Origin of the sequence: Streptomyces sp. AF1A (genome assembly GCF_047340315.1) — a bacterium.
In the GTDB taxonomy this organism is placed as follows: domain Bacteria; phylum Actinomycetota; class Actinomycetes; order Streptomycetales; family Streptomycetaceae; genus Streptomyces.
The window spans coordinates 1-57671 of the sequence record NZ_JBLEBI010000025.1; the positions used below are offsets into that span (position 1 = coordinate 1).

General features: G+C 71.0%; 47 protein-coding genes, 2 tRNA genes and 2 pseudogenes. 16 read left to right on the forward strand and 35 right to left on the reverse strand.

The annotated features are described in order from the left end of the window. Window positions 1-1541, forward strand: a 1541-nt coding sequence (locus ACLU3S_RS10995; RefSeq protein ID WP_413951585.1) for a LuxR C-terminal-related transcriptional regulator, incomplete at its 5' end; no start/stop codon positions are given. 38 nt (window positions 1542-1579) lie between these two features. Here the strand turns inward: ACLU3S_RS10995 and ACLU3S_RS11000 are convergent. Further along, window positions 1580-1792, reverse strand: coding sequence for a hypothetical protein (locus tag ACLU3S_RS11000; protein WP_413951586.1), 213 nt, complete (start codon window positions 1790-1792; stop codon window positions 1580-1582). A gap of 339 nt (window positions 1793-2131) precedes the next feature. Between ACLU3S_RS11000 and ACLU3S_RS11005 the strand changes: the two genes are divergently transcribed. Then, window positions 2132-2428 (forward strand): GYD domain-containing protein, encoded by a 297-nt coding sequence (locus ACLU3S_RS11005; RefSeq protein ID WP_413951587.1) that lies wholly within the window; start codon window positions 2132-2134, stop codon window positions 2426-2428. A gap of 15 nt (window positions 2429-2443) precedes the next feature. Here the strand turns inward: ACLU3S_RS11005 and ACLU3S_RS11010 are convergent, their stop codons facing one another. From ACLU3S_RS11010 to ACLU3S_RS11025, 4 genes and pseudogenes are all read right to left on the reverse strand, one after another. After that, window positions 2444-2911 carry a DUF1348 family protein gene (locus tag ACLU3S_RS11010; protein ID WP_413951588.1) on the reverse strand — a complete coding sequence of 156 codons (468 nt, stop codon included), beginning with the start codon at window positions 2909-2911 and terminating at the stop codon, window positions 2444-2446. A 134-nt stretch (window positions 2912-3045) separates the two neighbouring features. Next, a complete protein-coding gene (locus ACLU3S_RS11015; protein WP_413951589.1) occupies window positions 3046-3225 on the reverse strand; it encodes a hypothetical protein in 180 nt (59 codons plus the stop codon). Window positions 3226-3522: 297 nt separating this feature from the next. Then, window positions 3523-5157: a hypothetical protein gene (locus ACLU3S_RS11020; protein ID WP_413951590.1), complete on the reverse strand. Its 1635-nt coding sequence runs from the start codon at window positions 5155-5157 to the stop codon at window positions 3523-3525. A 354-nt stretch (window positions 5158-5511) separates the two neighbouring features. Continuing rightward, window positions 5512-6372 (reverse strand): annotated as a pseudogene (locus tag ACLU3S_RS11025) (restriction endonuclease); the annotation flags it as partial. A gap of 356 nt (window positions 6373-6728) precedes the next feature. On the opposite strand from ACLU3S_RS11025, the gene ACLU3S_RS11030 reads away from it, so the two are divergent. Beyond that, window positions 6729-8147, forward strand: a complete 1419-nt coding sequence (locus tag ACLU3S_RS11030; RefSeq protein WP_413951591.1) for a nucleobase:cation symporter-2 family protein — start codon at window positions 6729-6731, stop codon at window positions 8145-8147. A gap of 188 nt (window positions 8148-8335) precedes the next feature. Here the strand turns inward: ACLU3S_RS11030 and ACLU3S_RS11035 are convergent, their stop codons facing one another. From ACLU3S_RS11035 to ACLU3S_RS11085, 11 genes are all read right to left on the reverse strand, one after another. Next, the gene (locus ACLU3S_RS11035) at window positions 8336-10297 is read right to left on the reverse strand and encodes a TIGR03960 family B12-binding radical SAM protein (protein ID WP_413951592.1); all 1962 of its coding nucleotides are present in this window, start codon (window positions 10295-10297) and stop codon (window positions 8336-8338) included. A gap of 76 nt (window positions 10298-10373) precedes the next feature. Further along, the gene (locus ACLU3S_RS11040; RefSeq protein ID WP_413951593.1) at window positions 10374-11867 is read right to left on the reverse strand and encodes a CHAD domain-containing protein; all 1494 of its coding nucleotides are present in this window, start codon (window positions 11865-11867) and stop codon (window positions 10374-10376) included. Window positions 11868-11948: 81 nt separating this feature from the next. After that, a complete protein-coding gene (gene rodA / locus ACLU3S_RS11045) occupies window positions 11949-13145 on the reverse strand; it encodes a rod shape-determining protein RodA (protein ID WP_413951594.1) in 1197 nt (398 codons plus the stop codon). Beyond that, window positions 13142-15397: a penicillin-binding protein 2 gene (gene mrdA / locus ACLU3S_RS11050; RefSeq protein WP_413951595.1), complete on the reverse strand. Its 2256-nt coding sequence runs from the start codon at window positions 15395-15397 to the stop codon at window positions 13142-13144. Before mrdA ends, rodA begins: the two co-directional genes overlap by 4 nt. A gap of 167 nt (window positions 15398-15564) precedes the next feature. Further along, the gene (gene mreD, locus ACLU3S_RS11055) at window positions 15565-16242 is read right to left on the reverse strand and encodes a rod shape-determining protein MreD (protein ID WP_413951596.1); all 678 of its coding nucleotides are present in this window, start codon (window positions 16240-16242) and stop codon (window positions 15565-15567) included. Between the two features lie 13 nt (window positions 16243-16255). Further along, window positions 16256-17206 (reverse strand): rod shape-determining protein MreC, encoded by a 951-nt coding sequence (gene mreC / locus ACLU3S_RS11060; RefSeq protein ID WP_413951597.1) that lies wholly within the window; start codon window positions 17204-17206, stop codon window positions 16256-16258. A gap of 163 nt (window positions 17207-17369) precedes the next feature. Beyond that, window positions 17370-18389, reverse strand: a complete 1020-nt coding sequence (locus tag ACLU3S_RS11065) for a rod shape-determining protein (protein WP_413951598.1) — start codon at window positions 18387-18389, stop codon at window positions 17370-17372. 274 nt (window positions 18390-18663) lie between these two features. Continuing rightward, a complete protein-coding gene (gene ndk, locus ACLU3S_RS11070; RefSeq protein ID WP_413951599.1) occupies window positions 18664-19077 on the reverse strand; it encodes a nucleoside-diphosphate kinase in 414 nt (137 codons plus the stop codon). Window positions 19078-19140: 63 nt separating this feature from the next. Next, on the reverse strand, window positions 19141-19500 hold the full coding sequence (locus ACLU3S_RS11075) for a DUF4233 domain-containing protein (protein WP_413951600.1): 360 nt from the start codon (window positions 19498-19500) through the stop codon (window positions 19141-19143). Between the two features lie 9 nt (window positions 19501-19509). After that, window positions 19510-21021, reverse strand: a complete 1512-nt coding sequence (gene folC / locus ACLU3S_RS11080; RefSeq protein ID WP_413951601.1) for a bifunctional tetrahydrofolate synthase/dihydrofolate synthase — start codon at window positions 21019-21021, stop codon at window positions 19510-19512. A 232-nt stretch (window positions 21022-21253) separates the two neighbouring features. Next, entirely contained in the window at window positions 21254-23878 is a 2625-nt protein-coding gene (locus ACLU3S_RS11085; protein WP_413951602.1) for a valine--tRNA ligase, read from the reverse strand. Between the two features lie 138 nt (window positions 23879-24016). Here ACLU3S_RS11085 and ACLU3S_RS11090 point away from each other — a divergent pair, with 138 nt between their 5' ends. Then, the gene (locus tag ACLU3S_RS11090) at window positions 24017-24997 is read left to right on the forward strand and encodes a hypothetical protein (RefSeq protein WP_413951603.1); all 981 of its coding nucleotides are present in this window, start codon (window positions 24017-24019) and stop codon (window positions 24995-24997) included. Window positions 24998-25071: 74 nt separating this feature from the next. On the opposite strand, the gene clpX is transcribed toward ACLU3S_RS11090, so the two are convergent. The 5 genes from clpX to ACLU3S_RS11115 all read right to left on the reverse strand — a co-directional run bounded on the left by clpX (window position 25072) and on the right by ACLU3S_RS11115 (window position 29834). After that, window positions 25072-26358, reverse strand: a complete 1287-nt coding sequence (clpX, locus tag ACLU3S_RS11095) for an ATP-dependent Clp protease ATP-binding subunit ClpX (protein WP_413951604.1) — start codon at window positions 26356-26358, stop codon at window positions 25072-25074. Window positions 26359-26527: 169 nt separating this feature from the next. After that, window positions 26528-27193 (reverse strand): ATP-dependent Clp protease proteolytic subunit, encoded by a 666-nt coding sequence (locus ACLU3S_RS11100; protein ID WP_059249543.1) that lies wholly within the window; start codon window positions 27191-27193, stop codon window positions 26528-26530. A 67-nt stretch (window positions 27194-27260) separates the two neighbouring features. Beyond that, window positions 27261-27866 (reverse strand): ATP-dependent Clp protease proteolytic subunit, encoded by a 606-nt coding sequence (locus ACLU3S_RS11105; RefSeq protein WP_413951633.1) that lies wholly within the window; start codon window positions 27864-27866, stop codon window positions 27261-27263. Window positions 27867-28206: 340 nt separating this feature from the next. Then, a complete protein-coding gene (tig, locus tag ACLU3S_RS11110) occupies window positions 28207-29580 on the reverse strand; it encodes a trigger factor (RefSeq protein ID WP_413951605.1) in 1374 nt (457 codons plus the stop codon). 177 nt (window positions 29581-29757) lie between these two features. Further along, window positions 29758-29834 (reverse strand) — tRNA-Pro (locus tag ACLU3S_RS11115). A gap of 168 nt (window positions 29835-30002) precedes the next feature. On the opposite strand from ACLU3S_RS11115, the gene ACLU3S_RS11120 reads away from it, so the two are divergent. Next, window positions 30003-30073, forward strand: a tRNA-Gly gene (locus tag ACLU3S_RS11120). Window positions 30074-30354: 281 nt separating this feature from the next. Here ACLU3S_RS11120 and ACLU3S_RS11125 read toward each other — a convergent pair. Further along, the gene (locus tag ACLU3S_RS11125) at window positions 30355-30549 is read right to left on the reverse strand and encodes a hypothetical protein (protein WP_366014320.1); all 195 of its coding nucleotides are present in this window, start codon (window positions 30547-30549) and stop codon (window positions 30355-30357) included. 438 nt (window positions 30550-30987) lie between these two features. Here ACLU3S_RS11125 and ACLU3S_RS11130 point away from each other — a divergent pair, with 438 nt between their 5' ends. Beyond that, on the forward strand, window positions 30988-32169 hold the full coding sequence (locus ACLU3S_RS11130) for an acyltransferase family protein (protein ID WP_413951606.1): 1182 nt from the start codon (window positions 30988-30990) through the stop codon (window positions 32167-32169). A 44-nt stretch (window positions 32170-32213) separates the two neighbouring features. On the opposite strand, the gene ACLU3S_RS11135 is transcribed toward ACLU3S_RS11130, so the two are convergent. Both ACLU3S_RS11135 and ACLU3S_RS11140 read right to left on the reverse strand, forming a co-directional pair. Next, on the reverse strand, window positions 32214-32693 hold the full coding sequence (locus ACLU3S_RS11135) for an HD domain-containing protein (RefSeq protein ID WP_413951607.1): 480 nt from the start codon (window positions 32691-32693) through the stop codon (window positions 32214-32216). A gap of 22 nt (window positions 32694-32715) precedes the next feature. Beyond that, a complete protein-coding gene (locus ACLU3S_RS11140; RefSeq protein ID WP_413951608.1) occupies window positions 32716-33888 on the reverse strand; it encodes a PP2C family protein-serine/threonine phosphatase in 1173 nt (390 codons plus the stop codon). Window positions 33889-34064: 176 nt separating this feature from the next. Between ACLU3S_RS11140 and ACLU3S_RS11145 the strand changes: the two genes are divergently transcribed. Continuing rightward, the gene (locus tag ACLU3S_RS11145) at window positions 34065-35315 is read left to right on the forward strand and encodes a GNAT family N-acetyltransferase (RefSeq protein ID WP_413951609.1); all 1251 of its coding nucleotides are present in this window, start codon (window positions 34065-34067) and stop codon (window positions 35313-35315) included. A gap of 13 nt (window positions 35316-35328) precedes the next feature. Here the strand turns inward: ACLU3S_RS11145 and ACLU3S_RS11150 are convergent, their stop codons facing one another. After that, complete coding sequence (locus ACLU3S_RS11150; RefSeq protein WP_413951610.1) at window positions 35329-36138, reverse strand: Fpg/Nei family DNA glycosylase; 810 nt, start codon at window positions 36136-36138, stop codon at window positions 35329-35331. A 116-nt stretch (window positions 36139-36254) separates the two neighbouring features. Next, the gene (locus ACLU3S_RS11155; protein ID WP_413951611.1) at window positions 36255-36740 is read right to left on the reverse strand and encodes a ribose-5-phosphate isomerase; all 486 of its coding nucleotides are present in this window, start codon (window positions 36738-36740) and stop codon (window positions 36255-36257) included. 272 nt (window positions 36741-37012) lie between these two features. On the opposite strand from ACLU3S_RS11155, the gene ACLU3S_RS11160 reads away from it, so the two are divergent. Then, window positions 37013-38431: an amino acid permease gene (locus ACLU3S_RS11160; protein ID WP_413951612.1), complete on the forward strand. Its 1419-nt coding sequence runs from the start codon at window positions 37013-37015 to the stop codon at window positions 38429-38431. A gap of 195 nt (window positions 38432-38626) precedes the next feature. On the opposite strand, the gene ACLU3S_RS11165 is transcribed toward ACLU3S_RS11160, so the two are convergent. Next, window positions 38627-39208, reverse strand: coding sequence for a biotin transporter BioY (locus ACLU3S_RS11165; RefSeq protein WP_413951613.1), 582 nt, complete (start codon window positions 39206-39208; stop codon window positions 38627-38629). A gap of 447 nt (window positions 39209-39655) precedes the next feature. Here ACLU3S_RS11165 and ACLU3S_RS11170 point away from each other — a divergent pair, with 447 nt between their 5' ends. Together ACLU3S_RS11170 and ACLU3S_RS11175 are read left to right on the forward strand one after the other, a co-directional pair. Then, entirely contained in the window at window positions 39656-41056 is a 1401-nt protein-coding gene (locus ACLU3S_RS11170) for an amino acid permease (RefSeq protein ID WP_413951614.1), read from the forward strand. 263 nt (window positions 41057-41319) lie between these two features. Further along, window positions 41320-41547: a hypothetical protein gene (locus tag ACLU3S_RS11175; protein WP_413951615.1), complete on the forward strand. Its 228-nt coding sequence runs from the start codon at window positions 41320-41322 to the stop codon at window positions 41545-41547. 15 nt (window positions 41548-41562) lie between these two features. On the opposite strand, the gene ACLU3S_RS11180 is transcribed toward ACLU3S_RS11175, so the two are convergent. Next, complete coding sequence (locus ACLU3S_RS11180) at window positions 41563-42207, reverse strand: DsbA family protein (RefSeq protein ID WP_413951616.1); 645 nt, start codon at window positions 42205-42207, stop codon at window positions 41563-41565. A gap of 135 nt (window positions 42208-42342) precedes the next feature. Between ACLU3S_RS11180 and pepN (ACLU3S_RS11185) the strand changes: the two genes are divergently transcribed. Continuing rightward, the gene (gene pepN, locus ACLU3S_RS11185) at window positions 42343-44925 is read left to right on the forward strand and encodes an aminopeptidase N (protein WP_413951617.1); all 2583 of its coding nucleotides are present in this window, start codon (window positions 42343-42345) and stop codon (window positions 44923-44925) included. A gap of 206 nt (window positions 44926-45131) precedes the next feature. Beyond that, window positions 45132-46169: a hypothetical protein gene (locus ACLU3S_RS11190; protein WP_413951618.1), complete on the forward strand. Its 1038-nt coding sequence runs from the start codon at window positions 45132-45134 to the stop codon at window positions 46167-46169. 311 nt (window positions 46170-46480) lie between these two features. Here the strand turns inward: ACLU3S_RS11190 and ACLU3S_RS11195 are convergent, their stop codons facing one another. Genes ACLU3S_RS11195 through ACLU3S_RS11205 form a run of 3 tightly spaced genes read right to left on the reverse strand, consistent with a single transcriptional unit; the run spans window position 46481 to window position 48293 of the window. Continuing rightward, window positions 46481-46963: an NUDIX hydrolase gene (locus ACLU3S_RS11195; protein WP_413951619.1), complete on the reverse strand. Its 483-nt coding sequence runs from the start codon at window positions 46961-46963 to the stop codon at window positions 46481-46483. A 9-nt stretch (window positions 46964-46972) separates the two neighbouring features. Continuing rightward, window positions 46973-47845: a pyridoxamine 5'-phosphate oxidase family protein gene (locus ACLU3S_RS11200; RefSeq protein ID WP_413951620.1), complete on the reverse strand. Its 873-nt coding sequence runs from the start codon at window positions 47843-47845 to the stop codon at window positions 46973-46975. A 1-nt stretch (window position 47846) separates the two neighbouring features. Continuing rightward, window positions 47847-48293, reverse strand: coding sequence for a VOC family protein (locus tag ACLU3S_RS11205; protein WP_413951621.1), 447 nt, complete (start codon window positions 48291-48293; stop codon window positions 47847-47849). 128 nt (window positions 48294-48421) lie between these two features. Between ACLU3S_RS11205 and ACLU3S_RS11210 the strand changes: the two genes are divergently transcribed. Further along, window positions 48422-48964: a CGNR zinc finger domain-containing protein gene (locus tag ACLU3S_RS11210; protein ID WP_413951622.1), complete on the forward strand. Its 543-nt coding sequence runs from the start codon at window positions 48422-48424 to the stop codon at window positions 48962-48964. Between the two features lie 100 nt (window positions 48965-49064). On the opposite strand, the gene ACLU3S_RS11215 is transcribed toward ACLU3S_RS11210, so the two are convergent. Both ACLU3S_RS11215 and ACLU3S_RS11220 read right to left on the reverse strand, forming a co-directional pair. Then, window positions 49065-49925 (reverse strand): hypothetical protein, encoded by an 861-nt coding sequence (locus tag ACLU3S_RS11215; RefSeq protein ID WP_413951623.1) that lies wholly within the window; start codon window positions 49923-49925, stop codon window positions 49065-49067. A 1-nt stretch (window position 49926) separates the two neighbouring features. Beyond that, on the reverse strand, window positions 49927-50484 hold the full coding sequence (locus ACLU3S_RS11220; RefSeq protein ID WP_413951624.1) for an RNA polymerase sigma factor: 558 nt from the start codon (window positions 50482-50484) through the stop codon (window positions 49927-49929). A gap of 338 nt (window positions 50485-50822) precedes the next feature. Between ACLU3S_RS11220 and ACLU3S_RS11225 the strand changes: the two genes are divergently transcribed. Further along, window positions 50823-51842, forward strand: coding sequence for an aspartate-semialdehyde dehydrogenase (locus tag ACLU3S_RS11225; RefSeq protein ID WP_413951625.1), 1020 nt, complete (start codon window positions 50823-50825; stop codon window positions 51840-51842). 65 nt (window positions 51843-51907) lie between these two features. On the opposite strand, the gene pepN (ACLU3S_RS11230) is transcribed toward ACLU3S_RS11225, so the two are convergent. Further along, complete coding sequence (gene pepN / locus ACLU3S_RS11230) at window positions 51908-54478, reverse strand: aminopeptidase N (protein WP_413951626.1); 2571 nt, start codon at window positions 54476-54478, stop codon at window positions 51908-51910. A gap of 112 nt (window positions 54479-54590) precedes the next feature. On the opposite strand from pepN (ACLU3S_RS11230), the gene ACLU3S_RS11235 reads away from it, so the two are divergent. Continuing rightward, window positions 54591-55130 (forward strand): DUF1203 domain-containing protein, encoded by a 540-nt coding sequence (locus ACLU3S_RS11235; protein WP_413951627.1) that lies wholly within the window; start codon window positions 54591-54593, stop codon window positions 55128-55130. 143 nt (window positions 55131-55273) lie between these two features. Here the strand turns inward: ACLU3S_RS11235 and ACLU3S_RS11240 are convergent. Beyond that, window positions 55274-56778, reverse strand: a pseudogene (locus ACLU3S_RS11240) (FAD-dependent monooxygenase). 142 nt (window positions 56779-56920) lie between these two features. Here ACLU3S_RS11240 and ACLU3S_RS11245 point away from each other — a divergent pair. Next, window positions 56921-57523 carry a TetR family transcriptional regulator gene (locus ACLU3S_RS11245; RefSeq protein ID WP_413951628.1) on the forward strand — a complete coding sequence of 201 codons (603 nt, stop codon included), beginning with the start codon at window positions 56921-56923 and terminating at the stop codon, window positions 57521-57523. Window positions 57524-57671 lie beyond the last annotated feature (148 nt).

Here is a 57671-nt window from a genome sequence, read left to right on the forward strand (position 1 = left end):
GCACCCTGGCCGCCGCCCAGGCCGCGATCGACGCCGGCGGCATCGACCAGGCCCGCACCCTGCTGGCGGCCGCGGAGGCCGGCCCGCTCGACGACCTGCAGCGGGCCCAGCTGGAGCGGCTGCGGGCCCGGCTGGTCTTCGCCCGGCTGCGGGACAGGGACGCGCCCCGGCTCCTGCTGGAGGCCGCGCGACGCCTGGCACCCCTCGACGCCGCCCTCGCCCGTGACACCCTGCTCGAAGCCGTCGGCGCGGCGCTGTTCGCGGGCCGTCTCAGCACGGGAGGCGGGCAGCGGGAGGTCGCCGACGCGGTCCGCGCCGGTCCTCCCCCGCCCTCACCGCCACGGATGATCGACGTCCTTCTGGACGGCATGGTCAGCCGGCTCCTCGACGGCTATGCCGCCGGTGTCGCCCCGCTCAGGCACGCCCTGGACGTCACCCGGCGGGAGCAGGCATCCGGCACGACCCCCGCGGACCGGCACTGGCTCTGGCTGGCGTTCCGGGTGATCCCCGAACCCATCGCGCCGGAGCTGTGGGACGACGAGGAGTGGTACGAGATGGCGGCCGGCGCCGTCCGCATCGCCCGGGAGGCGGGGGCCCTCGCCGTCCTCCCGATGGCCCTGACCTACGAGGCGTGCGCCCATGTCCTCGCCGGCGAGTTCGGCACCGCGGCGGCGCAGATCGACGAGGCCACACAGATCTCGGAGGCGGTGGGCGGCACGCCCATGATGTACACCTCGCTCATGCTCGCCGCCTGGCGGGGACGGGAGCCCCAGGCGCTGGAGCTCATCGAGTCCACCGCCGCGGAGGTGCGCGCCCGCGGCGAGGGGCGCTCCCTCGGTATCGCCGAGTACTCGAAGGCGCTGCTGTACAACGGCGCCGGCCGCTACGACGACGCGCTGTCGGCCGCGAACCGCGCATGCGCGTACGAGGATCTGGGCTTCTACGGCTGGGCACTGGCCGAACTGGTCGAGGCCGCCGTGCGCAGCGGGCAGCCGAGGACCGCCGCCGCGGCACTGGACCAGCTCAGCGAACGGACCCGTGCCAGCGGAACCGCCTGGGCCCTGGGCACGGAGGCCTGCTCGCGCGCGCTGCTGAGCGACGGGCGGGCCGCCGACAGCCTCTACCAGGAGGCGATCGAGCACCTCGGGCACTGCCGGATCGCCGTCCAACTCGCCCGCGCCCGGCTGCTGTACGGCGAGTGGCTGCGCCGCCAGAGCCGCCGCCGGGACAGCCGCGACCAGCTGCGGTGCGCGTTCGAGGCGTTCAGCCGTTTCGGCGCCGACGGCTTCGCCGAGCGCGCCCGCAAGGAGCTGCTGGCGACCGGGGAGACCGCGCGTAGGCGCACGGTCGGCACCGGGACCGAACTCACCGGCCAGGAAGCCCAGATCGCCTCACTGGCCCGCGACGGTCACACCAACCAGGAGATCGCCGCCCAGCTGTTCATCAGCCCGCGCACGGTGGAATGGCACCTCGGCAACGTCTTCGCCAAGCTCGGAGTCAGCTCCCGAAGGCAGCTGCGCTCGGTGCGATGGAACGGCTGACGGCCGTGCGCCGAGGGGGCGTCACGGGCACGGCGGCGTCAGGGCGGGTTGGCCGCCATCCGGCAGGCGCCGTTCGCGGCGCCGCCCGGCACGCCCGCCCCGGTCAGGGCGCTCGCACAGCCCGCCAGGTCGGCGTGGACTCCTCGGGTGCACGCCGCTGTGACGGCGTCCGAGACGTCGACGCCCGTCTGCTGGACCGTCCTCGTGCAGGCCGGGATGTCGGCCTGGGCGGGCGGGGCCGCGAAGGCCACGCCGCCGGCCGCGACGGCCGGACCGGTGAGGACACGAGAGCGATACGGGCCGACACGCGCATGGGAGACACCTGCTCTCCGTGGTTGGCCGGGATGTCGCGGAACCACCGCGCCGAGCAGCGGACGGGGCCGGCGTACCACCCCGGAGCCGGGCTCCCGCACCCGCCCGCTCGGCCCGACAGTCCCTCTCCGTTCGACGCTGGAGCAGCTCGCCACCGCGCGCACTCCGGCCCCGGCACAGCCGGGGCACCCCTCGTCCGGGCGCACATCTCGTGCGGGCTCCGGCCCCGGTGCCCAGGCTTGATCACACGATGTGTCTCCCGGTGGAGGTGGAAGGGCATGCCGACGTATGTCGCGTTGCTGAACTGGACCGATCAGGGCGTCCGGAACTACAAGGACACCGCGCGGCGGGCCGAGGCCTTCGGCTCGGCGGTGCAGAAGCTGGGCGCCAAGCTCCTGACCATCTACTGGACCGTCGGCCCCTACGACCTCGTGGCCGTGGTCGAGGCGCCCGACGAGGAAACGGCCACGGCGGCGCTCCTGCAGCTCGGCGGGGTCGGCAATGTCCGTTCCACGACGCTGCGCGCCTTCGGCCGGGAGGAGATGGAGCGCATCGTCGCCAAGGCGGCCGGCTGACGGCCCCGGTCGCGCTCAGAGGCCCAGCTCGCTCAGTCCCGGATGATCGTCGGGGCGGCGCCCGAGAGGCCAGTGGTACTTCCGCTCCTCCTCCGTGATGCGCAGATCGTTGATGCTCGCCAGACGGACCCGCATCAGGCCCTCGTCGTCGAACTCCCAGTTCTCGTTCCCGTAGGAGCGGTACCAGTTGCCCGAGTCGTCGTGGCACTCGTAGGCGAACCGCACGGCAATGCGGTTTCCTTCGCATGCCCACAGCTCCTTGATCAGCCGGTACTCGAGCTCCCTGTTCCACTTCCGGGTGAGGAAAGCGACGATCTCCTCGCGGCCGTTGATGAACTCCGCGCGATTGCGCCAGCGGCTGTCCACCGTGTAGGCGAGGGCCACGCGCTCAGGGTCCCGGCTGTTCCACGCGTCCTCGGCGAGGCGGACCTTCTCGATCGCGCTGGCTCGGGTGAAAGGGGGCACCGGGGGCTTCGAAGCCATGTCGTCTCCTTGTACGCCGCTGTGAGGTCCGGCCTTGCCCCATACCTACCAGGTCGATCGGCGCGGACTGCCCCACCCCGGTGAGCGAGTTGGGGAAGTCCGCCCCGATCTGCCCGCGTGCGGCGGCATCGGTGTCAGCCGTCGGTCTCCCGCGGGGTGAGAGGCTCGGCCGCCTTTCCCCGAAGGCGGCCCGCGACCGACTGCACGAGAACCAGGATGGTGATCGCCACCACCAGCCAGGCGGCCTGGTGCAGCACGCCGGTCAGCGTGTCGCCATTGACCACGCAGGCCAGTACGCCCGTCAGTGTGATCACGGTTGTGCGGTGGCCGTCGGCCCCGCATGCGACTGTTCGGAACGGGTGGACATCGAGCACGGACAGTCCACCGAAACCCTGGACGGACATAGGTCCTCCTTGGTCACTTGAGCAAGTACCCACCGGCGTTCTTCCTGGAGCTGCGCACGTCGATGGTGGCGGTGTCGGACTCCGACAAACACAGGCCAAGGGAAGGCCACTTGAACGTTTGCCCTGCGGTGATGCTCGGCTATATCACACGATATACGACGAATGACCAGGATGATCCAATTGACACGCCTGGGAGGACTGTCGAACTCACGGCGTCCGGGACGCCGGCGCCGAGGAGGCCGGGGCGCCGGTGGGCGAGCCGGTGCCGGTGGGTGATGCGGCGCCGGTGGGCGAGGCGGTGCCGGTGGGCGAGGCGGTCGGGCTGTAGCCGGTGCCGGCCGGTGGGCTGCTCGGCGACGGGGGTGTGGACGTGGGCGTGCCGGTCGTGGGGCCGGTCGAGCGGGACGCCTGGCCGAGGGGGGTCAGCACGGCGTCGGTCACGCGTCCCTCGGCGTCCGTCGTGAGGCCGACGGGGTCGGCGGCGCCGAGGAGTTGATCGCAGCCCAGGTTGGTGAACGTCTGGTTGGCCCGCGCGGCGAGGAAGCCGAAGAGGTTCGGCGCCGTGCCCGGGTCCGGCGAGGGCGCCTTCTCGAAGAGCGCCTTGTCTTTGAAGATGCGCTGGACGCCGGCCGGGTCGCGGAAGAGGGTGGTGCAGAAGGCCGCTCCGTCGCCGTCGGCCCGGGCACGGATCGCCGGCATGTCGACTCCCGCGCGGTACGCGTTGGTCTTGGCGACGCTTTCGTGCCCGTCGACGAGTGTCATCGGGTCGTTGCGCGGGACCAGCGCGACCGGTGCCTTCTGCCGGGCGGCGGCGGACAGTTCGTCCAGGGCGAGCGCGGACGTGGCCCGGCCGTCGCCGGACTGGTCCGGCGCGGTGAAGGGCTTGCAGCCGAGAGCCGGGTCCATGAACTGGGTGAGCAGCAGGTTGTCGCTGCCGTTGGCGAGATCCGTGGGGGCAGCGGTCCCGGGCCGCGTACTGCCGTGGTGACGGTGGCGGCGATAGCCCCGGTTGGCCAGTCGCGCGGCCCTCTTCAGGGCCGCCCTGCTCGCGGCGTTGTTCTGGGCGATGCGGCCGTGCGCGTCGGCGAGGTAGTGGGTCACCACGTTGTCGCTGCCGTCCTGGTCCACGACGGAGAAGTCCCTCGTGGTCGGGCAGGGCAACCCGTCCTTGGCGCGCCCGAGCGCCGGAATCCTGAGGTGTCCCTTGGCGATCTGGGCGTCGGCGGCCCGGAAGAAGGCCGGCGCGTTGCAGTAGGCGAACTGACCGAAGACGGACGCGTGCAGGCCGTTGACGCATCGGCCCTGGGCGAGCGCATCGGAGCGGCCACTCCTGCGCAGGGTCAACTCGGCGTTGTTGAAGCCGAACCAGATGCCGACGGTCGATCCTCTCGGCACCGAGGGCCGGACGGTGCGCGCGGCCGGTCTCGTTCCTTTGTCGATCACCAGCGGGTTGTAGATGGTCAGTTTGCCGCCGCGGGTGAGGATCGCCGCTTCCACGAACGCCGACTGGTCGGGGTTGGCCTCGTGGCACGGCCCCTGTGCCGGGTCGGTCGCGACGAGTTGGTACGGCGTGGCCAGACCGCGCGCGCTGAGGGGGTGATCGGGCACCAGCAGCGTGCAGTTCGGGTCGGGCTTGGCGTCCGACGCCGGCTGCGCGGAGGCCGGCCGGTCTGCCCGCGGGCGCTGCCGGTCATGGCTTTCCGCCGCGAAGACCGAACCCGCGACGACTGCCAGCAGAACCGGCCCGCCGATGAATGCCAGCCCCAGCTTCGACCGTTTCCAGCGTCGGGCGCGTTCGCGCCGCGACACACGCGACAACCGTGTCGAGTCCTTGCGGGGCACAGGCTGCTCCTCACTGCGCTTCCCCCCGGCGAGGGGAAGTCACGGTCGCGCCACACGACGGTCGCGCCGCGCGGCTCCCGTCCCGACGGGCTGGAGGGACAACCCGACGAGCCGGAATGACGGATCCACCCGCCGTACGTGGCGCGCCCGGGGAACGTTCAACGTCCGCCGCAGTCATTGCCAGGCCTTGACGAACGCACGGCCCCGTGAGCTTCCGGCGACGTTGTGCAGTGCGCTCCCTTGGAGAGGTGCTTGCCGGCCTCGCCACCTGCCGCGGAGAGGGCGCCGCGGTCCCGATGTGGATGTGGGTGCCCATCTCGGGCACACCCAGCAATACTCTCGACACCAGCGGGGCTACTCCACCTCGATGCCGTAGTCCTGGACGAGCTCCTCCAGACCTCCTGTGTAGCCCTTTCCTCCTGGCACGAAGTCCCAGTCGCCACTTGATCTCCGACGGAAGGAACCAAGCACCAGCGCCGTTTCGCCGGCACGACCGTCGGAGACCTCAAGCCGGTCGAGGTCGTTCATCGACGGGTCGAGCAAGCGGATACAGACATCCGTGAAACCGGAAAGATCCGCGTCCGGATTGATCTCCGGATCCACGGCCGCGACCAGGACGAACCGATCAGCGCCTTGCGGCAGCGCGTCGAAGGAGACCCTGATCGCCGCTTTGTCCGGCGCCACGGCCGTCACCGCTCGTACCGAACCGTCCGGGGTCCGCGGGTTGTTGAAGAAAACGAAGTGGTCCTCGCTCAAAACCTGGTTGCCCCGGCAGACGAGTGCGCAGACGTCCAACGCAACGGTGCCGGACCACATCATGCCGAGCACGTTGTAGTCGTCAGCCGAGGCCGCCGGAGCGGACGGTTCGGGCCGCGCGGGAGTCGGTCGCCCGCCCCCTCCCAGGCGTCCGCGGAGCCCGTGCCGGTGCAGGAGGTCGACGAGTTCACTGCCAGAGATCAGTTCCAGCGGCTTTCCGCGGGCGAATGTGTGCGAGCCCGGGCCGAAGCCCGATGTCGTCACCAGAACGCCCTTGTTGGCGCCGACATCCTGGACCGTGCCGTACAAGTCGCGCACCGCGGTGGGCGGCACGGTGTTGCGGTAGCGCTTCACCTGGACGACGATCTTGCCGCCGCGGATCGGCGTCGGGTCCAGTGCGTCGACGTCCACACCACCGTCGTTCGAACGCTGCGTCGTCACTGCCTGCATACCCATGGCGGAGCTCGGCGGCGGGGAGCGAATGGCCACCGCGCCTGCGCAAGCCGGTCCGCGGGCAACCGAGTTGCTGGGTTCCGCTGCTCCGATTCCCTGTGCACACCGGATGCACCCGCTCACCACCACTGTCGGAACCCACAAACAGGCATCACGTCAGCATCCACATTTTGTGTAAACCGCCAATGTTCACGGGGTAGCACATGGCGTTTGATCTCGGTCACACGACGAGACACCTGCTGCCGTCACCAGCGAGGCTTCGACGACGTGACGCACTGAAAACCCTGGGCCGCCATCAGAGCGTGACCGGGGATAACCAGATCTCCTCTCACCTACCTACCTCATTGAAGGGCAAGGCAGAGATGGCACGTGTCGCCGCCGGACTTCCTGCTCCCGCAGAGCAGACTACGCACCCGGTCAACGAGGTGCTTCCCATTCCCAAGCTGGCGCTCTACGGCTTCCAGCACGTACTGGCCTTCTACGCCGGCGCGGTGATCGTCCCGATCATCGTGGGAGGGGCTCTGAAGCTCAGCACGGGACAACTGGTCTACCTGATCAACGCAGACCTCTTCACCTGCGGTATCGCATCCATCATCCAGGCCTTCGGCTTCGGCCGGATCGGTTCGCGGCTGCCGCTGATCCAGGGCGTCACCTTCACCGCCGTATCGCCGATGATCGCTATCGGTCTCGGGGCCGGGGGCGGTACGGCAGCGCTGCTGGCGATCTACGGAGCCGTCATCACCGCGGGTCTGGCGACCTTCGCGTTTGCATGGCTGCCTGCCGAGGCGTTCCGTACGGTCATGCGACTCTTCCCGCCGGTCGTGACCGGCACGGTGATCACCGTCCTCGGCATCGTGCTGATCCCCGTGGGCCTCAACGACGCGGCCGGCGGACTCGGCAGCCCGGACTTCGGTGATCCCAGGAACTTCGCCTACGCCGGCGGCACGGTGCTCTTCATCCTCCTGCTGATGAAGTTCGGCCGACAGTTCCTCTCCAGCATCGCCATCCTGCTCGGCCTGTTCGGTGGCACCGTCGTCGCGCTCCTCCTCGGGGACGCGCACTTCGCGGAGGTGAGCAAGGCCGACTGGATCGGCATCACGACGCCGTTCCACTTCGGGGCACCGAAGTTCCAGTGGTTCCCGATCCTCCTGATGCTCGTCGTCATGCTGATCACCATGGTCGAAACGACCGGTGACACGTATGCGATCGGCGACATCGTCGGCACGGACGTCGACAGCGAGACGGTGGCCAGGGCCCTGCGCGCCGACGGCATCGCCACGGCTCTCGGTGGCATCCTCAACTCCTTCCCGTACACGGCGTTCGCCGAGAACGTCGGCCTGGTGCGGATGACGAAGGTCAAGAGCCGGTTCGTCGTGGTCACAGCCGGCGTGTTCATGATCATCCTGGGTCTTCTGCCGAAGGCCGCCGCAGTCGTCGCTTCGGTCCCGCACGCCGTGCTCGGTGGCGCGGCGACCGTGATGTTCGCGATGGTGGCCTTGGCCGGCATCCAGACCCTCGCCAAGGTCGACCTCAAGGAGGAGAAGAACGCGCTGGTCGTGGGCGTGTCCCTGGCCTTCGCGCTGGTGCCCGCCACCGTCCCGGTGCTCTTCACGAAGCACATGAACGCCGACCTGTCCTCGCTCCTGAACAGCGGTGTCACGCTCGGCGCCTCGGCCGCGATCGTGCTCAACCTGATTCTCAACGGCATGGCAAAGAACCAGGCGCCCAAGACCGTGGAGCCCGCAGCAGTCACCCATCGTGAGTCGAAGGACCAGAACTAGACGAACACGGACGAAGTAGCCCCGGAGCCGACCGCCTGAACCGTCCGAACCGTCCGACCGTCATGAACCTCCCAGGGGATGACCCCAGCCGGGCCGATACCCGGCCGGGGTCACAGCCCTTTACCGATGCCCCAACCATCGGCGACGGCTGTTACTGATCCGCTTGGTCCGGAGGAAGCGAAAAGACGTCAGTGCGCGTGACCACTCGAAGCCGGCGTCGGACCCGCGTTCTTGACCGTCAAGGGCAGCAGCTTCTTGCCGGTCGGGCCGATTTGGATGGCCGTGTCCATCTGCGGACAGACGCCGCAGTCGAAGCACGGGGTCCAGCGGCAGTCCTCGACCTCCGTCTCGTCGAGGGCGTCCTGCCAGTCCTCCCAGAGCCAGTCCTTGTCGAGGCCGGAGTCGAGGTGGTCCCAGGGGAGGACCTCCTCGTAGGTGCGCTCGCGGGTGGTGTACCAGTCGACGTCCACGCCGAACGGCGCCAGCGCCTTGTCCGCGCAGGCCATCCAGCGGTCGTAGGAGAAGTGCTCGCGCCAGCCGTCGAAGCGGCCGCCGTCGTCGTAGACCGCGCGGATGACGGCGCCGATGCGGCGGTCGCCACGGGAGAGCAGGCCCTCGACGATGCCGGGCTTGCCGTCGTGGTAGCGGAAGCCGATGGAGCGGCCGTACTTCTTGTCGCCGCGGATCTTGTCGCGGAGCTTCTCCAGGCGCGCGTCCGTTTCCTCCGCCGACAGCTGCGGGGCCCACTGGAAGGGGGTGTGGGGCTTGGGCACGAAGCCGCCGATCGAGACCGTGCAGCGGATGTCGTTGGAGCCGGAGACCTCGCGGCCCTTCTGGATGACGTGGGTCGCCATGTCGGCGATCTGCAGGACGTCGTCGTCGGTCTCCGTGGGCAGGCCGCACATGAAGTACAGCTTCACCTGGCGCCAGCCGTTGCCGTAGGCCGTGGCGACCGTACGGATCAGGTCGTCCTCCGAGACCATCTTGTTGATGACCTTGCGGATGCGCTCGGAGCCGCCCTCGGGGGCGAAGGTCAGGCCGGAGCGGCGGCCGTTGCGGGTCAGCTCGTTCGCCAGGTCGATGTTGAAGGCGTCGACGCGGGTCGAGGGGAGGGAGAGGCCGATCTTGTCGTCCTCGTAGCGGTCCGCGAGGCCCTTGGCGATGTCGCCGATCTCCGAGTGGTCGGCCGAGGAGAGGGAGAGCAGGCCCACCTCTTCGAAGCCCGTGGCCTTCAGGCCCTTGTCCACCATCTCGCCGATCCCGGTGATCGAGCGCTCGCGCACCGGGCGGGTGATCATGCCGGCCTGGCAGAAGCGGCAGCCGCGGGTGCAGCCGCGGAAGATCTCCACCGACATGCGCTCGTGGACCGTCTCGGCGAGGGGGACGAGGGGCTGCTTGGGGTAGGGCCACTCGTCCAGGTCCATGACCGTGTGCTTGGAGACGCGCCACGGGACGCCCGACTTGTTGGGGACCACGCGGGCGATGCGGCCGTCGGGGAGGTATTCGACGTCGTAGAACGCCGGGACGTAGACCCCGCCCGTCTTCGCCAGGCGGAAGAGGATCTCCTCGCGGCCGCCGGGGCGGCCCTCGGCCTTCCACTCGCGGACGATCCGGGTCATGTCGAGCACGGCCTGCTCGCCGTCGCCGATGACGGCCGCGTCGATGAAGTCGGCGATCGGCTCGGGGTTGAAGGCCGCGTGGCCGCCGGCCAGGACGATCGGGTCGTCGAGCGTGCGGTCCCTGGACTCCAGCGGGATGCCGGCCAGGTCCAGGGCGGTGAGCATGTTGGTGTAGCCCAGCTCCGTGGAGAAGCTGATGCCGAACACGTCGAAGGCCTTGACGGGGCGGTGGCTGTCGACCGTGAACTGGGGGACGCCGTGCTCGCGCATGAGCGCCTCCAGGTCCGGCCAGACGCTGTAGGTGCGCTCGGCGAGGACGCCCTCCCGCTCGTTGAGGACTTCGTAGAGGATCTGGACGCCCTGGTTGGGCAGGCCCACCTCGTATGCGTCCGGGTACATGAGCGCCCAGCGGACGTCGCACTCGTCCCAGTCCTTGACGGTGGAGTTGAGCTCTCCACCGACATACTGGATCGGCTTCTGCACGTGCGGGAGCAGAGCTTCGAGCTGCGGGAAAACCGACTCGACAGGCATCTCGCGAACCTTCATGAGCTGACAGGGGTGACCATCAAGCGTAACCCGCCTGGAGGCCTCCTCCGAACGCCCGGCCTCAGCGCCCGGCGGCGATCCTGCGCCACAGGCCGGGCAGCTCCGCCTCCGCGGCCGCGGCGCGCGCCTCCTCTTTGCCGTACAGCACTCCGTAGGTGAACGCGCTCTCGCCCGCGGCGTGGGCGGTGGCGGCCAGTTCGCGCAGGGTCCGGCGGGCCATGACGCTGTCCTGGTGGTCGCCGAGGAGGGTGGTGAGGGACTTCATGGAGGCGGTGAGGGCGCGGGCGCGGGCGCCGAGGGCGGGGGTGGCGGCCTCGGCCGCGTAGCGGGTGCGCTTGGCCTTCTTGCGGGCCTCGTGGACGGCGAGGTCGCGTTGCTCGCCGGGGGGTGCGTTCAGGGCGTGCTCCACCAGGGCGGTGAGCTTCGCCAAGTCCTTGTGCACGGCCCTGGACAGGACCTTGTCCGGTTTCCGGGCGGCCGCCTTCCGCAGGGGCGGGTCGGCGAGGAGGGTGTCGAGGGTGTCCAGGAGGGTGAGGTAGCGGCGGGAGTCGAGGACGCCGGTGAGGTGGGCGTGGGCCCGGCGGTGCCGGGTGCCCGCCCAGGAGGCGAGGCGTTCGCGGACGGGGCCGCTGACCAGGTCGGGTGGGAGGGCGTCGAGGGCGGTGGTCAGCCGTTCGGCGAGGACCTCCTGGTCGCGGTCGACGCCGAGTTCGCCGGCGAGCCACTTCAGCTCGGCGCCGACGGGGTCGGTGGCGGCGCGGTCGAGGACGGTGCGGAAGGTGCGCAGGGTGCTGCGGGCGCGGCGGGTGGCGACGCGCATGCGGTGCACGGCGTCGGGTGTGTCGCGACGGACGGCGGGGTCGAGGTCGACGACGGCGTCGCGCTGGGCGCGCAGGTAGGCGAGGACGTGGTCGCCGGCGGTGACCGGCTGGGCGGGACCGGGCGGCTTGCGGCGGGTGCCGGCGGTCTGCTCGAGGGCGTGGGCGAGCTTCGACGGCGACGTGGACGGTCGTACGCCGGCCTTGCGCAGCCGCTTCTCCACCTGGTCGAGGAAGGCCGGGTCGCCGTCGTCGGCCAGTTCCACCTCGATCTCGGTCCACTGGGCGGCTCCGCGCCCGCCGGTGAGCCGTTCGGCGGTGACGGTGTCGACGCTGGCCTCGGCCAGCAGGGTGCCGTCGGCGTCGACGAGGTGGCGGACGTCGCGGGCGGAGCGGAGGTGGACCAGGGGGATCAGCTCGGCGTCCCGGACGCGGGAGCGGACCAGTGCGGCGATCTCGTCGGGGACGGTGTCAGAGAGCGGGGCGCGGATCTCCTCGCGGACTCCGGGGGCGAGCGGGAGTTTCAGGTGCCAGCCGGCGTCGGAGCCTCCGGTGCGGCGGCGCAGGGTGAGGTTGGCGGCGGCCAGGCGCTCGTCGGCGGTGTCGTAGTAGACGGCGTCGAGCTCGACCAGGCCCTTGTCGAGGACGGCCGCCACGGGGCCGACGCCGGTCAGGTCGGGCAGCCCGCCGTCGTCGGATTCGTACTTGCGCTCGATCTCGCGTTTCGCATCCGCCATGAACCGAATCTAGTGGGCGGCGGGCCGGTGCGGCAGAGGCCGTTCCGGGTGAACGGCCTCGGAACCCGGGCTCCGCCTGCCTCACGCCGACAGGGGCCGCTGCACCTTGATCGACTGCAGCAGTCCGACCGCCACCCAGACCGCGAACATCGAGGAGCCGCCGTACGACACGAAGGGCAGCGGCAGGCCGGTGACCGGCATGATGCCGAGGGTCATGCCGATGTTCTCGAAGGCCTGGAAGGCGAACCAGGCGACGATCCCCGCGGCGACGATCGTGCCGTACAGCTCGGTCGAGTCGCGGGCGATGCGGCACGCGCGCCAGAGGATGACACCGATCAGGAAGATGATGAGGCCGGCGCCGAGGAAGCCCAGCTCCTCCCCGGCGACCGTGAACACGAAGTCGGTCTGCTGCTCGGGCACGAACTGGCCGGTGGTCTGCGAGCCGTGGAAGAGCCCGGCGCCGGTCAGTCCGCCGGAGCCGATGGCGATGCGGGCCTGGTTGGTGTTGTAGCCGACGCCGGCCGGGTCCAGGTCGGGGTTGGCGAAGGCCGCGAAGCGGTTGATCTGGTACTGGTCCAGGATGTGCAGCTGCCAGATGGTGATGCAGCCGACGACTCCGGCGATGAGCAGGCCGAAGACCCAGCGGTTGGAGGCGCCCGAGGCGAGCAGCACGCCCAGGATGATGGCCACCATGGCCAGCACGGAGCCCAGGTCCGGCATGAGCAGCAGGATCACGCACGGCACGGCGGCCAGGCCCAGGGACTGCGCCACGGTCCGGTGGTCGGGGTACGGCTTGTCGCCCGCGTCCACCCGGGCGGCCAGCAGCATGGCCATGCCCAGGATGATCGTGACCTTGAGGAACTCGGCGGGCTGGAGGGAGAAGCCGCCGATGACGATCCAGTTGCGCTGGCCGTTGATCGTCGCGCCGAGCGGGGTGAGGACCACCAGGGCCAGCGCGACCGACAGGCCGTACAGGAGCGGCACCGCGTTGCGCAGGGCGCGGTGGCCGAGCCAGAGCGTGCCGATCATCAGGGCGAACCCGATGCCGAGGTTCATCAGGTGGCGTTCCAGGAAGAAGTACGGGTCGCCCTGGTTGATCTCGGTGCGGTTGCGGGTCGCCGAGAAGACCAGCAGCGAGCCCAGCAGCGACAGCGCCATGGCGGCCAGCAGCATCGGCCAGTCGAGGCGGCGGGCCAGTGAGTCGCGGGCGAAGATCCTGGTCCAGCCGGCCCGCTCGGGGCCGTACCCGGAGACGGAGAAGCTGTTCGCGCCGGTCATGAGGGCATCCTCCGGCTTCCCCTTCTGCGGTTCCTGCGTGGGCCCCTGCGGGTGTTCCGGTTGCCCGTGGTGGGCGAGGTGGTGGCGGCGGGCTGGTCGCCGCCGTTGCTCGGGTTGTTCTTCTGGGAGGCCTCGGCGTCCTTCGCCGGGTCGCCGACGACGCGCGGCGCGGCGATGGTGCCGTCCGTGCGGACCTTCGGCAGGCCCTTCTGCGGCTCCGGCAGCAGCGCCTTCTTCTTGTCGATGGAGCCGTCGCCCTGGACGCCGTAGAGCGCGCTGTAGATGTTGCGCACGGCCTCACCGGAGGCGCCGGAACCGGTACCCGCCTGGGCGATCGTCATGATCACCGTGTAGTCCTTGGAGTACGTGGCCAGCCAGGAGGTGGTCTGCTTGCCGTAGACCTCCGCCGTACCGGTCTTGCCGTGCAGCGGGATCTTGTTCTGCGGCCAGCCGTTGAACTTCCAGGCGGCCGTACCACGGGTGATGACGCCCGCGAACGCGTCGTCCATGCCCTTGATGGTGGCCTGGTTGACCGGCAGCTTGCGCTGGACCTTGGGCTTGATCTCCTGGACCGTCTTGCCGTCGGCGCTGATGATCGCCTTGCCGATGGTCGGGACGTACTCGGTGCCGCCGTTGGCGACGGCGCTGTAGATCATCGCCTCCTGGATCGGCGTGACGAGGGTGTCGCCCTGGCCGATGGAGTAGTTGATCTCGTCACCCTCGCGCATCTTGTTGCCTTCGAGGCAGTTCTCGTAGGCGATCTTCTCGACGTAGGTGCCGTCCTTCTTGCCGCTCTTGCACCAGGCGTCCTTGTTGGCCTTCCAGTAGTTCAGCTTCCACTGGCGGTCGGGGATGCGGCCGGTGACCTCGTTGGGCAGGTCGATGCCGGTCTCCTTGCCGAGGCCGAACTGGTGGGCGGTCTTGAAGAACCAGTCCTTGGGCTGTCCCGGCTTGGGGTTGATGCCGCCGTCCTTCTTCCACTCCCTGTCGGCGAGGCCGTAGAAGACGGTGTCGCAGGAGACCTCGAGGGCGCGGCCGAGGGAGATGTCGCCGAAGTTCTCGCCCTCGAAGTTCTTGAAGACCTGGCCGCCCACCGAGTAGGAACTGGTGCACGGGTAGCCACCGTCCCAGGGGTAGCCGGCCTGGACCGCGGCGGCCGTGGAGACCACCTTGAAGGTCGAGCCGGGGGCCGCCTGACCCTGTATGGCCCTGTTGAGCAGCGGGTAGTCGGAGCCCTTGCCGGTGAGGGCCTTGTAGTCCTTGCCGGAGATGCCGCCGACCCAGACGTTCGGGTCGTAGGTCGGGGCCGAGGCCATGGCGACGATGCGGCCGGTCTTGGCCTCCATCACCACGACGGCGCCGGAGTCCGCCTTGTAGTTCTCGTGGGTGATGCTGTCGTACTGCTGGCGGGCGGTCTTCATGGCCTTGTCCAGCTCGTACTCGGCGACGCGCTGGACCCGGGAGTCGATGCTGGTGACCAGGTTCGAACCGGGCTGGGCCGCGTCGGACTTGGCCTTGCCGATGACCCGGCCGAGGTTGTCCACCTCGTAGCGGGTCACGCCGGCCTTGCCGCGCAGTTCCTTGTCGTACTGCCGCTCCAGGCCGGAGCGGCCGACCATGTCCGAGCGCAGGTAGGGCGAGCTGGTGTTCTTGGCCTTCTGGATCTCGTCGTCGGTGACCGGGGAGAGGTAGCCGAGGACCTGGGCGGTGTTGGACTTGCCGGGGCCCGGGTAGCGGCGCACGGCCTCGGGCTCGGCGGTGATGCCGGGGAAGTCCTCGGCGCGCTCGCGGATCTGCAGGGCCTGCCGGGGCGTGGCCTTGTCGGTGATGGGGATGGGCTGGTACGGCGAGCCGTTCCAGCACGGCTGGGGGGTCTTGGAGTCGCAGAGGCGGACCTTCTGCATGACCTCGGCGGGCTTCATGCCGAGGATTCCGGCCAGCTTGGTGAGCACCGCCTTTCCGCCGTCCTTCTGCTTCAGCAGGTCGGTGCGGGAGGCGGAGACGACCAGGCGCGTCTCGTTGTCGGCGAGGGGCACGCCGCGGGCGTCAAGGATGTCGCCGCGCACGGCGGGCTGGACGACCTGCTGGACGTGGTTGCCGGAGGCCTCCTTCTGGTACTGGGCGCCCTCCCGGATCTGCAGGTACCACAGCCGGCCGCCGAGCGTGCCGAGGAGGGACAGGACGAGGATCTGGATCACGACGAGCCGGATCTGGACCCGTGGGGTCCGACCGGTCTCGGGGATGTTGGTCACTGCGGCTGTCTCCCCCTCTCAGAGCAAGGACGTCTGTGCGCGCGGCGCGTGTGTGCGAACCGGCTGCGCGTGTACGAATGATGAACGATCAGCCTGTGAAGCCGGGTTCCGCGAAAGCCGCCTCGTTCGGGTGAACCCTGCCGGGTCGCCCGCTGTCTGACGCGCGCTCAAAGTCGCTTGACCCCCTTGATGCGGCCCACCCGGGCGGAGCGGGTGCGGGCCCTGGCCTTCAGCGCGCCCAGGCCGCTGCGCTGGCTGCCGATGCGCAGGCCGGTGCCGGAGGTGAGCCAGCCGGAGGAGATGTCGCTCGCCCTGGCGGAGCCGGGGGCCTCGGTCAGCGGGTCGTTGTCGGCGCGACGCGCCAGCCACATGACCGCCGGGACCACGAACGGCGCCAGCAGCAGGTCGTACAGGGCGGCGGACAACAGCAGGCCGGTCAGGCCGACGTGGCGGGCGGCGGTGTCGCCGACCAGGGCGCCCACCCCGGCGTACAGCAGCGTGGAGCCGATCGCCGCGGCGACCACGACGGCCATCGGGCCGGTGACCGACTTCAGGCGGCCGGTCTCCGGCTTGATGAGCCCGGCGAAGTAGCCGGTCACGCACAGCACGAGCGCGTAGCGGCCGGCCGCGTGGTCCGCGGGCGGGGCGAGGTCGGCCAGCAGGCCGGCGCCGAACCCGACGAGGGCGCCGCCGACATGGCCGTACACCATGGCGAGGCCGAGGACGGTGAGCAGCAGCAGGTCGGGGACGGCGCCCGGCAGGTGCAGACGGGCGAGGACGCTCACCTGGATCACCATGGCGACGACGACCAGGGCGGTGGAGAGCAGGATCCGGTTGACACGCATGGGGATTCAGCTCCTACTGCTGCGGCTGCTGGTCGTTGGGGTTGACCGGGACGCCGGCCGACGGGGTGACGGTGACGGTCACCGTCGGGGTGGGCACCGGCTTGGGCTTGGCCGGCAGGACCTCGTCGCGCGGGTCCTTCTTGGGGGCCTGGACGACCACACCGACGATGTCGAGCTTGGTGAAGCTGACGTACGGGGTCACGTAGAGGGTGCGGGTGAGGCCGCCGCCGGAGGGGTCGACGCGGGAGACCACACCGACGGGCACGCCCGGCACGAACGGCTTGTCGGCCTCCGAGCCGAAGGTGACGAGGCGGTCGCCCTTCTTCACCTCGGCCTTGGCGTTGAGCAGTTCCACGCGCAGCGGGCGGTCGCCCTGCCCGGAGGCGAAGCCGAGTTCGTCGCTGCCCTCCATGCGGGTGCCGACGGTGAAGTCGGGGTCGTTGGCGAGCAGCACGGTGGAGGTGTCGGGCCCGACCGTGGTGACGCGCCCGACCAGGCCGTCGCCGTTGAGCACGGTCATGTCCCGCTTGATGCCGTCGTTGGCGCCGACGTCGATGGTCACGGTCCAGGAGAAGCCCTGCGCCGACCCTATGGCGACGACCTGAGCGCCCTTGATGCCGTACTGGCCCTCGCCCGCCAGCTTCAGCATCTTGTCGAGTTGGTTCAGGCGGCTGCGGCTGCGGTCGTCGCTGCCGAGCTTCGCCTTGAGCGCCGCGTTCTCCTTCTCCAGTGCGGTGAGACGCGCGTGCCGGCTGCCGGAGTCGCGGACCGCGGAGACGGCGTTGCCCACCGGCTCGACCGCCGAGGACAGCCCGTTCTCCACCGGGCCGAACACCGTGGCCGCGGCCTGCCGGGCGCCGTCGACCGGTGAGTTCCGGCCCCCGCGGATATCCACCGTGATCAGCGCGAACGCGATCGCGACCAGCAGGATTAGGAGCAGCCGGCTCTCTTTCGTGTCCCTCACGTGCGGCGGCCGTGCCTTCCTCAAGTAGGAATTCGTCGGGCCCGGGAAAAGCGAATGGTGCGGCGCAAACCCAACAGGCCCGTTCGGGGGAGCTGATGCCTCTATATCAACGATCCGCCGCACGAGAACAGAACGTCCCGTACGGCGGAATCGGCGAGTTGCGTCATCTGCGCGGCTGGGCGTCCAGCACCTGCTGCAGCGCCTCGAACTCCTCGACGCACTTGCCGGAGCCGAGCGCGACGCTGTCCAGCGGGTCCTCGGCGATGTGGATCGGCATGCCGGTCTCGCGCCGCAGCCGCTCGTCGAGCCCGCGCAACAGGGCGCCGCCGCCGGTCAGAACGATTCCCCGGTCCATGATGTCGCCGGACAGCTCCGGCGGGCACTTGTCGAGGGTCGTCTTGACCGCGTCGACGATCGCGTTGACCGGCTCCTCGATCGCCTTGCGGACCTCGGCCGCCGAGATGACGACGGTCTTCGGCAGCCCGGACACGAGGTCCCGGCCGCGGACTTCGGTGTGCTCGTCGGCGTCGAGGGCGTACGCCGAACCGATCGTGATCTTGATCTGCTCGGCCGTGCGCTCACCCAGCAGAAGGCTGTACTCCTTCTTGATGTACTGGATGATCGCGTTGTCCAGTTCGTCGCCGGCGACGCGGATGGACTGGGCCGTGACGATGCCGCCGAGCGAGATGACCGCGACCTCCGTGGTGCCGCCGCCGATGTCCACCACCATGTTGCCCGTGGCCTCGTGGACCGGCAGGCCGGAGCCGATGGCCGCGGCCATGGGCTCCTCGATGATGTGCACCTGGCGGGCGCCGGCCTGGGTGGACGCCTCGATGACCGCGCGGCGCTCGACGCCCGTGATGCCGGAGGGCACGCAGACGACGACCCGCGGACGCGCCAGATACCGCCGCTTGTGGATCTTCAGGATGAAGTAGCGCAGCATCCGCTCGGTGATCTCGAAGTCGGCGATCACACCGTCCTTCAGTGGCCGCACCGCCACGATGTTGCCCGGCGTCCGGCCGATCATCTTCTTCGCCTCGGCGCCGACCGCCAGGATGCCACCGGTGTTGGTGTTGATCGCGACGACGGACGGCTCGTTGAGTACGATCCCGCGACCCCTGACGTACACCAGCGTGTTGGCGGTCCCGAGGTCGACAGCCATGTCACGGCCGATGAACGACATTGAGTTCCCCATCCGGATTCATCTGGCCTTCCTGAGCTTTTGAGGGCATATCAGGTCGGCGAGGCGGGTGCTGTGACGTGAAGGCCTCCATCGTAAACGGGCCTGCACGAACACTGCGCGAGGGTCTCCGCCATTGTCACCAGATGGCGGTCCGCCTCGCTTGCGGAGACGGGCGTTCGGGGGCGCTCGTTCCCTCAATCGCCGGTAGTCATGCGTGAAATATTCAGGTCCGGGTGGATTCCCGGACCTGACGTCTGCGCGGTGGCGGCGGGCGTTACGCGCGGCCGGGGAAGAAGATCTTCACCTCGCGCTCGGCGGACTCCTCGGAGTCGGAGGCGTGGATCAGGTTCTCGCGGACGATCACGCCGAAGTCCCCGCGGATCGAGCCCGGCGCCGCGGCGATCGGGTCGGTCGGGCCGGCCAGCGCGCGCACGCCCTCGATGACCCGCTCGCCCTCGACGATCAGGGCGACGACCGGGCCGGAGGACATGAACTCGACCAGCGGCGCGTAGAAGGGCTTGCCGACGTGCTCGGCGTAGTGCTGCTCCAGCGTGGCCCGGTCCAGCGTGCGCAGTTCCAGCGCGGTGATCTGCCAGCCGGCCTTGCGCTCGATACGGCTGATGATCTCGCCGGTCAGGCCGCGACGGACGGCGTCGGGCTTGAGCAGGACGAGGGTGCGCTGGCTCACGGGGGAACTCCTATCACTGACGTGTGCGGTGGGACGAGGTTACAAGGTCGCGGTCCGCGCTCGTCACGCAGCGTCAGCTGTGGAGGAGGACTGCGCCTGCGCCGCGAATCTGGCCTTCGCCTCGTCCACCTTCCTGCCGAAGTGCACCGACGCCCACCACAGCGCCGCGAACACCGCGCCCATGAAGTACATGGTGGGCACGAAGACGCCGGAGGCGATCAGGGCGATCTGCAGGGCCCAGCCCAGGGCCACTCCGCCGGGACGGGTCACCGTGCCGCACAGCAACACGCACAGCAGCATGGCGAGGCCGCTGACGAGCCACACCGTGGACACCGACAGACCGGGGTCCTTCATGGCCACCAGCCCGGCGAAGCCGATGACGAAGAACTCGCCGATCAGGGTCGAGGAGCACAACGTACGCATCTTGGGACCTCAGCCCTTCCCCAGCAGCAGCCGGGCCTCGCCGACCGTGATGACGGAACCGGTGACCAGCACCCCGCCGCCCGCGAACTCGCCCTCCTCCTCGGCCAGCGTGATCGCGGCCTCCAGGGCGTCCGGCAGCCGCGGCTCGACCTGCACCCGCTCGTCGCCGAACACCTCGACGGCGATCGCGGCCAGCTCGTCCGCGTCCATGGCGCGATGGCTGGAGTTCTGCGTGACGACGACCTCGGCGAAGATCGGCTCGAGGGCCTCCAGCAGCCCCCGCACGTTCTTGTCGCCGCTCGCGCCGACCACACCGATCAGCCGGCTGAAGTCGAACGCCTCCCGCACGGCCTCGGCGGCGGCCGCGGCGCCCGCCGGGTTGTGCGCGGCGTCCAGCACGACCGTGGGCGAGCGCCGTACGACCTCCAGGCGGCCCGGCGAGGACACCGCGGCGAAGGCCTTGCGGACGGTGTCGATGTCCAGCGGCTCGGCGCGCTGTGCGCCGACGCCGAAGAACGCCTCCACGGCGGCGAGCGCCACGGCCGCGTTGTGCGCCTGGTGGGCGCCGTGCAGCGGGATGTACACCTCGGGGTACTCGCCGCCGAGGCCGCGCAGGGTGAGCAGCTGCCCGCCGACGGCGACCTGCCGGGACACCACGCCGAACTCCAGACCCTCGCGGGCCACGGTGGCGTCCACCTCCACGGCCTTCTTCAGCAGCACCTGCGCCGCGTCCACCGGCTGCTGCGCCAGGATGACGGTCGCGTCCTGCTTGATGACGCCGCCCTTCTCCCCCGCGATCTCGGCGGGCGTCCCGCCGAGGCGGTCGGTGTGGTCCAGGTCGATGGGGGTGACGACCGCGACGTCGCCGTCGATCACGTTGGTGGCGTCCCAGCTGCCGCCCATGCCGACCTCCACGACGGCCACGTCGACGGGCGCGTCGGCGAACGCCGCGTACGCCATGCCGGTGAGCACCTCGAAGAAGGACAGCCGGTACTCCTGCTGCGCGTCCACCATCTCCACGTACGGCTTGATGTCCTGGTACGTCTCGATGAACCGCTCGGCGGAGATCGGGGCACCGTCCAGGCTGATCCGCTCGGTGATCGACTGCACGTGCGGGCTGGTGTAGCGGCCGGTGCGCAGCTCGAAGGCGCCGAGCAGGGCCTCGATCATGCGAGCGGTGGAGGTCTTGCCGTTCGTGCCCGTGATGTGGATCGAGGGGTACGACCGCTGCGGCTCGCCCAGGACGTCCATCAGCGCCGAGATGCGGCTGACCGAGGGCTCCAGCTTGGTCTCGCCCCAGCGCGTGGCCAGCTCCGACTCGACCTCACGCAGGGCCTTGTCGACCTCGGGGTCCTCCGGGCGCGCGGGCACGTCGGCGTACGACGGCCCGCCCTGGGTGCGCAGGGTACGGCTGCCGGCTTCGATCACGGCGAGGTCGGGGTCGCGCGTGGTCTCGGCTTCGATGATCTCGTCGAAGCTGTCGAGGGGGTCGGGCTGGTCGGTACCGTTCGGGTCGCTCACGGTGCCAGTCTACGGAGCCGCAGTGACAAAGGTCCGGTTCGGGGTGGCTGCCCGGGTTGCCGGGTGACGGGTCCGTCGGGACCGCTCGCGCCCGCGCTGCCGAGCCGCACACCGATACGGCCCCGCGCCTGTTCGTGTGCCGCGGCACCACACGGCGAGCGGCCCCTCGCCCCGGTACGCGAAGGCCCCGGTGCCGGGACAGCTCCGGGGCCCTCGTGGGTGCGCGCGCAGGCTACGCCGACGGCAGACGGTCCAGCTGCGCGGTGATGCGGGCGATGTCCTCCTCGGCCTTGGCCAGGCGCGTGCGGATCTTGTCCACCACGTTGTCCGGGGCCTTGGCCAGGAACGCCTCGTTGCCCAGCTTGGCCGTGGCCTGGGCCTTCTCCTTCTCGGCGGCGGCCAGGTCCTTGGCCAGCCGCTTGCGCTCGGCGGCCACGTCGATCGTGCCGGACAGGTCGAGGGCGACCTCGGCGCCGGCGATCGGCAGGGTGGCCGTGGCGGTGAAGGAGTCGCCCTCCGGCTGCAGGCGCAGCAGCTGGCGGATGGCGGCCTCGTGCGGGGCCAGGGCCGTGCCGTCCAGGGTCAGGCGGGCCGGGACCCGCTGGCCGGGCTGGAGGCCCTGGTCGGCGCGGAACCGGCGGACCTCGGTGATGACGGACTGGAGGGTCTCGATCTCCCGCTCCGCGTCCTGGTCGCGGAAGCCGCTGTCGGCCGGCCAGTCGGCGATCACGATGGACTCGCCGCCGGTGAGGGTGGTCCACAGGGTGTCGGTGACGAACGGGACCACCGGGTGCAGCAGCTTGAGGGTGACGTCCAGGACCTCGCCGAGGACCCGCTTGCTGACCTCGGCCGCCTCGCCGCCCGCCTGGAACGTCGTCTTGGACAGCTCGACGTACCAGTCGAAGACCTCGTCCCAGGCGAAGTGGTAGAGGGCGTCGGACAGCTTGGCGAACTGGAAGTCCTCGTAGAACGCGTCGACTTCGGCGACGGTCTTGTTGAGGCGGGACAGGATCCAGCGGTCGGTGGCGGACAGCCGCTCCGGGTCGGGCAGTGGACCCTCGACCGTCGCGCCGTTCATCAGCGCGAAGCGGGTCGCGTTCCAGATCTTGTTGGCGAAGTTGCGGGACGCCTGGACCCAGTCCTCGCCGATCGGCACATCGGTACCGGGGTTCGCGCCGCGGGCCAGGGTGAAACGGACGGCGTCGGAGCCGTACTTGTCCATCCAGTCCAGCGGGTCGACGACGTTGCCGAAGGACTTCGACATCTTCTTGCCGCGCTCGTCGCGGACCAGGCCGGTCAGCGCGATGGTGCGGAAGGGGACCTCGCCGTCCATGGCGTACAGGCCGAACATCATCATCCGCGCGACCCAGAAGAAGATGATGTCGTGGCCGGTGAGCAGGACGTCGGTCGGGTAGAACTTCCGCAGGTCCTCGGTCTGTTCGGGCCAGCCGAGCGTGGAGAAGGGCCACAGGCCGGAGGAGAACCACGTGTCGAGGACGTCGGTGTCCTGGTGCCAGCCCTCGCCGGCCGGCGGCTCCTCGTCGGGGCCGACGCAGACGACCTCGCCCTCCGGGCCGTACCAGACGGGGATGCGGTGGCCCCACCACAGCTGGCGCGAGATGCACCAGTCGTGCATGTTGTCGACCCAGTCGAAGTACCGCTTCGCCATGTCCTCGGGGTGGATCTTCACCCGGCCGTCGCGGACCGCGTCACCGGCGGCCTTGGCGAGCGGGCCGACCTTGACCCACCACTGCATCGACAGGCGCGGCTCGATGGTGGTCTTGCAGCGCGAGCAGTGGCCCACGCTGTGGACGTAGGGCCGCTTCTCGGCGACGATCCGGCCCTGGGAGCGCAGGGCCGCGACGATGGCGGAGCGCGCCTCGAAGCGGTCCAGGCCCTGGAAGGGGCCGTGCGCGGTGATGACGGCGCGCTCGTCCATGACGGTGATGGACTCCAGGCCGTGGCGCTGGCCGATCGCGAAGTCGTTCGGGTCGTGGGCCGGGGTGACCTTGACGGCGCCGGTGCCGAACGCGGGGTCGACGTGCGTGTCGGCGACGACGGGGATGGCGCGGTCGGTCAGCGGCAGCTTGATGCGCTTGCCGACCAGGTGCCGGTAGCGCTCGTCGTCGGGGTGGACGGCGACGGCCGTGTCACCGAGCATCGTCTCGGCGCGGGTGGTGGCGACGACGAGCGTCTCGTCGCCCTCGCCGTACTTGATGGAGACGAGCTCGCCGTCGTCCTCCTGGTACTCCACCTCGATGTCCGAGATGGCCGTCAGACAGCGCGGGCACCAGTTGATGATGCGCTCGGCGCGGTAGATCAGCTCGTCGTCGTAGAGCTTCTTGAAGATGGTCTGGACGGCCTTGGACAGGCCCTCGTCCATGGTGAAGCGCTCGCGCGACCAGTCGACGCCGTCGCCGAGGCGGCGCATCTGGCCGAGGATCTTGCCGCCGTACTCCTCCTTCCACTGCCACACACGCTCGACGAACTCCTCGCGGCCGAGGTCGTGGCGGGACTTGCCCTCCTCGGCGAGCTGCTGCTCGACCTTGTTCTGCGTGGCGATGCCGGCGTGGTCCATGCCGGGCAGCCACAGCGACTCGTAGCCCTGCATGCGCCTGCGGCGCGTGAGGGCGTCCATCAGTGTGTGCTGGAAGGCGTGGCCCAGGTGGAGCGAACCGGTGACGTTCGGCGGCGGGATGACGATGGTGTACGCGGGCTTGTCGCTCTTGGCGTCCGCCTCGAAGTAACCCCGCTCTACCCAGCGCTCGTACAGCGGCCCCTCTACATCGGCCGGCGCGTACTGGGTCGGCAGTTCGGTGGCGGGCGCTGGTGGCTGCTGCTGAGCGTTCTCGGTCACGGGGGTCAGTTTAGAGGTGTCACGGGGCGGTCCCGAAACGCGTTTGTTCTGTAACGGTGCGACCCCCCGTGCCGTGCGCGCGCCGGGCCTGGGCCAGGATGTCAGGAACACATAAGGCATCTGGAGGGGAACCCAGAAATGAGCAACAACCAGCCGGGCCCGTACGGCGGGCCGCCCCAGCAGCCGGGTCCGTACGGCCAGCCGGGGCAGCCTGGGCCGTACGGCCAGCCGGGGCCCTACGGTCAGCCCGGCCCCTACGGCCAGCAGCCGCAGGCCCCGCAGCCCGGCTACGGCTACCCCCAGCAGGCCCCGCAGGCCCCGCCGGCCCCGCCGCAGCCCGGTTACGGCTACCCGCAGCAGGGCGCGCCGCAGCAGCCGGACCCGTACGGCCGGCAGCCGAACCCCTACGGCCAGCAGACCTACGGCATGCCCCAGGCACCCGAGCCGGGCGGCGGCAAGAAGAAGACCGGCCTGATCATCGCGGCGGTGGCCGTGGTGGCGGCGGTGGCGGTGGGGGCGTACTTCCTCATCGGCGGAAACGGCGGCGCGAGCGTCGCGGACGACGGCCCGCACAAGCTGATCACGCCGGCGACCGTGCTGACGGAGTACAAGCGCGGTTCGAGCAAGAGCGACACGATGACGTCGAGCGACCTCAAGGACGCCGAGAAGTGGGGCGTGCACAATCCGAAGGACGTCAGCGCCGAGTACACGTCCGGGGACAAGTCCAACCCGCTGGGCCAGAAGGTGCTCGAGTTCGGCGGTGTCTACGGAACGATCGACGACCCCGAGAAGACCGTCGACGCGATGTTCGCCTACATGAAGACCGAGAGCAGCAAGGACAGCACCGAGAAGTACAGCCTGGTGGGTCAGCCGAAGGAGTACAAGCCGGCCTCGCTCGAGGGTGCGGTGCTCAAGTGCCAGCAGGCCAAGGGCGAGAACACCGACAGCACCGGGCCCAAGGAGATGTCGTTCGACTTCTGCATCTGGGGTGACCACAGCACGCTCGGCATGATCATGCCCATGGACATCGCCACCCTCGCTGCGGGCCGGAGCAGCGACCCGGCCGAGGACGCCGAACTGACCGCCAAGTTCCGCAACGAGGTGCGCGTCAAGGCCTGACGCCCTCAGGACGCCGCGAGGGGCCCCGGTCGGTCGACCGGGGCCCCTCGCGCGTGCCTGTGGTTTACGCCGGCTTACGCCGTCTTCTGTTCGCCGCCGCCCCGCCCCCGGACGTCCCGCGGGATGAGCGTCGGGTTGACGTTGGAGAGGACGACGTCGGCGGTGATGACGACGCGGGCGACGTCCTTGCGGGAGGGGACCTCGTACATGACGCCCTGGAGGACCTCCTCCATGATGGCGCGCAGGCCGCGGGCGCCGGTCTGGCGGAGGATGGCCTGGTCGGCGATGGCCTCGAGGGCCTCGCGCTCGAAGTCGAGTTCCACGCCGTCGAGTTCGAAGAGGCGCTGGTACTGCTTGACCAGGGCGTTGCGGGGCTCCACGAGGATCTTCAGCAGGGCCTCGCGGTCGAGGTTGTGAACCGACGTGATCACCGGGAGGCGGCCGATGAACTCGGGGATCATGCCGAACTTGACCAGGTCCTCCGGCATGACGTCCTCGAAGACGTCCTTGGCCTCCAGCTCGCGCTTGGAGAGGATCGTGGCGCCGAAGCCGATGCCCTTGGCACCCGCGCGCGCCTCGATGATCTTCTCCAGGCCGGCGAAGGCGCCGCCCACGATGAACAGGACGTTCGTCGTGTCGATCTGGATGAACTCCTGGTGGGGGTGCTTGCGGCCGCCCTGGGGCGGGACCGATGCCGTGGTGCCCTCGAGGATCTTCAGCAGGGCCTGCTGGACGCCCTCGCCCGAGACGTCCCGGGTGATCGACGGGTTCTCGCTCTTGCGGGCGACCTTGTCGATCTCGTCGATGTAGATGATCCCGGTCTCGGCCTTCTTGACGTCGTAGTCCGCCGCCTGGATCAGCTTCAGCAGGATGTTCTCGACGTCCTCGCCGACGTAGCCCGCCTCGGTGAGCGCCGTCGCGTCCGCGATCGCGAACGGGACGTTCAGCATGCGCGCCAGGGTCTGCGCGAGGAGGGTCTTGCCGGAGCCCGTGGGGCCCAGCAGCAGGATGTTGGACTTCGCCAGCTCGATGGCGTCGTCACGGCCGCCCGGGCCGCCGTTCTCGCCCGCCTGGACCCGCTTGTAGTGGTTGTACACCGCGACCGACAGGGCCTTCTTGGCGGCCTCCTGGCCGACCACGTAGCCCTCGAGGAACTCGTAGATCTCGCGGGGCTTGGGCAGCTCCTCCCAGCGCACCTCGCTGGTCTCCGCGAGCTCCTCCTCGATGATCTCGTTGCAGAGATCGATGCACTCGTCGCAGATGTACACACCGGGCCCTGCGATGAGCTTCTTGACCTGCTTCTGGCTCTTGCCGCAGAACGAGCACTTGAGCAGATCGCCGCCGTCACCGATGCGTGCCACGGTGTGCTTCCCCTTCGCCTGGGAGACGCCTGGACACGAGGGTCCAGCGGCTCCTGGTGCTGCCTTATGTCCGACGGTACCTTGCCGGGCCCGGTGTTCGGGCCCCCCTTGGCAGGGTTCACTTTGACGTGAAGCCTGCCAAGAGGGGCAATGAGTGCGCCGCTCCGCGTCAGCGAACGGCGGCGTTGTTCAGCTTGCGGGTGGAGATGATCTGGTCGACGAGGCCGTACTCCAGCGCCTCCTCGGCCGTGAGGATCTTGTCGCGCTCGATGTCCTCGCGGACCTGTTCGATCGGCCGGTTCGAGTGCTTCGCCAACATGTTCTCCAGCTGCTCACGCATCCGGGTGAACTCGTTGGCGATGATCTCCAGATCGGAGAGCTGGCCGCGGCCGGTGGAGCCCGCCGGCTGGTGGATCAGGACACGCGAGTTCGGCAGCGCCATGCGCTTGCCGGGCGTGCCGGCGGCGAGCAGGATGGCCGCGGCGGAGGCCGCCTGGCCCATGCAGACCGTCTGGATGTCGGGCTTCACGAACTGCATCGTGTCGTAGATCGCCGTCAGGGCGGTCATGTCGCCGCCCGGGCTGTTGATGTAGATCGAGATGTCCCGGTCCGGGTCCATCGACTCGAGGCACAGCAGCTGCGCCATGACGTCGTTGGCGGAGGCGTCGTCGATCTGGACGCCCAGGAAGATCACGCGCTCCTCGAAGAGCTTCGCGTACGGGTCGTACTCGCGGATGCCCTGGGAGGTGCGCTCGACGAAGCGCGGGATGACGTAGCGGCTGTCGGGGCGGGGCCCTTCGTACATGCCGCTGGCGGCGCCGGGGAAGTTGCTCATGGGGTTCACCGTCCTGGTGGCGTTCGGGGGGCTGGTGTCTCGGCGGTGCGTGGCAGGGCCGGGCCGGTCAGGCACCGGTGCCGCCGCCTCCCGGAACACCCGAGGCGTGCGTGATGATCTCGTCAATGAGACCGTACTCCTTGGCCTCTTCCGGCGTGAACCAGCGGTCGCGGTCGCCGTCGCGGATGATCTTCTCGACGGTCTGGCCGGAGTGCAGCGCGGTCAGCTCGGACATGCGCTTCTTGGTGCGCATCAGGTACTCGGCCTGGATCTTGATGTCCGAGACCGTACCGCCGAGGCCCGCGGAGCCCTGGTGCATCATGATGTCCGCGTGCGGGAGGGCGAAGCGCTTGCCGGCGGTGCCGCCGGTGAGCAGGAACTGGCCCATCGAGGCCGCCATGCCCATGGCGATCGTCACCACGTCGTTCGGGATGTACTGCATGGTGTCGTAGATCGCCATGCCGGCCGTCACCGAGCCGCCGGGGCTGTTGATGTAGAGGTAGACGTCCTTGTCCGGGTCGGCGGCAAGGAGCAGCAGCTGTGCGGTGATCTTGTTCGCGATGTCGTCGTCAACCTGCTGGCCGAGGAAGATGATCCGCTCGTTGAGCAGCCGGTTGTAGACCTGGTCGCCGAGGCCACCACCGATGGAAGGCTCGCCGGCGGCGGAGGGCATCAGATTCGTCACGTATCCACCTGCTCGTCTTACGACGGCGCCGGGCCGTCTCATTGTTCTGCCTTTCATGGACCCTAACGCGACGTTCCCTCCGGGGAATCCCGGTAAGTGAGCTGTTCGCTGTCAGCGCAGGTCACTTCGCGGGGGGCGGGAGCGGTGCGCGGGGGGTGGCTCTGTTGTCGCCGGGCCGCGGGCGGACGAGGGCCGGCGCGCCCGCGGACAAAGCCCCCTCTCGATAATCCCGCGCCCGGGAGCCGCCTGCCCGCGGGGAGACGGCACAGGCCCCCGGGAGACACTCCCGGGGGCCTGTGTGCGCGCTTCAGGGGCGCCGTGGGCCCGTTCAGTCCTCGGCGTTCTCCTCGGAGGTCTCCGACGCCTCCGCGGCCTCGGTCTCCTCCTCCTCTTCGTCGGACAGATCGACGACCTCGCCGTTGGTGTCCTTCACCGTGGCGGCCTCGACCACGACGGCCAGGGCCTTGCCGCGGGCGACCTCGCCGACCAGGAGCGGCACCTGGCCGCCCTCGACGACGGCCTGGGCGAACTGGTCGGGGGACATGCCGGAGGAGGCCGCGCGCCGCATGAGGTGCTCGGTGAGCTCCTCCTGGTTGACGTTGAGCTGCTCCTTCTTGACCAGCTCGTCGAGGACGAACTGGGTCTTGATGCCCTTGACCGCGGCCTCGCGGGTCTCGGTCTCGAACTCCTCGGCGGTCTTGCCCTGGATCTCCAGGTACTTCTCGAGAGTGAGGCCCATCTGGGCGAGCTGGTGGTGCTCCAGGTTGTGCTTGCGGGTGTTGATCTCGTCCTCGAGCAGCTTCTCGGGGACCGGGACCTCGACCAGCTCGAGGAGCTTGTCCAGGACGCGCTCCTGGGCCTGGGTGGCCTGGTCGAACTGCTTCATGTTCTCGAGGCGCTTGCGGCTGTCCGCCCGAAGCTCCTCGAGCGTGTCGAACTCGGAGGCGAGCTGGGCGAACTCGTCGTCGAGCTCGGGCAGTTCGCGGGCGGCGACCTGGGTGACCTTGACGGTGACCTCGGCCTCCTTGCCCGCGGCGGAGCCGCCCTTCAGCTCGGAGGTGAAGGTGCCCTCCTCGCCGGCGGACAGGCCCTTGACGGCGTCGTCGATGCCGTCCAGCAGCTCGCCGGAGCCGATGGTGTAGGAGACGCCGTTGGCGATGCCGTCCTCCAGCACCTCGCCGTCGACCTTGGCCTCCAGGTCGATGGTGACGACGTCGCCGTCCTCGGCGGCGCGCTCGACCGGGGAGGTGGAGGCGAAGCGCTCGCGCAGCTGCTCGACCGACTTCTCCACGTCCTCGTCGGTGACCTCGACCGCGTCGACCTCGACCTCGATGCCGGAGTAGTCCGGGATCTCGAGGGCCGGGCGGACGTCGACCTCGGCGGTGAAGTTCAGCGTCTCGCCGTCCTTCAGTTCGGTGATGTCCACCTCGGGCTGGCCCAGCGGGTTCAGCTCGGCCTCGTTGACCGCCTCGGTGTAGAACTTCGGCAGCGCGTCGTTGACGGCCTCCTCCAGCACCGCACCGCGGCCGAACCGCTGGTCGATGACACGGGCGGGGATCTTGCCCTTGCGGAAGCCCTTCACCGTGACCTGCTGGTTGATCTTCTTGTACGCCGCGTCGAGGCTGTCCTTGAGCTCCTCGAAGGGCACCTCGACAGTGAGCCGAACCCGGGTCGGGTTCAGGGTCTCCACGGCGCTCTTCACGGTTCGGTCTCCTTGTGGCTGACTTCTTGGATTCCGCCGAGCCAGACAGGTCCGGCGGATTCGCCGCCCGGAGGGGTACGTAGGCCGTGGGGGCCGGGTCACACGGGCGCGCAGTTTGCATAGTAGCCGCAGCGGGTCAGCGCCCCAAAAGGCGATCATCACGCCGTCGTGTGTCGGTGGTCGGGGTGGCGGGATTTGAACCCACGGCCTTCCGCTCCCAAAGCGGACGCGCTACCAAGCTGCGCCACACCCCGTCTGGTGCGACACGTAGGGTACATGTCCTGGCCGGATCCGTCGGCCGCATTCCGCGAGGCGGTCGCGGGGGCGCGCGGGGCGCGCGTGATCCAAGTCGTTGGCCTGACCGGCGGGCGACCCGCTACGATGCCTGCAGTGCCGCGGTCACCGACCTGCGGCGCCGTGCTGCGGGCGTAGCTCAATGGTAGAGCCCTAGTCTTCCAAACTAGCTACGCGGGTTCGATTCCCGTCGCCCGCTCTGTTGGCCGAAGGCCCAGGTGAGAGGGGTTCTCCTCGCACCTGGGCCTTCAGTCGTCCCCGGGCGGCCGGGCCCCGGGTGTCCTGATGTGCCGCCGCGGCCGGTGACGCAGCCGCGGCACGGCGCGCACGCACGGCGCGCGCTGCCCCCGAGGCACGCGCCGCCGCGGTGCGGGACGACGCGCCGAGGGCGCAGAACCCGCCACGGCCGGAGCACCGGCCGCGGGGACGGCCGCGCCGCATCCGCCGGTCCGCCGCGGGGTCGGAGCTTGTCAGGACTTATCAGAACTTGATCGAGTTGATCGACTCCGCTATCGAGTTCAGAAACCGGTTGATGGACGGCGCCATGCCGGTCGAGGCGAGGAAGAAGCCGAAGAGGATGGCCACGATGGCGGGACCGGCCTTGATGTTCCCCCCTCGGATCAGCACCACCAGGATGATCGCCAACAGCAGCACCACGGACAGTGAAATGGCCACACTGATCACACCCTCGGTCGGTCCCTCTCCCGGCCCGGAGGTACGGCCCACGCACCCCCGCCAGAACCATCGTGCCACCAACCAGGCCGCTCTATGCGGCGCCTGACGCGATGTCGGACGGTTGGCCCGTCACGGGTGAGGTGCCGCACAGTAATTCAAGGGGCAACCGCCCGTGACTCCACCAGGAATTACGCGACTTCGTTTCCGTGTCCACACATCCTGTGCGCAGGTAATTCGAATTGATGACACAGAGGCGTCGTATGCCCCAATTAGTCGGGATGAATTGGGACATCAAGGGCGGTCGAAGGGTACGCGTGTGCTCACCATCACGTGGACAGGGGAGGCACGTTCGGCAAATCTGCGGGTACCCGAAGCCAATAACCAGGAATGACAGCGGGGGTTTTACGAAATCCCACAGACGACGCTAGGGTGCCTGAGATGTTTGATGCCGCCTCGTCCCCCGGCCAGAACCCGCGGGCACTCCCTCCGGCACAGCCGCCGGCGCACGGAGTGCCCGGTCCGCGTACCCCGTCGCGTACGCAGGAGCGGCAGACGAGGACGGACAGACCCGGCAAACAGCGCGACGCGTTCTTCGACAACGCCAAGTACCTGGCCATCGTGCTCGTCGCGATGGGGCACTCCTGGGAACCGCTGAAGGGTGACAGCCGCATCCTGGAGGCCGCGTACACGGTCGTGTACTGCTTCCACATGCCGGCCTTCATCATCATCTCGGGCTTTTTCTCGCGCGGCTTCGACATGCGCCCGGACCGGCTGAAGCGGCTCGTCACCGGCGTCGCCGTGCCCTACGTCGTCTTCGAGACGGCGTACCCGCTCTTCAAGAACCTCGTCACCGGCTCCCACGAGGAGATCAGCCTCCAGGACCCCTGGTACCTCACCTGGTTCCTGCTCGCGCTGTTCGTCTGGCGGCTGACCACACCCCTCTGGAAGCTGGTGCGCCACCCGCTGCCGGTGGCCCTCGGCATCGCGATGCTGGCGAGCGTCACGCCGAGCATCGGCGACGACCTCGACCTCCAGCGCGTCCTGCAGTTCCTGCCGTACTTCGTCCTGGGCCTGTGCCTGAAGCCCGAGCACTTCCGGGTGGTGCGCCGCCGCTCGGTGCGCACCCTCGCCGTTCCGGTGTTCGCGGTGGCGCTGCTGGTCGGCTGGTGGGCGGTGCCGCGCATGAACACCGCGTGGTTCTACCACCGCGACGCCGCGCAGGAGCTGGGCGCGCCCTGGTGGTGCGGCCCGGTGATGACCCTCGCGCTGATGGGCTGCTCGCTGCTGCTGACGGCCTGCTTCCTCTCCTGGGTGCCGGGCCGCAGGATGTGGTTCACGGCGCTCGGCGCGGGCACCCTCTACGGCTATCTGCTGCACGGCTTCCTGGTGAAGTTCGCCGACTACCGGGGCTGGTTCGACCACGCCTCGCTGCACCGCCCGCTCGGCGAGATCACGGTGACCGTGCTCGCGGCCGCCGTCGTCACCCTGCTGTGCACCCGGCCGGTGCAGCGGCTCTTCCGGTTCGCGATGGAGCCGAGGATGGAGTGGGCGTTCAAGCAGGACGCCGCCCAACTGGCCCGCGAGCGCCAGCAGAGGGAATACGCGAAGGCCGGCGTCTGACACGACGTCGGTGCCGGGCGGACGTCCGCCTCGGCCGCCGTCGGCTACGCCCGCCGCAGACCGAGAAGTGCGCGCATCCGTGCGTACTTCTCGGTCAGTCGTTTCCGGGTCGGCTCGTCCAGCAGGGCCAGCCGCTCCGGGTCGGCGTTGTGCGCCAGGTCCGCCTCCTTCACCAGCAGCGCGCCGGGTACGGCGAGGATCCGCCGCGCGTACGCCGCCGGCTCCTCCCCCGCCCGCTTGGTGAGGGCGTCCACGATGGCCTTGGTGCGCGGGGTCAGGGCGGCGGCCGCGAGCCACTGACGGGTCAGCGCGTCGTCCTCGACGGCGTCGTGCAGCCAGGCCGCCGCGATCTGCTCCTCGTCGCCGCCGCGGGCGCGCACGCCCGCCGCGACGGCCGCGAGATGCTCGGCGTACGGCCGTCCCGCCTTGTCGGTCTGCCCCTCGTGCGCCGCCCGCGCGACGGCCTCGACCTCGGCCGGGGTGAGGGTCTCGCGGGTCGGTGGCGTCTGGGGCTTCCCGGTCACTCGTCGGCTCTCCCTCGGGCTCTCAGCGCGGGCCCGCCGACGCCTCGCGGCAGATCAGCAGCAGGGCCCGGTCGTCGTTGACGTCCTTGGCGACGGCCTCGATGAGGTGCCATGCGGCGCCGTGGAAGCCGCCGGCGACATAGCGGTCGGCCTCGCCGGTGAGCCGGTCGATGCCCTCGACGATGTCGCGGTCGGACGTCTCCACCAGACCGTCCGTGAACAGCATCAGCACGTCCCCGGGCCGCAGCGAGCCCTTCACCGGGTCGAACTGGGCGCCGTCGTACACACCGAGCAGCGGTCCCTCGGCGGCCTTCTCCTCCCAGCGCCCGCTGCCCGCGCTCAGCTGCAGCCCCGGCGGATGGCCCGCGGAGTACAGCTCGTAGTCCCCGGAGTCGAGGTCCAGGACCAGATGGATCGAGGTGGCGAAGCCCTCGTCCCACTCCTGGCGCAGCAGGTAGCCGTTGGCGGCCGGGAGGAAGGCGTGCGGCGGCAGGGAGCCCAGCAGGCCGCCGAACGCGCCCGACAGCAGCAGCGCCCGCGACCCGGCGTCCATGCCCTTGCCGGACACGTCCGTGAGGACGACCTCCAGCGTGCGGCCGCCGTTGGTCCGGGCGGCCACCACGAAGTCGCCCGAGAAGGACTGGCCGCCCGCCGGCCGGAGCGCCATCTCGTGGTGCCAGCCCTGCGGCAGCTTCGGCAGCTTGCTCTGCACCCGGATCCGCTCGCGCAGGTCGAACAGCATGGTGCCGCCGCGCCGCCAGGGGACGCCGACGCGGCTGCGGAACTGCGCGGTCAGCAGCCCGAAGAAGCCGCACGCGGCGACCACCAGGACCACGCCCGGAGTGACTCGCGACGGCCCCTCGGTGTACGGGCCGAGGCGTACCGACTCCACGATGAGCGCGGTGGCCGCCGCCGCGTACAGGCCGAGCAGGCTCGCCGGGCGCAGCAGCAGCCCGCCCGCGACGACCGGCAGCAGCAGGGTGGCCGGGGAGCACCACACGGAGTTGACGAGGGTCATGCCCGCGAGGACCGGTATGGCCAGCAGCAGTCCGGCGAACGCGATCCAGTCGGAGCCGTCACCGCGGAAGTAGTCGACGGCGCTTCTGCGCAGGCCGACGCGTGCCCGGTGCCACTGCATCCTCCACCGGGCCGTGAACCTCTCGGCCTTCGCGCGCCGCTCTCGTCCTGCTGCCATCAGTTCGGGACCCTATCCATCGCACCGGCCGCTTGGCACGGGAGGTCCCACTTGTCCCCCGTGCGGGGCTCGACTTCACGGTTCGTCCTCACAGTGAACGTCACTCGCGGCCCTCGCGCCGCCGACCGGGAGAAATTCGCTGGCTCGTCCCGCAAGGCCCCTGGTACGTATGACGTATGGGGAGCGACCGCGGGCCGAAGACGCCCGAGCTGAAGGTGCTGCGTCCGGAGGACTTCGACCGGTGGTGGGACCACCTGATGCGCGCCTTCGGCGGCGGTTCGGTGTCGCCCGAAGAGCGCGAACAGGACAGGTCCCTCACCGAGTTCGACCGCTCCCTGGGCGCCTGGGACGGGGACGCGCTGGTCGGCACGTCCGGGGCGTTCAGCTTCCGGATGACCGTGCCGGGCGGGGCCCTGGTGCCGACCGCCGGCGTGACGATGGTCAGCGTCTCCGCGACGCACCGTCGGCGCGGCGTGCTGAGGTCGATGATGGGGCGGCTGCTGGCCGACGCGCACGCCAAGGGTGAGCCGCTGGCGGCGCTGCACGCGTCCGAGCCCGCGATCTACGGCCGCTTCGGGTTCGGCGCGGCGACCCTGCATCTCTACGCCGAGATCGACACGGCCCGGGTGACGCTGTCCCTGCCGCCCGGCACCGACGAGATACGCGTGCGGTACGCCGAGCCGGCCGCCGTCGTGCAGGAGTGCGAGGCGGTCTACGCCGCCCTGGTGCCGCGGCGTCCCGGCATGCTGGCCCACCGGCCCGGCTGGGAGCGGGCGGGGCTGCTGGATCCGGAGGACGGACGGCAGGGCGCGTCGGCGCTGCAGTGCGTGGTGGCCGAGCGGGACGGCGAGGTCGTCGGGTTCGCGCGCTTTCGCACCAAGGTCGGCTGGGGTCCGAGCGGACACGACGGCACGGTGACGCTGGAGGACCTCTGCGCGCTCGATCCGGCGGCCCAGGGCGCGCTGTGGCGTTTCCTGTTCGGCATCGACCTGATGTCGACGCTGACGATGCGGTCGCGGCCGGCCGACGAGGCGTGGCAGCACCTGGTCTCCGACATCCGCCGCTGCCGGACCCGCCTGCGGGACGCCGGCTACGTCCGTCTCGTGGACGTGGGGGCGGCCCTGGCGGCACGCACCTATCTGACGCCGGTGGACGTCGTGTTCGAGGTCGAGGACGCCTCCTGCCCGTGGAACGCGGGCCGGTGGCGGCTGACCGGGGACGCCAAGGGAGCGTCCTGCGAGCGTACGACGGACGCGCCCGATCTCTCCCTGTCCGTACGGGAGTTGGGGACGGCCTACCTGGGCGGGCCGACCCTGCTGTCGCTGGCCGCGGCCGGGCGGGTGCGGGAGCTGCGCGCCGGGGCGCTGGCGGAGGCCTCGGTGGCGTTCGGCTCACCGGTGGCGCCGTGGGTGTCGCACGGCTTCTAGTAGGACTCCGGGGTCACCGGGCCTGGCAGGTGGGGCACCAGAAGAGGTTGCGGGCGGCGAGGCCGGCGGTGCGGACCTCGTCGCCGCAGACGTGGCAGGGCCGGCCGGCGCGGCGGTAGACGTACACCTCGCCGCCGTGGTCGTCCACGCGGGGCGGGCGGCCCATGGCCTCCGGCGTGTGCTCGGCCCGGACGGTGTCGATGCGGTTGCGGCGCACGCCCTCGCGCATGAGCTCGACGAGGTCGCCCCAGACGGCGTCCCACTCGGCCCGGGTGATCTCCCGGCCGGTCCGGTACGGGTCGATGCCGTGCCGGAAGAGGACCTCGGCGCGGTAGACGTTGCCGACGCCGGCGACGATCTTCTGGTCCATGAGCAGGGCGGCGATCGTCGTACGGCTGCGGCTGATCCTCCGGTACGCCGTGGCCGGGTCGGCGTCCTCGCGGAGCGGGTCGGGGCCGAGGCGGGCGTGTATCGCCTGCTTCTCGGTGCCGGTGATCAGCGCACAGGTGGTGGGGCCGCGCAGGTCGGCGTACGCGGTGTCGTTCGCGAGCCGGAGCCGGACGGTGTCGGTGGGCGGGGGCGCGGGGGCGGGCCCGAAGCCGGCCTTGCCGAAGAGGCCGAGGTGGATGTGGACCCAGTCGCTGTCGCGGAACCGCAGGAAGAGGTGCTTGCCGTGCGCCTCGGTGGCGGTCAGCCCGGCACGGTCCAGGAGGGCGGCGGCGTCGGAGAACTTGCCCTGCGGGCTGGTGACGCGCGGCGCCGTCCCCTGAAACCGCTCGGCGTAGTCCCGGGCCAGCCGGTGAATCGTGTGCCCCTCGGGCAAGGCGGGGGTGTCCTTTCCTGTTCCGTGCGCGCGCCCGCCGGCTCTCTCGGCCGGCGAACGGGCGCGGGCGCAGGCGGGCAAGGACCGGGGGCCGGGGGCCGGGCCCCCGGGACCTCCTACGGCTGAGGGTGGTGCGCCGGAATCGGCGGCAGCTCCCCCGTGGTCTCGTACGCCGACAGCATGTCGATGCGCCGGATGTGGCGCTCGTCGCCGGAGAACGGCGTGTTGAGGAACACCTCGACGAACTTCGTCGCCTCCTCGGTGCTGTGCATGCGGGCACCCACCGCCACCACGTTGGCGTTGTTGTGCTGCCGGCCGAGCGCGGCCGTCTCCTCGCTCCACGCGAGCGCCGCCCGCACGCCCTTCACCTTGTTCGCGGCGATCTGCTCCCCGTTGCCGGAGCCGCCGATCACGATGCCGAGGGCATCGGCGTCCGCGGCCGTCCGCTCGGCGGCGCGGAGGCAGAAGGGCGGATAGTCGTCCTGGGCGTCGTAGATGTGCGGCCCGCAGTCGACGGGCTCGTGACCCGCCGCCTTGAGCCACTCGACGAGGTGGTTCTTGAGTTCGTAGCCCGCATGGTCGGAGCCGAGATACACGCGCATGGGACGAGTGTGACACGCCTGTATCAGGGCAGCAGCCCCGGGTGGCGATGCCCACGACAGGCAAGGGAACCATGCCGATTTGTGAGCCAGACCATAGAAGCTCAAGAAAACCTCAAGTAACAATCCGGATTCAGAGGTTCCCGAATTCATTCACCTCAGATTCACTGGACCGGCTCGTACACCGCTCGTGCGCAGTCCCGTGCACCCGCCGCACAACGGCACACCCCCCACCCGTGCGGGAACCGCCCCACAGGCACAAAGGAACTCCGTCCATGACCCCTGGTTCCGGACTTCAAGCAGGCCTCAAGAACCGTCACCTGACGATGATCGCCATCGGTGGTGTGATCGGGGCCGGACTCTTCGTCGGCTCCAGTTCCGGTATCGCCACGGCGGGACCGGCCATCCTGCTGTCCTACGCCCTCGTCGGCACCCTCGTCGTCCTGGTGATGCGGATGCTCGGCGAGATGTCGGCCGCCAACCCGACCTCCGGGTCCTTCTCCGCGCACGCCGACCGTGCGCTCGGCCGCTGGGCCGGCTTCTCCATCGGCTGGCTCTACTGGTTCTTCTGGGTGGTCGTGCTCGCCGTCGAGGCGACCGCGGGCGCCAAGATCCTGGCGGGCTGGGTCCCTGCCGTCCCGCAGTGGGGCTGGGCTCTCATCGTCATGATCGTGCTGACCGCGACGAACCTGGTCTCGGTCGGCTCCTACGGCGAGTTCGAGTTCTGGTTCGCCGGCATCAAGGTCGTGGCGATCGGCGCGTTCATCGTCGTCGGCCTGCTGGCCGTCTTCGGGGTGCTGCCGGGTGTGCACTCCGACCACGCGAGCTTCGGCAACCTGACCTCCCACGGCGGCTTCCTGCCGCACGGCCCCGGCTCCATCCTCACCGGCGTGCTGCTGGTCGTCTTCTCCTTCATGGGCAGCGAGATCGCCACCCTCGCGGCCGGCGAGTCCGAGGACCCGCAGGGAGCGGTCACCAAGGCCACCAACAGCATCATCTGGCGGATCGGCGTCTTCTACCTCGGCTCGATCCTCGTCGTGGTCTCGCTGGTGCCGTGGAACGACCCGTCCCTGGAGAAGCAGGGCTCCTACGTCGCCGCGCTGAACTCCCTCGGGATCGCGCACGCCGGCGACATCATGAACGTCGTCGTGCTGACGGCGGTGCTGTCCTGCCTCAACTCCGGCCTCTACACGGCCTCCCGGATGGCCTTCTCGCTCGGCGAGCGCGGTGACGCGCCGAAGGCGTTCTCCCGCACCACCTCCCGCGGTGTGCCCATGGCGGCCATCCTGGTCTCGGTCGTCTTCGGCTTCGTCGCGGTCTTCTTCAACTACGAGTTCCCGGACTCGGTCTTCCTCTTCCTGGTCAACTCCAGCGGTGCGGTCGCGCTGTTCGTGTGGCTCGTCATCTGCTTCTCGCAGTTGCGGATGCGCAGGATCATCCAGCGCGAGGCGCCGGAGAAGCTCATCGTGAAGATGTGGCTGTACCCGTACCTGACCTGGGCGGCGGCCACGCTGATCATGGGCGTCCTGGTGTACATGCTGTTCGACACCGAGCACGACGGCCGGGAGACCGTGCTGCTGTCGCTGCTGGTCGCGGCGATCGTGCTGGCCGTCGCCGTGGTGAAGGAGCGGCTCGAGGGCAACCGCGCGCCCGTCGCCACCGAGGAGCCCGCCGACAGGGTCGGCGTCGGCTGATCCCTCCCCTTGCGGCACATGGCCGCGGCACCCGACGGGTTCCGTCGGGTGCCGCGGCCATGCTGCTGCGCACGAGACGTCGGTTCGGCGCCGGGGGCGGGCCTCCAGGACCCGAAGACGCAAAAGAGGCTCGCCGGGCTGAAGGGCCGGTACGGCCCGGCGAACCTCTTCCGCGGGAGCTGCGGCGTGGCGGGACTAGCGCTTGCCGACGAGCTTCCAGGCCGTCGGCAGGGCGCCCATGGCCAGGGCCGCCTTGAGGGCGTCGCCGAGCAGGAACGGGGTGAGGCCGGCGGCGACGGCCTGCGTGAGGGAGAGGTGGGCGGCCAGCGCCAGGTAGGGCACGCCGACGGCGTAGACGACGGCCTCGCCGACGATCATCGTGCCCGCCATGCGCAGCGGGGAGCGGTCGGCGCCGCGGCGGGCGAGGGCGCCCACGGCCGCGGAGGCGAGCAGCATGCCGAGGACGTAGCCGAAGGAGACGGCGCCCGCGCCGGAGCCGCCGCCCGCGAACCAGGGCACGCCGGCCACACCGGCGAGGGCGTACAGGGCGAGCGAGAGGAAGCCGCGCCGGGCGCCGAGCGCGGTGCCCACCAGGAGCGCGGCGAAGGTCTGGCCGGTCACCGGCACCGGGGAGCCCGGCACGGGCACCGACACCTGGGCCGCCAGGCCGGTGAGCACGGCACCGCCGAGCACGAGGGCGGCGTCGCGCACGCGGGACGCGGGCAGCAGGTCGGCGAGGACGGCGCCCGGGCGGGCGGTGACGGTGGCGGTGCTCATGGGGACTCCACGGTGTGGTGTGGACACGTCGGGACACCGCGACGCTATCCCAGCGGCCGACAACTGATCACCGTCGGCGCTCGACAAAGGGGCGAACGGCGCCTTCGTGCGCTTCGCACAAAGGATGCCGCGTACACACGGTCGGGCGTGATACCGGTCACTGAGGTGGAGGCGCCCAGCTCACGTCGGCGTGGCGCGGCGGAACTGTAGGGTCCCGCCAAAGCACCGCCGGGTCCGTCTCGCTCCTCAGTCGCCGTCCGGGCAGCGCGGGGGCGCCGTGCCGGCGTCGCACACGACGCCTCGCACCCGACCCCGTGACACGCAACCGGAACATCACACTCCGTGCGGTGGGTGTCCGGATAATGGGCGGCCCGTCCGTGTGAGCGGACGGGCCGCCCAGACTGTGGGCGTTTTTGCCCGCCGATCGCATTGGGAGAGCCCCGCCCCATGCCCAGCAGCACCCGCCCGGAGACCTCGCCGACCCAGGCCCCGCCGCATCAGGAGGGCGCCCGGCTCTCCCACGGCCTCAAGCAGCGCCACCTGTCGATGATCGCTCTCGGCGGAGTGATCGGCGCGGGCCTGTTCGTCGGCTCCGGTCAGGGCATCGCCGCCGCCGGCCCGTCGATCGTCGTCGCCTACGCGCTCTCCGGCCTGCTGGTCATGCTGGTGATGCGGATGCTCGGCGAGATGTCCGCGGCGTACCCGTCGTCGGGCTCGTTCTCGGCCCACGCCGAGCGGGCGATCGGGCCCTGGGCCGGCTTCGCGGCCGGCTGGTCGTTCTGGGTCCTGCTCTGCACGGCCGTCGGCCTGGAGGGCATCGGCGCCGCCACGATCGTGCAGGGCTGGCTGCCGGGCACCCCGCAGTGGATGTGGGTCGCGCTGTTCATGGTGGTGTTCTGCGGCACGAACCTGGCCGCCGTGAAGAACTTCGGCGAGTTCGAGTTCTGGTTCGCCGCGCTGAAGGTCGGTGCGATCTCCCTGTTCCTGGTGCTGGGCGTGCTGGCCATCGCGGGCGTGCTGCCGGGCACCGACGCGCCCGGCACCGCCAACCTGACGGACTTCCTCCCGCACGGCAGCCAGGGCCTGGTCGTCGGCCTGCTCGCGTCGGTCTTCGCGTACGGCGGCCTGGAGACGGTCACCATCGCGGCGGCCGAGTCGCAGGATCCGGTGCGGGGCGTGGCGAACGCCGTCCGCACCGCGATGTGGCGCATCGCCCTGTTCTACGTCGGCTCCATGGCGGTCGTCGTGACCCTGGTCCCGTGGCACACGAAGGAGGTCGCGGAGAAGGGCCCGTACGTCGCGACCCTCGACCACCTGGGCATCCCCGGGGCGGGCCGGCTGATGAACGTGGTCGTGTTCGTCGCGCTGCTGTCCGCGATGAACGCCAACATCTACGGCTCCTCGCGCATCGCCTACTCCCTGGTGCGGCGCGGACAGGGCCCGAGGGGGCTGGCGAAGCTGTCCGGCGGGGTGCCCCGGATCGCGGTCCTCACCTCCTGCTTCTTCGGCTTCGTCTGCGTGCTGCTCAGCTACTGGCGCCCGGACGACGTCTTCCCGTGGCTGCTGAACATGATCGGCGCGGTCATCCTGGTCGTCTGGATCTTCATCGCGGTCTCCCAGCTGCTGCTGCGCCGCCGGATCGAGCGCGAGGCGCCGGAGAAGCTGGTGGTCCGCATGTGGGCGTTCCCCTGGCTGACCTGGGTCGCGCTGGCCGGGATGGCCGCGGTGTTCGTGCTGATGGCCCGCGAGCCCGGCACCCGCGTCCAGCTGTACTCCTCGGGCGGCATGACGCTGGTCCTGGCGGCCGTCGGCTACGCCTGGCAGCGGCTGCGCGCCCGGCAGGACTGATCCGCCCGCCTCTCCTCGCACGGCCCCCGACGTCTTTCGGGGCGGCGTGACGGACCGTCAAACGGCAGGTCCTGCCCGCGGGCGCGCCGCCGCGCCGGCCCGCACGGTCGTGCCGCTCACGCCCCGGGGGCGCCCCCGACCGCCCTCCCGTCTCGTGCTCGTCGTCCCACCCTTCGCGCGGACGGCGGGCGAAGGACGACCCCCGCGAGTACGTGTCTCGCGGGGGTCTTCCGGTAGGGGGGACTCCGGGGGATGGTGTCGGGATGCGGACGTACTACTGCCACACCTGCGACACCGACCAGCCGCACCGCAGGCTGAACGCCGCCGAGGCGGCCATGCTCGAGGAGCGGCTGGGCCGCCGCGGTGTGCACGAGTTCTGGATCTGCGATGCCGTGCTCGACGCCGAGACCGGCCGGCGGTGCCGGAACCTGCGCACCGGTTGGAACAAGAAGCCGTTCGACCGGCCCGTCAAGCTGCCCGTGCCCGAGTGAGCCGCGCGGCGGGCGTCACAGGTTGCTGAAGTCGGGGCCCTTGGTGCGGGTGCGCTTGATCTCGTAGAAGCCCGGCACCGAGGCGACCGCCAGGGTGCCGTCCCACAGGCGGGCCGCCTCCTCGCCCTTCGGGGCGGGGGTGACGACCGGGCCGAAGAAGGAGATCTGCTCGCCGTCGGGGCCCGGGACCGAGATGACCGGGGTGCCGACGTCCTGGCCGACCTTGTCGATGCCCTCCTTGTGGGAGGCGCGCAGTTCGGCGTCGAACTCGAAGTCCTGCTGCTCGGCGTAGTCGATCAGCTCGGCGGGCAGGCCCACGTCGGCGAGGGCGCCGGCGATGGCCTCCAGGGTCGGACCCTCGCCGTTGTTGTGGATGCGGGTGCCGAGCGCGGTGTACAGCGGGCCGAGGACGTCCTCGCCGTGCTTCTGCCAGGCCGCGGTGACCACACGCACCGGCTGCCAGGCCTTGGTGGCCAGCATCTCCCGGTACTCCTCGGGCAGCTCGTCCAGCTTGTCCTCGTTGAGGACACCCAGGCTCATGACGTGCCAGCGCACCTCGATGTCCCGGACCTTCTCCACCTCCAGCACCCAGCGGGAGGTCATCCAGGCCCAGGGGCACAGCGGGTCGAACCAGAAGTCTACGGGGGTCTTGTCCGACATGTCTCTCCTCATGGGAAACCCTTTTCCGGGGAAACACCCCTGCTCGCTCAGCCATTCCCCGGTGCTCCGTGCCAGGGGCGCATGGCAGGATCGGCCTGTTGCCCACAGCCACGCGATCACAAGGGAGTGCCGCCCGTGCCCGGTGAGAATCTGTCCCGCGACGAGGCCCGGGAGCGGGCCGCCCTGCTGTCCGTCGACGGATACGACGTGTCCCTGGACCTCAGGTCCGCGGTCGGCGACGGGGACGGCGAGCCGCGCACCTTCCGCTCGGTGACCACCATCCGCTTCCGCTGCAACGAGCCGGGCGCGTCCAGCTTCGCCGATTTGATCGCGCCGAGTGTGACCGCCGTGTCGCTGAACGGCCGGGATCTGGACCCGAGCGAGGTGTTCGACGGCGCCCGGATCGCGCTGGAGGACCTGGCCGCCGAGAACGAGCTGGTGGTGGACGCCCAGTGCGCCTACTCGCGCACCGGCGAGGGCCTGCACCGCTTCGTCGACCCGGAGGACGGCGAGGTCTACCTCTACACCCAGTACGAGCCGGCCGACTCCCGCCGGGTGTTCGCCAACTTCGAGCAGCCGGACCTCAAGGCGCCGTTCCGCTTCGAGGTGCGGGCGCCGGAGGGCTGGACGGTGTGGAGCAACGGCGCGGGCGAACACGCCGACGGGGTCTGGCGGTTCGCGGAGACGAGACCGATCTCGACGTACATCACGTGCGTGGTGGCGGGGCCGTACCACTACGTCACCGACTCCTACACGCGCACCTTCGAGGACGGCACGAAGCTGGAGATCCCGCTCGGCGCGATGTGCCGCAAGGCTCTCGCCCCGCACTTCGACGCCGAGGACGTCTTCCTGGTCACCAGGCAGGGCCTGGACTTCTTCCACGACCACTTCGACTATCCGTACCCGTTCGGGAAGTACGACCAGGCGTTCGTGCCGGAGTACAACCTGGGCGCGATGGAGAACCCGGGCCTGGTGACGTTCCGCGAGGAGTACATCTTCCGCGGGAAGGTGACGCGGGCGTCGTACGAGGCACGCGCCAACGTGATCCTGCACGAGATGGCGCACATGTGGTTCGGCGATCTGGTCACCATGGTGTGGTGGGACGACCTGTGGCTGAAGGAGTCCTTCGCGGACTTCATGGGCACGTTCGCGAACGTCGGGGCGACCCGCTTCCGGGACGCGTGGATCACCTTCGCGAACCGCCGCAAGGCGTGGGCCTACCGCGCGGACCAGCTGCCGTCCACGCATCCGATCACGGCGGACATCCGCGATCTGCAGGACGCCAAGCTGAACTTCGACGGCATCACCTACGCCAAGGGCGCCTCGGTGCTCAAGCAGCTGGTGGCGTACGTCGGCCAGGACGCGTTCCTGGAGGGCGCCCGCCGCTACTTCAAGCGCAACGCGTACGGCAACACGCGCCTCGGGGACCTGCTGTCGGTGCTGGGCGAGACCAGCGGCCGGGACATGTCGGCGTGGGCGCGCTCCTGGCTGCAGACGGCCGGGGTGAACTCGCTGACCCCGCAGGTGCTGCTGGAGACCGACGGCGGCCGGATCGCGGAGCTGGCGGTGGTGCAGGAGGCCCCGGAGTCCCACCCGGAGCTGCGTCCGCACCGGGTCGCGGTGGGCCTGTACCGGCGTACGGCCGAGGGGGCGCTGGAGCGTTACGCGCGCGTGGAGACGGACGTGGAGGGCCCGCGCACGGTGGTGGCGGAGCTGGCGGGCGCCGAGGCCCCGGCGCTGGTGCTGGTCAACGACGACGACCTCACCTACTGCAAGGTCCGCTTCGACGAGACGTCCCTGGTGACCCTGCGCGAGCACCTGGGCGCGATCGCCGACCCGCTCGCCCGCGCCCTGTGCTGGTCGGCGCTGTGGAACCTGACCCGGGACGCGCTGTTCCCGGCGCGGGACTTCATCGCCCTGGTGCTGCGGTTCGCGGGCCGCGAGTCCGACATCGGCGTGCTGCAGATGCTGCACACGTGGGCGCACTCGGCGCTGGTGCACTACGCGGCGCCCGCGTGGCGGGAGACCGGCGGGGAGCTGCTGGCCGAGGGTGCGCTGCGGGAGCTGCGGGCGGCCGAGCCGGGCAGTGAGCACCAGCTGGCGTGGGCGCGCTTCTTCGCGACGTCGGCCTCCTCCGAGTCCGACCTGGCCCTGCTGAAGGACCTGCTGGACGGCACGTCCACGATCGACGGCCTTGAGGTGGACCAGGAGCTGCGCTGGGCGTTCCTGGAGCCGCTCGCCGCGCACGGGGTGGCCGACGAGTCGGTGCTGGCCGCCGAACTCGCCCGGGACGACACCGCCTCGGGCAAGCGCCACCAGGTCCGCTGTCTGGCCGCCCGCCCCTCGGCGGCGGTCAAGGCGCAGGCGTGGGCCCAGGTCGTGGAGTCGGACGTGCTGTCCAACGCCCTTGTGGAGGCGACCATCGCGGGCTTCGGCCAGCCCTCCCAGCGCGAGCTGACGGCGCCGTACGCGCAGAAGTACTTCGCGGAGATCGAGCGGGTGTGGCGGGAGCGCTCGATCCAGATCGGCATGGACATCGTGCGGGGCCTGTTCCCCGCCCATCAGGACCGGCCGGAGACCCTGGAGGCGACGGACGCCTGGCTGGCCTCCCATCAGGACGCGCCGCCGGCGCTGCGCCGTCTCGTCCTGGAGGCGCGGGACGACCTGGCGCGGGCGCTGCGCGCACAGGCGTGCGACGCGGAGGCCGGCGGCCACTGAGCTTTGGCCTGAGCCTGCAGGGCCGGTGACCGTTACGGAATCCCGTCAATAGCACCCGTAACCCCTGGTCCACACCGAGTGGACCAGGGGTTTTCCGTGGCTACTCGGCACCCGAACACCTGACCTTTAGTCCCGCCTTGTCCGTATCCGTCGACGAGCGTGTAACAGCGGTTAAAGATGTGACCGGCCGCGGGAATCTCGACGCCATGACGCACAACACCCCCCTCTCCCCCCGGCCCCTGCGCCATCTGTCCGACGTGCACCGCCGCGTCGTGACGACGGCTCAACTCCGCTCCCACGGCGTGTCGACGGCCGAGCTGACCGAGCGGTGCCGCCCCGACGGCCCCTGGCGCCAGCTGCTGCCCAACGTCGTCCTCCTCCACCCGGGCCCGCCGACGAGCGAGGAGCGTCTGCACGGCGCCCTGCTGTACGCGGCCCGCGAGTCCACGCCCGGTGTGCCCGTCCAGCCGACGGCGCAGAGCCCGCACCGCCCGGTCTACCGGGAGGCGATGCTCACCGGCCTCGCGGCCCTCACCCTGTACGGCTTCTCGTCCACCCCGTCGCTGCTCTCCCTGGACCACGTCGACGTGCTGGTGCCCCGCCTGCGCCGCATCCGCTCCACGGGGTACGTCCGGGTCGTGCGCACCCCGGACCTGCCCACGCCCCGGGCGGTGACCGGGCTGCCGGTGGCGCCGGTGCCGCGGGCGCTGGCGGACGCGGTGGCGGACCTGAAGGACCCGCAGGAGGTACGGCGGCTGCTGACCGAGGCGGTGCGCGGCGGCCACTGCGAACCGGCCGCGGTGGTCCGCGAGCTGACGAGTGCGAAGCTGCTGACCCGTCCGCACGTGGTGGACGCGGTGGACTCCCTGCTGGCGGAGGGCCGGGCGATCGCGGAGGACCGCCTGTACCGGATGGTCCGCACGTACGGCCTCCCGGACCCCGTCTGGAACGTCGACCTGCGCCTGCCCGGCGGCCCGCACCTCGCCGGTCTGGACGCGTACTGGCCCGACCAGGCGGTCGCCGTCGAGCTCGACACCCGCGCGCCCCGCCAGGACGAGGACGCCCTGTGGTCGGAGTACGCCCGCAAGCGCGAGCACCTGGAACGCCTGGGGATCACGGTCGTGTACATCACGCCGAGGAAGCTCAGGGAGGCGATGGAACAGCAGGCGGCGGTGGTGCGCACCGCGCTGATGGCCTCCGGCGACCGGGACCCGGCCGCCTATGTCGTGGTGCTGCCCCGGTAGTGACGGACCGGCGAGGCATCAGGAGGGGAGAGGAGGGGCCACCGGACCCGACGGCCGGTGGCCCCTCCTCGTGCGTCTGACCGCTCACCCTCCGGCACCGGCGGCACCCGGCCTCGGGCGGGCCGCGTGCGCCCGGTCGAGCGGGCCGGCGTGCGCCGCGGTCGTCCGGGTACGACGGAACCGCTCACGGCTCGTTGGCAGCGGGGATGACCTGCGCGTGAACCCGGCGGCAACGCGCAGCGCCGATCACGTACGTGGATCACGCAGGACGGTCCGCGTCATGGAGTGGACCGCGGACGGACGGGCACCGGTCAGTCCGCGTTCGTCTCCCGGGGCAGGGCGGGCTCCTCCAGCCGTCCGTGGGCCGGGCGTTCACGCCACAGGCGCAGCGCCACGTCGATCAGCCGGACGCGGGTGAGCCCGGGTACGGCACTCAGGTCCTGCCAGGCCGCGAAGTCGGTGGAGCCGCCGACCTCGTGACGCAGTTCGCCGCCGGTGATCTCGCCCTCGTAGACGAGGCGCAGGGCGTGGTGGTCGGTGACCGGGGTGAGGCGCCGGCGGGGGGAGAGAAGGCGGAAGGAGTCCACGCCGAGCAGACCGGTCACCCGGATGCGGTAACCGGTCTCCTCGGCGACCTCCCGGCGGACGGTGTCGTACGGGTCCTCGCCGTGCTCCATGCCGCCGCCCGGCAGCACCCACTCGGGGGTGCCGTCGGGGGCCGGTGACCGGGCGAGCAGGATCTGTCCGTCACGCACGCACACGGCGTAGGCCGCCACCCTCAGATTCCGTCGCATCCCCCGACGTTAACGGTCCGGATTGGCCGGTGAGTACTCCGGCGCGGACCAGCGCAGCGGCAGGGCGGACGGGGTCCACAGCGCCTCGGCGAGGGTGAAACGGACCGTGCGCCCGCCGTCGGCGGAGAACTCGGCGTGCGCCTCACCGGTGAGCTGGAGGGTGGTGCCGGTCGTCCAGTCGAGGAACAGCAGCCCGGCGCGGGGGTCGCCGCGCAGATTGCCGAGGGTGAGGAACATGGCGTTGCCGGGGTAGTCCGGCCAGGTCAGTTCGTGCGGTGAGGCGACCCGGACGAAGCCGGGGTTGCCGCCGCGGTGGCTGGCGTCGGCCCCGCCGGGGTGGACCGTGGCCAGGAAGAAGGTGTCGGCCGAGCGGATGAACTCCTCCTGTTCCGGAGCGAGTTCGGTGAGCAGCCGGGCTGTTCCCGGCCCGCGGTCGGCGAGTGTCTCGTACGACTCCCTGCGCTGGATGTACCTGGGGCAGTTGGAGAAGACCTGGTCCGCCTCCACCGCGAAGCCCCTCGGCGTCGGCTCCAGGCGGCCGTTGAGGCGCATGCGGCGGCGGGTGCGGGGGTCCAGGGCGATGGTGCCCACGGGGGTGCCGGGGGTTCTCAGCGCCGGCGCGAGCCGCCCGGTGTCCGCACGCACCGACATCCGACGGGGTCCCGTCGCCCGGACGAAGCCCGGCTCACCCGTGAGCGCCGACGCCCACACCCTGCCCGTCCCCGGGTCCGCCGCGCCCACCACCAGCAGGGGCTGCAGTTCCAGGAAGGCCGCCGCGACCGGCTTGATGTCCTGGCCGACGGAGCGGCCGACGTGCTCGGCGCGGTCGCGCACGCCCATCAGCTCCTGCACGGCCAGCGAGCCCGCGTGGTAGCCGGCCATGTCAGAAGAAGCCGCAGGTCGGGGCGTCGGCGTGCGGGGCCGGGGCGCCCTCCGGGCCGAGCGGAGCGGCGATCTCCAGGCGGATGCCGTCCGGGTCGTGGAAGAAGATGCCTCCCGAGGTCCCGCCCTCGCGGTGGGCGACCACGCCCTCGTGGGCGAACTCCACGCCGTACTCCCGCAGCGCCGCCTCGTACTCCCGGATCCGCTCGACGGAGTCCACGGAGAAGGCGAGGTGGTGCAGTCCGGGCCGGCCGCCGTCGTACGACCCCTCGGCCTGCTGCCAGAGGGTGACGAGGGGCAGGCCGCCGGGCTCGCCGAGCATCGCGTACCGCCGGTCCTCGTCCTTGCCCTCGGCGAGCAGGGCGAAGCCGAGGACGTCCCGGTAGAAGGCGAGTGAGCGGTCGAGGTCGGTGACGTTGAGGCCGGTGTGGGCGATGAGCGGGGTCATGGGTCGTCCCTTCGGGTTGCCGGAGACTTTCCGGCCGTATAACCGTTGTCGACCAGGTTAGGCAGTTAGATGTGCCGGCGTCAACCGGTCACATACTCTTGAGTGGTTAGACGACAAGGAGGTGCCCGATGCCCACCGTCCGCGACCCCCGCCCGCTCACCGGGGAGCCCCTCGCGCTCGACCTGCTCAACACCCGGTGGAACAGGGAGGGCACCGTCCAGGACCTGCTCGTCGACACCGAGGGGCTGGCGGTCTGGCTCGCGAGCAACGGGCTGGCGGACAGGCACCCGGCCGGCCCGGAGGCGCTGCGCCACCTGCGCGAGGCGCGCGAGGCGATCAGCGCGGCGGTGGACGGCTCACCGGCCCGGGCGGCACCGCTCGTGGACGCCGTCCTCGCCCACGGCAGGATCCGGGCCCGGCTCACCGCGGACGGCCCCGCCGAGGAGCCCGAGTTCGCCGACCCCTCCTGGGGTCCGGCCTGGCTCGCCGCGCGCGACTACCTGGACCTGCTCACCCGGGGCCCGGAGCGAATCCGCGGCTGCGCCGGCGGCGGCTGCATCCTGCACTTCTTCGACACGTCCCGGAACGGCACCCGCCGCTGGTGCTCGATGGCCGCGTGCGGCAACCGCGCAAAGGCGTCCCGCCATTACGCGCGCTCGAAGGAGAGCTGAGCACACCCCGGACGAGACGTGACGCGGGAGGGGCGGGCGTGCGGACCCCGCCCCTCTTCCTCCCTGTTCTTCCGTGCCGGTGAGCGATGGCTCAGACGGCTCAGGGGGACTCGTCGGAGGGGCAGCCGACGTGCCGGGAGCCGGGCAGGGCCTGCTCGATCCAGGCGCGGTCGGCGGCGACGCGGCCGTCTCCCACATCCCACCGGCTCGCGCCCCGCTCCCCCCGGCCGACCCGCACGAGCACGTGCTGCCCCGCGCGCGGCGCCGGTGTCGCACCGGCGTCGAGCAGGAAGCTGACCCGGGCCGGACCGCGGGCGGGCTTGTAGGAGCGGATCACCGTGAGCGTGATCCGGCGCCACGGGGACTGCTTCCACGGCTCGACCCGGGCCACCGTGCCCTCCACCACCAGCTGCGAGCAGGCCAGCACCCGCTCCGGGTCGGACGGCCGCCCGCCGTCCCCGAAGGCCGGGTCCGGGGCCTGGTCCGCGCTCTTGGCCCCGGCGCTGTCCTCCGAGGCCCCGGGCGCCGAGTGCGTCACCAGCCACCCCAGCCCGACGACGACGGAACAGGCCGCGACCCCGGCGAGCGCACCCAGCGCGACCCGCAGCGGCCGCCGGGACCGAGCGGGACGGCCGGGGCGAACGGCACCCCCAGGACGCCTGCCGCCGCGCAGACGCCGGCCGGGCCGCACGGAAGGCACGGATGCCTCGGCATCCGGGGGCGAGGCGGGCGCTCCGTCCCCCCCGGCGAAGGCATCCCCGGTCAGCGCACCGCCAGGGGCCCCCGCATCCCCGGTCAGGTGTTCCGCGAGCCGGGCCAGCTGCTGTCTGAGCAGGGCCACGTCGGCCTCGGCCGCACGGTGTTCGGCGAGGAAAGCGGAGTCGTGGCGGGCGTCCTCCGGCAGGGGTTCCCCGGTGATGACGGCCATCAGGGCGTCCAGGCCGTCGTGTTCGGCGGTCACGTCACACCACCTCGTCCTCGTGCAGCCGGTCGCGCAGCGCGCGGACCGCCGTGTGCAGCCTGCTCTTGACCGTGCCCTCGGGCACACCCAGCTCCTCGGCGATGTCCCGCACGGGCAGGTCGGCGAAGAAGCGCAGCACGAGCACCTGCCGCTGGGCGGCGGGCAGCTCGTCCAGGCCCCGGGCGAGGGACAGGGAGAGCAGGCTGCTCTCCTCGCCGGAGACGTGCGCGGGCCCGCGCAGCGCGGCCAGCCGCTCCCCCAGCCGCTCCTGCCGGCGCCGGGCCCGGTGCCAGTCCATGGCCAGGTTCGAGGCGACCACCGCCGCCCACGCCGACACGTCCCGCGGCGCCTCGCGGCCACTCGCGGTCCGCTCCAGCAGCCGCAGGCGGACCTGCTGCACCCCGTCCGGCAGGTCCGACTGCGGCACCCCGCCGAGGGCGAGCACCGCCCGCACCCGGCGTTCCTGGGCCGCGTCCAGCGGATCGCCGCCGGTACGGTCCGTGAGATCCGTACCGGCGGCGTACGCCCCCTGGTCGCGGCGCGCCCCTCCGCGCAGCACAAGCCACCCCCTCCAGCGTCTGCCCCTACGACGCGCCGGCGGCCGGAAACGTTCGGGCCGTCCCGGCGGGCCGCAGAGGCGTACGTCACACCTTCGTATGGCCGCCACCCGGAAGGGCAGGGTCGGGACAGCACAGCTTGCGGCCCGTGCACCCCGCGGAGGGAACTTCTGCAGCCCCGCGGGGTGCCGGACGGACGTACGGAACCGTCCGCCGGGTGATCGTGTCCCACTCCTCGGGCACGCCCGGCAAAGAATTGGACAGGTGGACCGGGGTCGGCCGCATGATGGAAAAGCCCCGGTCGCAAGGGACACAGGCAAGACAGACAGAGGGAGTCGTCGTGAGGGTCGGAATCGTCGGAGCCACCGGTCAGGTCGGCACGGTCATGCGCAGGATCCTCGCGGAGCGGAACTTCCCGGTCACCGCGCTGCGCCTGTTCGCCTCGGCCCGCTCGGCCGGGACCGTGCTGGACGGCGTGACGGTGGAGGACGCGGCGACCGCCGACTACACCGGCCTCGACATCGTGCTCTTCTCCGCGGGCGGCTCCACCTCCAGGGCGCTGGCCGAGAAGGTCGCCTCCCAGGGCGCCGTCGTGATCGACAACTCCTCGGCCTGGCGCCGGGACCCCGAGGTGCCGCTGGTCGTCGCCGAGGTGAACCCGCACGCGATCGCCGACCGCCCCAAGGGCATCATCGCCAACCCCAACTGCACCACGATGGCCGCGATGCCGGTCCTCAAGCCGCTGCACGAGGAGGCCGGCCTGGAGGCACTGGTCGTCGCCACCTACCAGGCGGTGTCCGGCTCGGGCATCGCGGGCGTGGCCGAGCTGCACGGCCAGGTGCAGAAGGTGGCCGACGAGGCCGACCGGCTCACCCACGACGGCGCGGCGGTCGACTTCCCCGAGCCGCAGGTCTACAAGCGCACCATCGCCTTCAACGTGCTGCCGTTCGCCGGCAACCTCGTCGACGACGGTCTGAACGAGACCGACGAGGAGCAGAAGCTGCGCCACGAGTCCCGCAAGATCCTGGAGATCCCCGGGCTGAAGGTCTCCGGCACCTGCGTGCGCGTCCCCGTCTTCTCCGGGCACTCGCTCCAGGTCAACGCCCGGTTCGCCCGCCCCGTGTCCCCCGAGCGCGCCACCGAGCTGCTCGCGAAGGCGCCGGGCGTGGCGCTCTCCGACATCCCGACCCCGCTGCAGGCGGCCGGCCAGGACCCGTCGTACGTCGGCCGCATCCGCCGCGACGAGACGGTGGACAACGGCCTGGCCCTGTTCATCTCCAACGACAACCTCCGCAAGGGCGCCGCGCTGAACGCGGTGCAGCTCGCGGAGCTGGTCGCGGCGGAGCTGAACGAGAAGTAGCGCGCCGGTACGGAAAGGGGGCGGCCACCGCGCGGTGGCCGCCCCCTTGCGTTCCGCGGGGGCCGCTAGGCGGCGGCGTCCGCGGCCTGTGCCTTCAGGGCGCGCTCGACGCCGGCGCGGGACTCCGAGACCAGGCGGCGCAGGGCCGCGTTGGGCTCGGCCGCCGCCAGCCAGTCGTCCGTCTTCGCCAGGGTCTCCTCGACGACCTGGAGCGAGGGGTACAGGCCGATGGCGATCTGCTGGGCGATCTCGTGCGAGCGGGAGTCCCAGATGTCCTTCACGACCTCGAAGTACCGGTCCGTGTACGGCGCCAGCAGCTCACGCTGGTCGGTCTGCACGAAGCCGCCGATCACGGCCTCCTGCACGGCGTTGGGCAGCTTGTCGGATTCGACGACCGACGCCCACGCCTCCGCCTTGGCCTCGGCCGTCGGGCGGGCCGCGCGGGCGGTGGCCGCGTGCCGCTCACCGGCGGCCGTCCTGTCCCGCTCGTACTCGGCGGCGATCTCCGCCTCGTCGAACCGGCCGACCGCGGCGAGCCGCTCCACGAACGCCCAGCGCAGCTCGGTGTCCACGGCCAGGCCCTCGACGGTCTGCGTGCCGTCCAGCAGCCCCTCCAGCAGGTCCAGCTGCTCGGGGGTGCGCGCGGTCGCCGCGAAGGCCCGCGCCCAGGCCAGCTGGTGGTCGCTGCCCGCCTCGGCCGCCCGCAGGTGGGCCAGCGTGGCGTCGGTCCACCGGGTCAGCAGGGCCTCGCGGGCGGCCGGGTCGGCGTACAGATCGATGGCCAGCTTGACCTGGCGGTGCAGCGACTGCACGACGCCGATGTCGGACTCCTTGCCGATGCCGGACAGGACGAGGGCGAGGTAGTCCCGGGTGGCCAGCTCCGCGTCCCGCGTCATGTCCCAGGCCGAGGCCCAGCACAGGGCGCGCGGCAGGGACTGCTCGAAGTCGCCGAGGTGCTCGGTGACCGTCCGCAGCGACTCCTCGTCCAGGCGGACCTTGGCGTAGGACAGGTCGTCGTCGTTGAGCAGGACGACGGCCGGGCGGCGCCGGCCGGCCAGCTGCGGCACGGCGGTCAGCTCACCGTCGACGTCCAGTTCGATCCGGTCGGTGCGCACCAGCTTGCCGCTCGTGCCGTCCAGGTCGTACAGGCCGATCGCGATGCGGTGCGGGCGCAGGACCGGCTCGCCCTTGGCGCCGGCGGGCAGCGCCGGGGCCTCCTGGCGGACGGCGAAGGAGGTGACGACCCCGTCGGCGTCCGTCTCGATCTCCGGGCGCAGGACGTTGATGCCGGCCGTCTCCAGCCACTTCCTCGACCAGGTCTTCAGGTCGCGGCCGGAGGTCTCCTCCAGCGCGCCCAGCAGGTCGGACAGGCGGGTGTTGCCGAACGCGTGCCGCTTGAAGTAGGCCTGCACGCCCCTGAAGAACTCGTCCTGGCCGACGTACGCGACGAGCTGCTTGAGGACGGAGGCGCCCTTGGCGTACGTGATGCCGTCGAAGTTGACCAGCACGTCGTCCAGGTCGCGGATGTCCGCCATGATCGGGTGCGTGGACGGCAGCTGGTCCTGCCGGTAGGCCCAGGTCTTCATCGAGTTGGCGAACGTGGTCCACGAGTGCGGCCACTTCGAGCCGGGCGCGGCGGCCTGGCAGGCGATGGAGGTGTAGGTGGCGAACGACTCGTTCAGCCACAGGTCGTTCCACCACTCCATGGTGACCAGGTCGCCGAACCACATGTGGGCCAGCTCGTGCAGGATCGTCTCCGCGCGCACCTCGTACGCCGCGTCGGTCACCTTGGACCGGAAGACGTACTGGTCGCGGATGGTGACGGCACCGGCGTTCTCCATGGCGCCCGCGTTGAACTCGGGCACGAACAGCTGGTCGTACTTCTCGAAGGGGTACGCGTAGTCGAACTTCTCCTGGAACCAGTCGAAGCCCTGCCGGGTCACCTCGAAGATCGCGTCCGAGTCGAGGAACTCGGCGAGTGAGGGCCGGCAGTAGATGCCGAGCGGCACGGACTGGCCGTCCTTCTCGTACACGCTGTGCACCGAGTGGTACGGGCCGACGATCAGGGCCGTGATGTACGACGAGATCCGCGGGGTCGGCTCGAAGACCCAGACGTTGTCCTTCGGCTCCGGCGTCGGCGAGTTCGAGACGACGGTCCAGCCCTCGGGCGCCTTCACGGTGAACTGGAAGGTGGCCTTGAGGTCCGGCTGCTCGAAGGAGGCGAAGACGCGGCGGGCGTCCGGGACCTCGAACTGGGTGTAGAGGTAGGCCTGGTCGTCGACCGGGTCGACGAAGCGGTGCAGGCCCTCGCCGGTGTTGGTGTAGGCGCAGTCGGCGACGACCCGCAGGACGTTCCGGCCCTCCAGCAGCCCCGGCAGGGCGATCCGCGAGTCCTTGAAGACCTCGGCGGGGTCCAGCCGGTCGCCGTTGAGCACCACCTCCTGGACGGCCGGCGCCACCAGGTCGATGAAGGACTCGGCGCCGCCCCGGGCGACGTCGAAGCGCACCGTGGTCACGGACCGGTAGGTACCGCCCTCCTGCGCGCCGGAGAGGTCGAGATCGATCTCGTACGAGTCAACGGCGAGCAGCTCGGCCCGCTGCTGTGCCTCTTCGCGAGTCAGGTTTGTGCCAGGCACGCGGTCATCTCCTCGTTATGTGTCGGTTGCGCCATCCTTCCATGCCATCCACCGGTAACGCGATGTCCGGATCCCGCCGGTCAGCGGGGCATCGCGACGCGACGCTGGACGCATGACGACGACGTACACCGCACGGGCCGTCCCGCCCGGGGTCCTGAAGGAACTGCGCACCGCCGACGACGCGGGCCGCCCCATGGCTCCCTTCACCGACGAGGAGGGCGGCGCGCCGCTGCGCTGCTGCCTGCGCCGCAGCGCGCCCGGCGAGTCGATCGCCCTGGTCTCGTACGCGCCGCTGCGCCGCTGGGCGGCCGGCACGGGGGCCGATCCCGGCGCCTACGACGAGCAGGGCCCGGTCTTCATCCACGCGGAGGAGTGCGCCCGTCCCGAGGGCGGCGCCCTGCCGTTCACCGGCGCCCACCGGGTGCTGCGGCGCTATGCGGCCGACGGCCGCATCCTCGGCGGGCGGCTGGTCCGGGAGCCGCAGGACTTCGAACCGGCTCTCACCGACGCGTTCGCCGACCCGGAGGTGGCCCTGGTGCACGTGCGGGCGGTGGAGTACGGCTGCTTCCTGTACGAGGTACGGCGGGACCGCCCGGCCCGCACGACCGGCGCGGCCTCCGGGTCGCGCTCACCGAGGAGAAGCCGCGCCTGATCGACGAGGCCGTCGGCGCGGGCCCGGCCGCACGGCGCGACGCCCTGCCCGCCCTGTCCGCCCTGCACGCCGAACAGGCCGGCCGACCGGCCGACCTGCTGCGGGACCTGCTGACGGCGACGGCCAGGAGCCGGCGCGGTGACTCATGCCGCCGGGCCCAGGAAGCGGGTCACGGCCGACTCGATCGCCGCGGGGCCGGTGGAGTCGGCGGCCCAGGCGACGTAGCCGTCGGGGCGCACCAGCAGCGCCGTACGACGGCCGCTCGCCCAGTGGGCCACGGCCAGGCGCCCGGCGCGACCGGGCCCCGCCTCGTACGGCTCCGGGGTGATCAGCACGAAGCGGCCCCCGCGCAGCGCCTCGTACAGGCGGGTGCCGCCCGCGAGGCGGACGTCCGGGACACGGGTGCCGGTCAGGCGGTGGGCGCCGCGGGGGCGGGGTAGCGGTAGCCGACGCCGGTGACCTGGGCGGCGACCGCGCGGCGGGCCGGGCCGACGGCGTTCAGGAACATGGTGAGCGCGGCGCGGGCGGCGAGGGTCCAGGGGCGCTTGGCCATGGCCAGGCGCACGATTCCGCCGCTGCTGCGCAGCACCGCCCGGCCGACCGGGTGCCGTTCGGTCTGGTAGCTGTCGAGCAGCCCGTCATCCGCGTGGCCGCCGGCGACCGCGGCCAGCTTCCAGCTCAGGTTGGCCGCGTCCTGCAGGCCGGTGTTCATGCCCTGGCCGCCCGCCGGGGTGTGCACGTGCGCGGCGTCCCCGGCGAGGAAGACCCGGCCGACCCGGTAGGCCGGCGCCTGCCGCTCGTCGCTGTGGAAGCGGGACATCCAGCGGGGGTCGTGCATCCCGTAGTCCCGGCCGAGGGCGAGCCGGGTGATCTCCTTGATCTCCGCCAGGTCCAGCGGCGCGGTGTCGGGCACGTTGCGGCCGCGGTGCCAGCCGATCACCCGGTGGTAGCCGTCGCCGAAGGGCGCGAGGAAGGCGAAGGCGTCGCCGACCGCGTTGACGGTGAGCAGGGTCTCCGGCTCCTCCGCCAGCCTGACGTCGGCGAGGACCACGGACCGGATCACCGACGTGCCCGGGAACGGAAGCCCGACCGCCTCCCGCACCGCGCTGCGCATGCCGTCGGCTCCGACGACGTACGCGGCGCGCAGGCTCTCGGTACGCCCCTGCGGCCCGCGGACCTCGACCGTGACCCCGGCGGCGTCCTGCGTGAGGCCGGTCAGCTCGGTCTCGTACCGGAACTCGGCGCCCGCCTGTACCGCCCGCCGCTCCAGGACCTTCTCGACCTCGTACTGCGGGAGGACGAGGAGGTGGTTGAAGCGGGAGGGGAGGGCGGAGAGGTCGATGGCGAGGCGGCCGAAGAGCCGGAGCCGGTCGAGGGGCCGGCCGACGGCCTCCAGGTCGTCGGCCAGGGCCCGGGCGTCCAGTTGCTCGAGTGTGCGGGCGTGCAGGACGAAGGCGCGGGAGAGATTGCTGATCCCGTGGGGGCGCTTCTCGAGCACGGTGACCGGGACCCCGGCGGCGGCGAGGTCGCCGGCGAGCAGCAGGCCAGTGGGGCCGGAGCCGACGACGACCACGTTCGCGGTGCCGGGTCCGTTGGCGTTTCCGCTGGTGGTGTTGTGTCCCGTGGTGCGTCCCGCGGTGCCGGTCATGGGGCCTCCTGGGGGTGCCAACGCATGTTGGTCAACGCTTGTGGTCAACGACTGTTGGTCAACGCTTGTTGGCAAGCGTACGGCGGCCCGCATCGAGGGTCAACACTTGTTGGCCCACGTATGTTGGCCTACGCTTGTTGACATGACTGCCAGCACGGATGACCGCGACAAGGACCACCGGCCGCCGCCCCAGCCGCGCCGCTCCGACGCCACCCGCGGCGCGATCCTCGCCGCCGCCCGGGAACGCTTCGCCTCGGACGGCTACGAGCGCGCGACGATCCGGGCCATCGCCAGGGACGCGCGCATCGACCCGTCGATGGTGATGCGCTACTTCGGCAGCAAAGAGGGGTTGTTCGCGGCGGCCGTCACGCTCGATCTGCGCATGCCCGACCTGAGGCGGGTGCCGCGGGAGGAGGTCGGGCGGGCGCTGGTGGCCCACTTCCTCGACGCGTGGGAGGGGAACGAGGAGCTGCGGGCGATCCTGCGGGTCGGGATCACCAACGACGCCGGCGCCGAGCGCATGCGGGGCATCTTCCGCGAGCAGCTGCTGCCGGCGGCCCGGCAGGTGTGCCCCGACCCCGAGCAGGTGCCGACGCGGGCCGCGCTGTGCGCCACCCAGATGCTGGGGATGGCCCTGACCCGCTATGTGCTGCGCCTGCCGGCGACGACGGCGCTGTCCCGGCAGGAGCTGGTGGCGTGGCTGGGTCCGACGGTGCAGCGCTACCTGACCGCACCGAACCCGTGACCGCACGAGCAGCGGTGAGCGTGCGCGCGCCCGTGAGCGCACGAACAGCCGTGAGCCAACGACAACGTGTCAGCGCAGTCGGGCCCGTGAGCGCACGAGCGGGCGGGGCATATACGAGCGAGGGAAAGCCCGTGAGCACACGAGGAGC

Coding starts and splice junctions, on each gene's coding strand:
- ACLU3S_RS11005 (WP_413951587.1), top strand. CDS start 2,132: ATGCCGACGTATGTCGCGTTGCTGAACTGGACCGATCAGGGCGTCCGG.
- ACLU3S_RS11010 (WP_413951588.1), bottom strand. CDS start 2,911: ATGGCTTCGAAGCCCCCGGTGCCCCCTTTCACCCGAGCCAGCGCGATC.
- ACLU3S_RS11030 (WP_413951591.1), top strand. CDS start 6,729: ATGGCACGTGTCGCCGCCGGACTTCCTGCTCCCGCAGAGCAGACTACG.
- ACLU3S_RS11035 (WP_413951592.1), bottom strand. CDS start 10,297: ATGCCTGTCGAGTCGGTTTTCCCGCAGCTCGAAGCTCTGCTCCCGCAC.
- ACLU3S_RS11040 (WP_413951593.1), bottom strand. CDS start 11,867: ATGGCGGATGCGAAACGCGAGATCGAGCGCAAGTACGAATCCGACGAC.
- rodA (WP_413951594.1), bottom strand. CDS start 13,145: ATGACCGGCGCGAACAGCTTCTCCGTCTCCGGGTACGGCCCCGAGCGG.
- mreD (WP_413951596.1), bottom strand. CDS start 16,242: ATGCGTGTCAACCGGATCCTGCTCTCCACCGCCCTGGTCGTCGTCGCC.
- ACLU3S_RS11065 (WP_413951598.1), bottom strand. CDS start 18,389: ATGTCGTTCATCGGCCGTGACATGGCTGTCGACCTCGGGACCGCCAAC.
- ACLU3S_RS11075 (WP_413951600.1), bottom strand. CDS start 19,500: ATGCGTACGTTGTGCTCCTCGACCCTGATCGGCGAGTTCTTCGTCATC.
- ACLU3S_RS11090 (WP_413951603.1), top strand. CDS start 24,017: ATGAGCAACAACCAGCCGGGCCCGTACGGCGGGCCGCCCCAGCAGCCG.
- ACLU3S_RS11100 (WP_059249543.1), bottom strand. CDS start 27,193: ATGAGCAACTTCCCCGGCGCCGCCAGCGGCATGTACGAAGGGCCCCGC.
- ACLU3S_RS11105 (WP_413951633.1), bottom strand. CDS start 27,866: ATGCCCTCCGCCGCCGGCGAGCCTTCCATCGGTGGTGGCCTCGGCGAC.
- ACLU3S_RS11130 (WP_413951606.1), top strand. CDS start 30,988: ATGTTTGATGCCGCCTCGTCCCCCGGCCAGAACCCGCGGGCACTCCCT.
- ACLU3S_RS11140 (WP_413951608.1), bottom strand. CDS start 33,888: ATGGCAGCAGGACGAGAGCGGCGCGCGAAGGCCGAGAGGTTCACGGCC.
- ACLU3S_RS11145 (WP_413951609.1), top strand. CDS start 34,065: ATGGGGAGCGACCGCGGGCCGAAGACGCCCGAGCTGAAGGTGCTGCGT.
- ACLU3S_RS11155 (WP_413951611.1), bottom strand. CDS start 36,740: ATGCGCGTGTATCTCGGCTCCGACCATGCGGGCTACGAACTCAAGAAC.
- ACLU3S_RS11160 (WP_413951612.1), top strand. CDS start 37,013: ATGACCCCTGGTTCCGGACTTCAAGCAGGCCTCAAGAACCGTCACCTG.
- ACLU3S_RS11165 (WP_413951613.1), bottom strand. CDS start 39,208: ATGAGCACCGCCACCGTCACCGCCCGCCCGGGCGCCGTCCTCGCCGAC.
- ACLU3S_RS11170 (WP_413951614.1), top strand. CDS start 39,656: ATGCCCAGCAGCACCCGCCCGGAGACCTCGCCGACCCAGGCCCCGCCG.
- ACLU3S_RS11175 (WP_413951615.1), top strand. CDS start 41,320: ATGCGGACGTACTACTGCCACACCTGCGACACCGACCAGCCGCACCGC.
- ACLU3S_RS11180 (WP_413951616.1), bottom strand. CDS start 42,207: ATGTCGGACAAGACCCCCGTAGACTTCTGGTTCGACCCGCTGTGCCCC.
- ACLU3S_RS11190 (WP_413951618.1), top strand. CDS start 45,132: ATGACGCACAACACCCCCCTCTCCCCCCGGCCCCTGCGCCATCTGTCC.
- ACLU3S_RS11195 (WP_413951619.1), bottom strand. CDS start 46,963: ATGCGACGGAATCTGAGGGTGGCGGCCTACGCCGTGTGCGTGCGTGAC.
- ACLU3S_RS11200 (WP_413951620.1), bottom strand. CDS start 47,845: ATGGCCGGCTACCACGCGGGCTCGCTGGCCGTGCAGGAGCTGATGGGC.
- ACLU3S_RS11205 (WP_413951621.1), bottom strand. CDS start 48,293: ATGACCCCGCTCATCGCCCACACCGGCCTCAACGTCACCGACCTCGAC.
- ACLU3S_RS11210 (WP_413951622.1), top strand. CDS start 48,422: ATGCCCACCGTCCGCGACCCCCGCCCGCTCACCGGGGAGCCCCTCGCG.
- ACLU3S_RS11235 (WP_413951627.1), top strand. CDS start 54,591: ATGACGACGACGTACACCGCACGGGCCGTCCCGCCCGGGGTCCTGAAG.
- ACLU3S_RS11245 (WP_413951628.1), top strand. CDS start 56,921: ATGACTGCCAGCACGGATGACCGCGACAAGGACCACCGGCCGCCGCCC.